The 56061-nt window shown below is 51.6% G+C and carries 58 protein-coding genes and 1 tRNA gene (2 of these 59 cut by a window edge); 30 read left to right on the forward strand and 29 right to left on the reverse strand.

Annotation, left to right across the window (positions count from 1 at the left end; all coding sequences use genetic code 11):
- Both ACT3TF_RS11900 and ACT3TF_RS11905 read left to right on the forward strand, forming a co-directional pair.
- On the forward strand, positions 1 to 51 hold the 3' end of the coding sequence (locus tag ACT3TF_RS11900) for a nitrite/sulfite reductase (protein WP_193063177.1). Its footprint begins 1605 nt before the window's first position; the window shows 51 of its 1656 coding nt (coding positions 1606-1656); its start codon lies off the left edge, out of view; it ends in the stop codon at positions 49 to 51.
- Positions 41 to 622 carry a DUF934 domain-containing protein gene (locus ACT3TF_RS11905; RefSeq protein WP_096280018.1) on the forward strand — a complete coding sequence of 194 codons (582 nt, stop codon included), beginning with the start codon at positions 41 to 43 and terminating at the stop codon, positions 620 to 622. The genes ACT3TF_RS11900 and ACT3TF_RS11905 overlap by 11 nt, the downstream gene beginning before the upstream one ends.
- Positions 623 to 673: 51 nt before the next feature.
- On the opposite strand, the gene ACT3TF_RS11910 is transcribed toward ACT3TF_RS11905, so the two are convergent.
- The 3 genes from ACT3TF_RS11910 to smrA form a co-directional block, all read right to left on the reverse strand.
- Positions 674 to 1990: a type II toxin-antitoxin system HipA family toxin gene (locus ACT3TF_RS11910; RefSeq protein ID WP_444625434.1), complete on the reverse strand. Its 1317-nt coding sequence runs from the start codon at positions 1988 to 1990 to the stop codon at positions 674 to 676.
- Positions 1984 to 2313 carry a helix-turn-helix transcriptional regulator gene (locus tag ACT3TF_RS11915; protein ID WP_441683647.1) on the reverse strand — a complete coding sequence of 110 codons (330 nt, stop codon included), beginning with the start codon at positions 2311 to 2313 and terminating at the stop codon, positions 1984 to 1986. The genes ACT3TF_RS11910 and ACT3TF_RS11915 overlap by 7 nt, the downstream gene beginning before the upstream one ends.
- Positions 2314 to 2505: 192 nt before the next feature.
- Complete coding sequence (gene smrA / locus ACT3TF_RS11920) at positions 2506 to 3096, reverse strand: DNA endonuclease SmrA (protein ID WP_096280012.1); 591 nt, start codon at positions 3094 to 3096, stop codon at positions 2506 to 2508.
- Positions 3097 to 3254: 158 nt separating this feature from the next.
- Between smrA and ACT3TF_RS11925 the strand changes: the two genes are divergently transcribed.
- From ACT3TF_RS11925 to pdxH, 4 genes are all read left to right on the forward strand, one after another.
- On the forward strand, positions 3255 to 3734 hold the full coding sequence (locus ACT3TF_RS11925) for a gamma-glutamylcyclotransferase family protein (protein WP_225734413.1): 480 nt from the start codon (positions 3255 to 3257) through the stop codon (positions 3732 to 3734).
- A gap of 60 nt (positions 3735 to 3794) precedes the next feature.
- Entirely contained in the window at positions 3795 to 4418 is a 624-nt protein-coding gene (gene wrbA, locus ACT3TF_RS11930; RefSeq protein WP_096280010.1) for an NAD(P)H:quinone oxidoreductase, read from the forward strand.
- Positions 4415 to 4807 carry a DUF2069 domain-containing protein gene (locus ACT3TF_RS11935; protein WP_096280008.1) on the forward strand — a complete coding sequence of 131 codons (393 nt, stop codon included), beginning with the start codon at positions 4415 to 4417 and terminating at the stop codon, positions 4805 to 4807. Before wrbA ends, ACT3TF_RS11935 begins: the two co-directional genes overlap by 4 nt.
- 152 nt (positions 4808 to 4959) lie before the next feature.
- Positions 4960 to 5604 (forward strand): pyridoxamine 5'-phosphate oxidase, encoded by a 645-nt coding sequence (gene pdxH / locus ACT3TF_RS11940; RefSeq protein WP_096280006.1) that lies wholly within the window; start codon positions 4960 to 4962, stop codon positions 5602 to 5604.
- 63 nt (positions 5605 to 5667) lie between these two features.
- Here pdxH and ACT3TF_RS11945 read toward each other — a convergent pair whose 3' ends face one another.
- Complete coding sequence (locus ACT3TF_RS11945) at positions 5668 to 8415, reverse strand: bifunctional acetate--CoA ligase family protein/GNAT family N-acetyltransferase (RefSeq protein WP_096280004.1); 2748 nt, start codon at positions 8413 to 8415, stop codon at positions 5668 to 5670.
- 104 nt (positions 8416 to 8519) lie between these two features.
- Here ACT3TF_RS11945 and ACT3TF_RS11950 point away from each other — a divergent pair, with 104 nt between their 5' ends.
- Both ACT3TF_RS11950 and ACT3TF_RS11955 read left to right on the forward strand, forming a co-directional pair.
- Positions 8520 to 9461 (forward strand): histone deacetylase family protein, encoded by a 942-nt coding sequence (locus ACT3TF_RS11950; RefSeq protein ID WP_096280002.1) that lies wholly within the window; start codon positions 8520 to 8522, stop codon positions 9459 to 9461.
- A 100-nt stretch (positions 9462 to 9561) separates the two neighbouring features.
- On the forward strand, positions 9562 to 10194 hold the full coding sequence (locus ACT3TF_RS11955) for a helix-turn-helix domain-containing protein (protein ID WP_096280000.1): 633 nt from the start codon (positions 9562 to 9564) through the stop codon (positions 10192 to 10194).
- Positions 10195 to 10213: 19 nt separating this feature from the next.
- Here ACT3TF_RS11955 and ACT3TF_RS11960 read toward each other — a convergent pair whose 3' ends face one another.
- The 5 genes from ACT3TF_RS11960 to ACT3TF_RS11980 form a co-directional block, all read right to left on the reverse strand.
- Positions 10214 to 10564, reverse strand: a complete 351-nt coding sequence (locus tag ACT3TF_RS11960) for a TusE/DsrC/DsvC family sulfur relay protein (RefSeq protein ID WP_096279998.1) — start codon at positions 10562 to 10564, stop codon at positions 10214 to 10216.
- A gap of 2 nt (positions 10565 to 10566) precedes the next feature.
- Positions 10567 to 10854 (reverse strand): sulfurtransferase complex subunit TusB, encoded by a 288-nt coding sequence (gene tusB, locus ACT3TF_RS11965; RefSeq protein WP_096279996.1) that lies wholly within the window; start codon positions 10852 to 10854, stop codon positions 10567 to 10569.
- A gap of 13 nt (positions 10855 to 10867) precedes the next feature.
- Complete coding sequence (gene tusC, locus ACT3TF_RS11970) at positions 10868 to 11233, reverse strand: sulfurtransferase complex subunit TusC (protein WP_096279994.1); 366 nt, start codon at positions 11231 to 11233, stop codon at positions 10868 to 10870.
- Between the two features lie 11 nt (positions 11234 to 11244).
- Positions 11245 to 11634 carry a sulfurtransferase complex subunit TusD gene (tusD, locus tag ACT3TF_RS11975; RefSeq protein ID WP_096282355.1) on the reverse strand — a complete coding sequence of 130 codons (390 nt, stop codon included), beginning with the start codon at positions 11632 to 11634 and terminating at the stop codon, positions 11245 to 11247.
- A gap of 85 nt (positions 11635 to 11719) precedes the next feature.
- Entirely contained in the window at positions 11720 to 12400 is a 681-nt protein-coding gene (locus tag ACT3TF_RS11980) for a Bax inhibitor-1/YccA family protein (protein WP_096279991.1), read from the reverse strand.
- Between the two features lie 152 nt (positions 12401 to 12552).
- Here ACT3TF_RS11980 and ACT3TF_RS11985 point away from each other — a divergent pair, with 152 nt between their 5' ends.
- A complete protein-coding gene (locus tag ACT3TF_RS11985) occupies positions 12553 to 12669 on the forward strand; it encodes a dienelactone hydrolase family protein (RefSeq protein WP_255249123.1) in 117 nt (38 codons plus the stop codon).
- Between the two features lie 68 nt (positions 12670 to 12737).
- Here the strand turns inward: ACT3TF_RS11985 and ACT3TF_RS11990 are convergent, their stop codons facing one another.
- The gene (locus ACT3TF_RS11990) at positions 12738 to 12899 is read right to left on the reverse strand and encodes a hypothetical protein (protein ID WP_176483395.1); all 162 of its coding nucleotides are present in this window, start codon (positions 12897 to 12899) and stop codon (positions 12738 to 12740) included.
- 217 nt (positions 12900 to 13116) lie between these two features.
- Positions 13117 to 13299 carry a hypothetical protein gene (locus ACT3TF_RS11995; protein WP_096279987.1) on the reverse strand — a complete coding sequence of 61 codons (183 nt, stop codon included), beginning with the start codon at positions 13297 to 13299 and terminating at the stop codon, positions 13117 to 13119.
- A 229-nt stretch (positions 13300 to 13528) separates the two neighbouring features.
- On the opposite strand from ACT3TF_RS11995, the gene ACT3TF_RS12000 reads away from it, so the two are divergent.
- Positions 13529 to 13699, forward strand: coding sequence for a hypothetical protein (locus tag ACT3TF_RS12000; RefSeq protein WP_176483394.1), 171 nt, complete (start codon positions 13529 to 13531; stop codon positions 13697 to 13699).
- 136 nt (positions 13700 to 13835) lie between these two features.
- Here ACT3TF_RS12000 and ACT3TF_RS12005 read toward each other — a convergent pair whose 3' ends face one another.
- The 3 genes from ACT3TF_RS12005 to ACT3TF_RS12015 all read right to left on the reverse strand — a co-directional run bounded on the left by ACT3TF_RS12005 (position 13836) and on the right by ACT3TF_RS12015 (position 19541).
- Complete coding sequence (locus tag ACT3TF_RS12005; protein ID WP_096279985.1) at positions 13836 to 14045, reverse strand: hypothetical protein; 210 nt, start codon at positions 14043 to 14045, stop codon at positions 13836 to 13838.
- Positions 14046 to 14489: 444 nt separating this feature from the next.
- Complete coding sequence (locus tag ACT3TF_RS12010; RefSeq protein WP_096279983.1) at positions 14490 to 15806, reverse strand: short-chain fatty acid transporter; 1317 nt, start codon at positions 15804 to 15806, stop codon at positions 14490 to 14492.
- 309 nt (positions 15807 to 16115) lie between these two features.
- On the reverse strand, positions 16116 to 19541 hold the full coding sequence (locus ACT3TF_RS12015; RefSeq protein WP_318781619.1) for a molybdopterin-dependent oxidoreductase: 3426 nt from the start codon (positions 19539 to 19541) through the stop codon (positions 16116 to 16118).
- Between the two features lie 100 nt (positions 19542 to 19641).
- Between ACT3TF_RS12015 and ACT3TF_RS12020 the strand changes: the two genes are divergently transcribed.
- Positions 19642 to 20322 carry a GntR family transcriptional regulator gene (locus tag ACT3TF_RS12020; protein WP_096279979.1) on the forward strand — a complete coding sequence of 227 codons (681 nt, stop codon included), beginning with the start codon at positions 19642 to 19644 and terminating at the stop codon, positions 20320 to 20322.
- A gap of 175 nt (positions 20323 to 20497) precedes the next feature.
- Here the strand turns inward: ACT3TF_RS12020 and ACT3TF_RS12025 are convergent, their stop codons facing one another.
- From ACT3TF_RS12025 to ACT3TF_RS12035, 3 genes are all read right to left on the reverse strand, one after another.
- A complete protein-coding gene (locus ACT3TF_RS12025; RefSeq protein WP_096279977.1) occupies positions 20498 to 20815 on the reverse strand; it encodes a prolyl oligopeptidase family serine peptidase in 318 nt (105 codons plus the stop codon).
- Positions 20816 to 20828: 13 nt separating this feature from the next.
- Complete coding sequence (locus tag ACT3TF_RS12030; protein ID WP_176483393.1) at positions 20829 to 20981, reverse strand: hypothetical protein; 153 nt, start codon at positions 20979 to 20981, stop codon at positions 20829 to 20831.
- A 141-nt stretch (positions 20982 to 21122) separates the two neighbouring features.
- Complete coding sequence (locus ACT3TF_RS12035; RefSeq protein WP_096279975.1) at positions 21123 to 21740, reverse strand: FMN-dependent NADH-azoreductase; 618 nt, start codon at positions 21738 to 21740, stop codon at positions 21123 to 21125.
- A gap of 158 nt (positions 21741 to 21898) precedes the next feature.
- Here ACT3TF_RS12035 and ACT3TF_RS12040 point away from each other — a divergent pair, with 158 nt between their 5' ends.
- Positions 21899 to 22795 (forward strand): LysR family transcriptional regulator, encoded by an 897-nt coding sequence (locus tag ACT3TF_RS12040; RefSeq protein ID WP_096279973.1) that lies wholly within the window; start codon positions 21899 to 21901, stop codon positions 22793 to 22795.
- A 218-nt stretch (positions 22796 to 23013) separates the two neighbouring features.
- Here the strand turns inward: ACT3TF_RS12040 and ACT3TF_RS12045 are convergent.
- A tRNA-Ser gene (locus ACT3TF_RS12045) sits at positions 23014 to 23104 on the reverse strand.
- Between the two features lie 48 nt (positions 23105 to 23152).
- Positions 23153 to 24859, reverse strand: a complete 1707-nt coding sequence (locus ACT3TF_RS12050) for a potassium/proton antiporter (protein WP_096279971.1) — start codon at positions 24857 to 24859, stop codon at positions 23153 to 23155.
- Between the two features lie 152 nt (positions 24860 to 25011).
- On the opposite strand from ACT3TF_RS12050, the gene ACT3TF_RS12055 reads away from it, so the two are divergent.
- Together ACT3TF_RS12055 and ACT3TF_RS12060 are read left to right on the forward strand one after the other, a co-directional pair.
- Positions 25012 to 26148, forward strand: coding sequence for an ABC transporter substrate-binding protein (locus tag ACT3TF_RS12055; RefSeq protein ID WP_096279969.1), 1137 nt, complete (start codon positions 25012 to 25014; stop codon positions 26146 to 26148).
- Between the two features lie 26 nt (positions 26149 to 26174).
- Entirely contained in the window at positions 26175 to 27560 is a 1386-nt protein-coding gene (locus tag ACT3TF_RS12060; protein WP_096279967.1) for a 3'-5' exonuclease family protein, read from the forward strand.
- A gap of 12 nt (positions 27561 to 27572) precedes the next feature.
- Here ACT3TF_RS12060 and ACT3TF_RS12065 read toward each other — a convergent pair whose 3' ends face one another.
- The 3 genes from ACT3TF_RS12065 to ACT3TF_RS12075 form a co-directional block, all read right to left on the reverse strand.
- Positions 27573 to 28376 carry an alpha/beta fold hydrolase gene (locus ACT3TF_RS12065; RefSeq protein WP_096279965.1) on the reverse strand — a complete coding sequence of 268 codons (804 nt, stop codon included), beginning with the start codon at positions 28374 to 28376 and terminating at the stop codon, positions 27573 to 27575.
- Positions 28377 to 28418: 42 nt separating this feature from the next.
- Positions 28419 to 29087: a 7-cyano-7-deazaguanine/7-aminomethyl-7-deazaguanine transporter gene (locus tag ACT3TF_RS12070; protein WP_096279963.1), complete on the reverse strand. Its 669-nt coding sequence runs from the start codon at positions 29085 to 29087 to the stop codon at positions 28419 to 28421.
- 143 nt (positions 29088 to 29230) lie between these two features.
- Positions 29231 to 31171, reverse strand: a complete 1941-nt coding sequence (locus ACT3TF_RS12075) for a propionyl-CoA synthetase (protein ID WP_096279961.1) — start codon at positions 31169 to 31171, stop codon at positions 29231 to 29233.
- Positions 31172 to 31432: 261 nt separating this feature from the next.
- Between ACT3TF_RS12075 and ACT3TF_RS12080 the strand changes: the two genes are divergently transcribed.
- Complete coding sequence (locus tag ACT3TF_RS12080) at positions 31433 to 31753, forward strand: ArsR/SmtB family transcription factor (protein WP_096279959.1); 321 nt, start codon at positions 31433 to 31435, stop codon at positions 31751 to 31753.
- A gap of 3 nt (positions 31754 to 31756) precedes the next feature.
- On the opposite strand, the gene sohB is transcribed toward ACT3TF_RS12080, so the two are convergent.
- Positions 31757 to 32800: a protease SohB gene (gene sohB / locus ACT3TF_RS12085; RefSeq protein ID WP_096279957.1), complete on the reverse strand. Its 1044-nt coding sequence runs from the start codon at positions 32798 to 32800 to the stop codon at positions 31757 to 31759.
- Between the two features lie 186 nt (positions 32801 to 32986).
- On the opposite strand from sohB, the gene ACT3TF_RS12090 reads away from it, so the two are divergent.
- Entirely contained in the window at positions 32987 to 33298 is a 312-nt protein-coding gene (locus ACT3TF_RS12090; RefSeq protein WP_096279954.1) for an SCP2 sterol-binding domain-containing protein, read from the forward strand.
- A gap of 24 nt (positions 33299 to 33322) precedes the next feature.
- Here ACT3TF_RS12090 and nudC read toward each other — a convergent pair whose 3' ends face one another.
- The 4 genes from nudC to ACT3TF_RS12110 are packed head-to-tail and all read right to left on the reverse strand — an operon-like array spanning position 33323 to position 36107.
- Entirely contained in the window at positions 33323 to 34102 is a 780-nt protein-coding gene (gene nudC, locus ACT3TF_RS12095) for an NAD(+) diphosphatase (RefSeq protein ID WP_096279952.1), read from the reverse strand.
- On the reverse strand, positions 34095 to 34832 hold the full coding sequence (gene dnaQ, locus ACT3TF_RS12100; RefSeq protein WP_096279950.1) for a DNA polymerase III subunit epsilon: 738 nt from the start codon (positions 34830 to 34832) through the stop codon (positions 34095 to 34097). Before dnaQ ends, nudC begins: the two co-directional genes overlap by 8 nt.
- Positions 34832 to 35302 (reverse strand): ribonuclease HI, encoded by a 471-nt coding sequence (rnhA, locus tag ACT3TF_RS12105; RefSeq protein ID WP_096279947.1) that lies wholly within the window; start codon positions 35300 to 35302, stop codon positions 34832 to 34834. Before rnhA ends, dnaQ begins: the two co-directional genes overlap by 1 nt.
- Positions 35295 to 36107, reverse strand: a complete 813-nt coding sequence (locus ACT3TF_RS12110; protein ID WP_096279945.1) for a class I SAM-dependent methyltransferase — start codon at positions 36105 to 36107, stop codon at positions 35295 to 35297. The genes rnhA and ACT3TF_RS12110 overlap by 8 nt, the downstream gene beginning before the upstream one ends.
- Positions 36108 to 36249: 142 nt before the next feature.
- Here ACT3TF_RS12110 and gloB point away from each other — a divergent pair, with 142 nt between their 5' ends.
- From gloB to ACT3TF_RS12140, 6 genes are all read left to right on the forward strand, one after another.
- Complete coding sequence (gene gloB, locus ACT3TF_RS12115; RefSeq protein ID WP_096279943.1) at positions 36250 to 37017, forward strand: hydroxyacylglutathione hydrolase; 768 nt, start codon at positions 36250 to 36252, stop codon at positions 37015 to 37017.
- Positions 37018 to 37047: 30 nt separating this feature from the next.
- On the forward strand, positions 37048 to 38268 hold the full coding sequence (locus ACT3TF_RS12120) for a transglycosylase SLT domain-containing protein (protein ID WP_096279941.1): 1221 nt from the start codon (positions 37048 to 37050) through the stop codon (positions 38266 to 38268).
- Between the two features lie 120 nt (positions 38269 to 38388).
- Positions 38389 to 40329: an extracellular solute-binding protein gene (locus ACT3TF_RS12125; RefSeq protein WP_192536044.1), complete on the forward strand. Its 1941-nt coding sequence runs from the start codon at positions 38389 to 38391 to the stop codon at positions 40327 to 40329.
- Between the two features lie 49 nt (positions 40330 to 40378).
- Positions 40379 to 41452 (forward strand): microcin C ABC transporter permease YejB, encoded by a 1074-nt coding sequence (locus ACT3TF_RS12130; protein ID WP_096279936.1) that lies wholly within the window; start codon positions 40379 to 40381, stop codon positions 41450 to 41452.
- Positions 41453 to 41454: 2 nt separating this feature from the next.
- A complete protein-coding gene (locus ACT3TF_RS12135) occupies positions 41455 to 42537 on the forward strand; it encodes an ABC transporter permease (protein ID WP_096279934.1) in 1083 nt (360 codons plus the stop codon).
- Positions 42530 to 44116 carry an ABC transporter ATP-binding protein gene (locus ACT3TF_RS12140; protein WP_444672268.1) on the forward strand — a complete coding sequence of 529 codons (1587 nt, stop codon included), beginning with the start codon at positions 42530 to 42532 and terminating at the stop codon, positions 44114 to 44116. Before ACT3TF_RS12135 ends, ACT3TF_RS12140 begins: the two co-directional genes overlap by 8 nt.
- Before the next feature lie 245 nt (positions 44117 to 44361).
- Here ACT3TF_RS12140 and ACT3TF_RS12145 read toward each other — a convergent pair whose 3' ends face one another.
- Both ACT3TF_RS12145 and ACT3TF_RS12150 read right to left on the reverse strand, forming a co-directional pair.
- Positions 44362 to 45066 carry a pseudouridine synthase gene (locus ACT3TF_RS12145; RefSeq protein WP_096282354.1) on the reverse strand — a complete coding sequence of 235 codons (705 nt, stop codon included), beginning with the start codon at positions 45064 to 45066 and terminating at the stop codon, positions 44362 to 44364.
- The gene (locus ACT3TF_RS12150) at positions 45066 to 45881 is read right to left on the reverse strand and encodes an amidohydrolase (RefSeq protein ID WP_444672269.1); all 816 of its coding nucleotides are present in this window, start codon (positions 45879 to 45881) and stop codon (positions 45066 to 45068) included. The genes ACT3TF_RS12145 and ACT3TF_RS12150 overlap by 1 nt, the downstream gene beginning before the upstream one ends.
- Before the next feature lie 70 nt (positions 45882 to 45951).
- Here ACT3TF_RS12150 and rarD point away from each other — a divergent pair, with 70 nt between their 5' ends.
- From rarD to ACT3TF_RS12190, 8 genes are all read left to right on the forward strand, one after another.
- The gene (rarD, locus tag ACT3TF_RS12155; protein ID WP_096279928.1) at positions 45952 to 46860 is read left to right on the forward strand and encodes an EamA family transporter RarD; all 909 of its coding nucleotides are present in this window, start codon (positions 45952 to 45954) and stop codon (positions 46858 to 46860) included.
- An 81-nt stretch (positions 46861 to 46941) separates the two neighbouring features.
- Positions 46942 to 48642, forward strand: coding sequence for a SulP family inorganic anion transporter (locus ACT3TF_RS12160; protein ID WP_444672270.1), 1701 nt, complete (start codon positions 46942 to 46944; stop codon positions 48640 to 48642).
- A 267-nt stretch (positions 48643 to 48909) separates the two neighbouring features.
- Entirely contained in the window at positions 48910 to 50073 is a 1164-nt protein-coding gene (locus ACT3TF_RS12165) for a TAXI family TRAP transporter solute-binding subunit (protein WP_444625409.1), read from the forward strand.
- Between the two features lie 70 nt (positions 50074 to 50143).
- A complete protein-coding gene (locus ACT3TF_RS12170; RefSeq protein ID WP_444672271.1) occupies positions 50144 to 52153 on the forward strand; it encodes a TRAP transporter permease in 2010 nt (669 codons plus the stop codon).
- Positions 52154 to 52235: 82 nt separating this feature from the next.
- Positions 52236 to 53687: an enoyl-CoA hydratase/isomerase family protein gene (locus ACT3TF_RS12175; RefSeq protein WP_444672272.1), complete on the forward strand. Its 1452-nt coding sequence runs from the start codon at positions 52236 to 52238 to the stop codon at positions 53685 to 53687.
- Positions 53684 to 54877: an acyl-CoA dehydrogenase family protein gene (locus ACT3TF_RS12180; RefSeq protein ID WP_444672273.1), complete on the forward strand. Its 1194-nt coding sequence runs from the start codon at positions 53684 to 53686 to the stop codon at positions 54875 to 54877. Before ACT3TF_RS12175 ends, ACT3TF_RS12180 begins: the two co-directional genes overlap by 4 nt.
- 10 nt (positions 54878 to 54887) lie before the next feature.
- Positions 54888 to 56006, forward strand: coding sequence for an acyl-CoA dehydrogenase family protein (locus ACT3TF_RS12185; RefSeq protein ID WP_444672274.1), 1119 nt, complete (start codon positions 54888 to 54890; stop codon positions 56004 to 56006).
- A gap of 9 nt (positions 56007 to 56015) precedes the next feature.
- A protein-coding gene (locus ACT3TF_RS12190) for an enoyl-CoA hydratase/isomerase family protein (protein WP_444672275.1) crosses the window boundary here: on the forward strand, positions 56016 to 56061 show its 5' end (the start). It continues 734 nt past the right edge of the window; the window shows 46 of its 780 coding nt (coding positions 1-46); it begins with the start codon at positions 56016 to 56018; its stop codon lies off the right edge, out of view.

Raw genomic sequence — 56061 nt, forward strand, 5'->3', positions numbered from 1 at the left:
TACCGTCGTATTGGCCTAAAACCCTTCAAGGAGCATGTTTATGCCAAATAAGAGCATGCCAAATAAAAGCACCCCAACGACAGACGCGCTCAATGATGAGGCGGAGGTGCTAGAGCAGACGCCGGTGCACGCTGATCATTTAATTGTGAATGGCGAGCTAGCGGCCGAGAACGCCTGGTGCGTCTCCTATGACACCGATACCTTGCCTGAACAGCGCCCTGCGTTTGTACCGCTGGCGCTATGGCAAGCGAATCAAGAAGATGCTGAACTGGCGCCGCTGCTTACCAGTGATACCGAATTAACCCCCGCGCTGAGTGAGCAGATCGGCAGTGTGGCGGCCATTGCGATTGATTTTCCTGCCTTTACCGACGGGCGCGGCTACACGGTCGCTCGATTGCTGCGTGAGCGCTTTCACTACGCAGGTGAAGTGCGTGCCGTCGGCGATGTCTTGGTTGATCAATTGGACTACATGCGCCGCTGTGGCTTTACGTCAATGGCCCTGCGCGACGACCAGCATCCAGAAGATGCCTTGCGTGCGCTGAATGCTTTTAGCGTTCGTTATCAAACGGATGTTGAAGAGCGCCAGGCGTTGTTTGAACGCCGCTTAGTTGCCAGCAAGTAACATTGAGTATCAGCCGGCAAAGGCCCAGCGCCTTTGCCGTTTTTTTTGATTTTAAAGCGCGAGCCTAAGGTTTGACGCCACTTCGTCTATCAATGATTCCGGCACGCCGTGTTCGCCGGCAAGCTTTCGCCACTGGGCAACGTGTGCAATGGTTTCATCAATCATGGCGTTGATTTTTTTGCGGGTAAACAAAGGGCTCAGCCTTTCTAGCGAATAAAGGTCACTGCGAGAGAAATGGTCGCGCTTACCATTGAGGCTCATCCAGTGGCTGTTCACCCACGGGCTCCCCGGTTTGTAGCTGTAAGCAAGGTCATAGGCTGGTGAAAGTGACCAGGCTCCCCCTTTCAGCATAAATGCAAAATTTTTCGCATGATCATCATGGTTTCTAGCCACTATATTAAAAACCATGCGTCTAAAGAGCTGTTCGGCATCTGCGGCAGAAAGCTGTAGCTGTCTCGCCACACCAAATAATTCAGCGTATGAGAATGAGCCTGGTTTTTTATAGTCAACGTGGGCTATGCCGTTCAGGGTTTGTACGTGCAGTTTACGATTGCCGATTCGATCAAACCGTTGCGTTATAAAGTGACGCCGCGGACCTTCATTAATCAGCTTACAAGGCATCATCTCAATGCCGCAGGCTTTCGCTAACAGGTGATAAACGTACTCCATGGCACCATAGCCTAGCGGGTCGCCAAACGTCTCACGATTTTTATTATGCTCACTGACACCATCAAACTTCATTAGAAAGTGAGCAAACCCATCCGGTACGCGTGTTTGTCCCGAGCGCACTTGGGTGAAATCCTGATTAAACGCCAGAACCGCTTTAGGACGAGCGCCTCCAGCACTCATTCCGACAGACAGTAGTGCCATCATGGCTTCTCTGTCTTCCTGGCCGTCTTTGTTAAGCTCAACGGAAAAGGTTGATCGGCTATCGAGTATTTCCTGCGCAATGCCGACTAAGGTGGCTATTTCAACGTGAGCGGAGGCATTGAGACTTTTTAATTTCGTGGCGGGCGAATACTCCAGCGCTCCCATGCCCCGCTTGCCGGTATATTGCAGCCTTTGCAGCGGCGTAATATCGCCAGCCTGCCCGCCTTTGCTGGCCACCCATGCATTAAGCACGGCATTACCAAAGTCATCGGGCAGTGAGTCGGCAATGAGTCCTGGCAGGCCCTTGAAGGTTTCAATATTGAGCTCAGGAAAGCTGAATATTTTTTTGCCAAGTGGCATTTTAATAGGAGAAAGCTCAACGCCGTCGTTAATAAAGGCGCCATCGTATTCAAAGGCACCAACGCCGGTACGAGTATCGAAACTCACTGCCCCTACGTAGCGGTCGAGATAGCTGACGTTGATAACTTCCATTACCATTCAAGCGGCTCCTCATCCTTGGTTTTTCTCTGGCCAGAGGCACGCTGACGCTGCTTGCTCTGTAGCTTGGAAAGCTGCAGTGGTGAAATAGTTTGTGGTGGTAAAAAGTGCTCTAGCTGGGCCGTCATATCGAGAGCCATCATGATGGCTACCAGTCCTTCTAATTGGATTTTTCCCTTTTCAGCATTCAGCACCACTTTTCTGGATAAACCCGCTAGAGCTGCTACTTCTGCTTGCGTCATGTCATGATTGAGGCGCGCCTGCTTTAGGCGCTCCCCTAACGTTTCAGCAATCGCGGCGGGTGATTTATTTTCAGTCATCATAAGATGCTCTTAAGAGAACATAGTTGAAAAAAATATCTGCTATGGTCTAAATATAGTACATTATGAAGCATGATTATTAAGTAAATCAATTAATATCAAGCCATCAGTTTTTAAAGATCTAAAATAAGGACATTAATGGCTTAAAATGGATTAATGTTACAATAATAGCATCTTGTGATGAATCGAATTCAATTAGCCACGTCTCTTTTGCTGGCGCTCGCGGTTATTGGCTTTAGCGCGATCGCTTTTACGCAGCATTACCCACGTGGCGCCTAGCCCTCCTTCAGACGGCTGGGCTGATACATACGCCTGCACTTCCTCAAATTGGCTGAGCCACTTGGCAAGATAAGAGCGCAGAACGTTAGCCGGACTATCAATCTCACGCCCGCGGCCATGCACGATCAGCACCGAGCGTAAATCGTGGGCATAGGCTTCCTGAATAAAAGGAAAAAGCAGCCGCCGACACTCGCTTAAAGGACGCCTGAGCAGATGGAGCTGGGACTGAACGCTATAACCGCCGTGCTTTAATTTATCGACAACGCCCTGCTGTATGCCCTCACGGCGATACTCGATAGGATCAAAAGGAGGAAGCAGGTCGACAAAGTCGTCGGATAAAAAATTGCGCGCTCCTCGCTCTTCTTCTGCCCACTCACGCCGTGCCAGCTGAGCGTCAGAAGGACATTGACGATGAGCAGTAGGATCGGCGCGGTTACTTGCCGGTAGCGGCCTAACATCACCGACGAGAGCTCGAAAATCCATATCATCACGAAGTGGCTGATTCATTGCAGGCTCCTCTGACAGGGTCTAATGACTATCCTAACAAACTCGAAGACTGTGCTTAAACATATTAAATAAGTCGATAACATAGGGCTTGTCATCATCTATTCAGAGCGCCAAGCTATGCCTGCACTTATTTACCATTCAGTGAGAGGCACTCTGTTTTGGCTAAAACAGTTTGGTTGAAACGCCTAGCGATCGGCAGCGGTGTGGGGATTGTGGGCATGGCAGGATGGCTGTGGCTAACCATGCTCAGCCCATGGTTTTATGATCGCCCAGACGATCTAGACGACATCGAGCAGCGCATCCATCAGGTCTTTGTATACGGTACGCTGCGCTATGCTCCGGTGCGCCTGGCCGTCATGGGGAGTTTCGGCTCTCCTGAAGACGCCGTGCTTGTGGGTTATCAGCGCAATGGTCTCGACCTTTCGTCCCAGCCCGGGAGTCAAGTCAATGGGCTGCTACTCACTATAGACGCCGCTGAATTGCGCCGCCTAGACCGCTATGAACGACTGGGCGTACGCTACGATCGTAGGACTATAACTCTTGAGGACGGCACTCGTGCCTGGGTTTACTTGCGCCGTCCAGGTACACGAACTGCGCTTGCCTCCTACCCAGCATTGCCGGTAGCTCTGGTACCATAGGACAGATAGGCTTATCTGTATTTACCAAGACCGCTTTTATGACCTTATTCAGGAATGATGATGAGTGATATGACCCCATACGTTTTGGTTCTCTACTACTCTCGCTCCGGCGCTACCGCCACCATGGCGCAGCAAATCGCAGCCGGCGTAGAAAGCGTACCCGGTATTCAGGCACGTTTGCGCACTGTGGCACCGGTTTCAACAACCTGTGAAGCCGTTGATCCCGAAATTCCTGTTGAGGGCGCGATCTATGCTGATCTAGACGATCTGCGCAACTGCAGCGCGTTGGCACTGGGCAGCCCAACGCGATTTGGCAACATGGCGGCGCCGCTTAAGTATTTTATCGATTCCACTAGCAGCCTATGGATGAACGGTGCACTGATTGATAAACCTGCCTGCGCATTCACATCAACCTCAAGCCTACATGGCGGTCAGGAGAGCACATTGCTGACGATGTTGGTGCCTTTGCTGCATCATGGCATGGTTTACGCGGGTGTGCCGTATAGCGAAACAGTGCTATTAGAGACACGCACGGGCGGAACGCCCTATGGTGCGAGCCACCTAGCTGGAGCTCGCAGCGATCACTCTGTTGATGCGCATGAGCGCGCGCTTTGCGTTGCACAGGGAAAACGGCTGGCTCGACTTGCGTTAGCGTTGGATGTCATGCGGCAGAATGCTTTATGAGGCAGTGGCTGGAAGATATCGAGGCACGTCATGGATTAGATAAGCTCACGCTAAAAAGCCGCCAGCTGGTGCTAATCAGTAGTGCCATCTTGCTGGTATTAGTTATTTATCGAAGCTTTTTAGTACAGGGCGATGAATTCAACTGGCGCCCTGTCGTGGCTTTTGTGCTTCCTCTTGTGCTGTTCTTACCTTCGATTATTGGCCGGCGGGCGCGTGGACACGCATGGCTTGCGTTCGTCAGCCTGCTCTATTTCACTCAAGGTGTCATGCTGGCAAGCGTTCCAGGGCAAAGCTTTCGTGGCATTTCGGAAGCCATCGTTTCGCTTGCCCTGTTTGCGGGCTGTATGGGCTATGCGCGTTTTCGTAGCCGGCAGTTGCGCCAAAAATAATTCTATTAACAGTTCTATCAAAAATAACGCTGTACTCACTTGCTGGCGAAAGCCAAGTGGATCGCTCTAAATTCTTTGAGAATCGAGAGTAGCGGTTTGAGCTTTGAGGTGAAACCGGCGACCATGGATGAAATTCAAGGGAGAGTCATTCGATGACACGTAACATAGCCGATATTAGGCGTGATTATGAAGGCGGCAGGCTAGATGAGTCGCTGGCACCCAACGATCCTTTTGTACTATTTGATGAATGGTTCACTCTCGCCCTGGAAAAAGAAGGCCAGGATGGCAATGCCATGACGCTGGCGAGTGTGGATAGCCAAGGCAGGCCTCACGCACGGGTAGTGCTGTTAAAAGGCTTTGATGAACGCGGAATGGTGTTTTTCACCAACTACCATAGCCATAAGGGTAGTGAGTTAAGCAATGTGCCCTACGCGGCGATGACGTTTTGGTGGCCATCACTTTCCCGGCAAGTCCGTATCGAAGGACTCGTTGAGCGGATACCCACCGAAGAGTCAGATGAGTATTTTGCCAGCCGCCCGCGCGGGAGCCAGCTTGGTGCCTGGATTGCTACGCAAAGCGTTGTGATTCCAGGGCGTAACTGGATTGAAGAGCGTCAAAAGCGCTTTGAACAAGCCTACGACGGACAAGATATACCGCGCCCAATTCACTGGGGCGGCTACCGCGTAGCACCTGACATGATCGAGTTTTGGCAAGGCCAGCCCAGCCGTTTGCACGACCGGCTGCGGTTTGAGCGTCGCGATAGCCATGAGTGGAGCCGCTTTCGCTTAGCGCCTTAACTAGCCAAGTACATAAAACAGTGTTCAAAAGGCCTACAGAGCTAGCTGCAGGCCTTTTCGCGGTTAGTCTGGCAGGCTCTCAAGGCGATGCCGCTGCCACTCACTTTCAGGTTCATTGAGGCGTAGCACGGCATCAATCACCTGCTCTTCCATGTTGTAACGGCATTTAAAACCTAAGTGTTTCATCAAGGCCCGCATCGGATGGTTATCGACCATGATTTTGCCGATCATTTCCAGGGTGCCGATGTTAGTGCAGTAGTCGATCATCTTCTTCATTAACAGGCTGCCAATGCCGAGCCCCTGCAGGTCATCACGAATGATGATTGAAAACTCGGTACGAATATTGTCAGGGTCGTTCCACACCCGCGCCACGCCAAGCATCTCTTTGTTATCGTCTTCACCTAAATATTCAGCGATAAAGGCCATCTGGCGGTCGTAATTGATATGCGACAAAATCGACAAATCACGCTGCGTTAAATTGGATTTATTGTGGAAGTAGCGAAAGCGAATGCTCTCTTCTGAAAGCTGGCGGTGGAACGTGGTAATTAAATGCGCATCTTCAGCACGAATAGGCCTGACCTCGACCTTCCAGCCATTTTTTAGCGTCATCCATTCACGTAGTTCTTCTGGATAAGGCATGATCGCAAAGCGCGACGGCGTACCTAGATCCATTGCGAAATCAACGGCGATCATACCATCGCGATTAAGTATTAGCGGATTCACTTCAAGCCCGCGTAGATCGCTAAGATCTGACGCCATCTGCGATAATTTAACCAGCATTTGGCACAGATGCTGTATATCCCGCTCAGGGTCGGCGGAGTGTTCGCGGATTAACGAGGCCGCATGCGTTCTGCCCACTACGTCGGCGGCTAGGCTCATGTTCAGCGGCGGCAGTGCTACCTGGCGATCAGCCAAGACATTGACCTTATAACCGCCGATACCAAAGACAATAAGGGGACCAAACACCGGATCACGGGTAATTCCTGCGCAGATCTGCATGGAATGCTTGCCGCGCTGCATGGGCTGCAAACAGTATTCGCGGATCGCATACTCCGGGAATTTTTCCGCGACTTTATCGCCCAGCTGACGAATACCCTCAGCCACCTGCTCTGGGGTTTCTAAATCCTGCAACAAGCCTGCAGAAATTTTATGCGGATGCTTACGGTAGCGATAAGGACGGCAATTGCCTTCATGGACAACCTTGAGGGCTTTGCTTCCCGAAATGCTTACGGCTTTTTCAAGCGCTTCTTCAGGGCTAGATAAATACACGCTGGGTGCCGTGGGAATACCGTATGCCTCAAGCACTTGAGCAGTTTCAGAGTGAGTTAACGTTTGCCGGCCCTGTTCTTTTGCCTGCTTGATGAGCGTGCGGCACTGAGCGCGTATTTCAGGGCTCGTTGAAAAAGGTAAGCTGGGCGGAATTTCCTGCAGCAGCGCCTGAACACGCTGGTAGATCACCATGTGCATGAAGGCCTTAACGGCTTTCTCCGGTGAAATGTAGGTAGGGATTCCGGCTAAATTACATATATGACGTGCATTCAGAGCTTCTTTTAGGCCCATCCAACTGGTCAGTAAGTTGCGACGAAACTTCTTACGATTATCAATCAACACTTGTGCCGTGACGAGCGATGGCGCCATACGAGTGGGCGCGTGAACGACCAGTACGGCATCGACATTGGCATCAGATGCGACAATTTCTAGCGCTTGAACAAATCGCTCTGGCGACGCATTGCCGCCTAAATCCACCGGGTTCTCTCCCGGCTTACTCATATCGACCTGGCTAAGATGCAACGCCGCCTGCGTTTCAGCGCTAAATTCGGCTAACTTACCGCCAGCGCTAATCAGCTTATCGATAGCTAGCATGGCTGGCCCCAATCCGTTCGAGACAATGGCCAGGCGATCCCCCTTCAGGGGTTTCATGCGTGAAAGCGTTTCTAGTGCATCAAGCAGCTCATCAGAATCATCAACGCGCACAACGCCAGCCCGGGCAAAGGCAGCATCAAATACCACATCGCGATTCGCAATGCCGGGCGTTGGCGCCATGCCCGAAATGTCAGATTCGGGCGTGCGCCCGCTTTTTATCGCCAGCACTAAGCGATTACGCGATGCATCGCGCACGGCCGTCATAAAATGCTGGGCATCATTAACCCGCTCGAGGTGTAGCAATATAGCCTGAGCTGGCGAGTATTGATTAACGTAATCAATAAGATCCGGCAATAGAACGTCTACGCTATCGCCAACCGTAATTAGATGCGAAAAGCCTACATCTCGCCCAGCGGCCCAATCTATCATTGCATTGGCCAGCATGCCGGACTGGCCCAAATAAGCGACACGCCCCGCTTTTACCGGCTGACTGGCGTAAGAAACATTAAGATTTTTGCCCGGTACAATCAGCCCCATGCATTCAGGACCCAATACCCGAATACCCGAAACGCGAGCCGCACTCAACATCCTTTCACGGATAGAGCCTTTATTGCCCTTATCACGATCCAGATAAGCACCGCCAGACAGTACCAGAGCGGCTTTGACACCTGCTTGCCCAAGCTTTTTAATTAAACTGGGTATACCCTCAATAGGTGAGCACACCACGGCTAGGTCGGGCACTTCGGGCAGCTCACTTACGCGGCTAACACACGGGACTCCGAATACCTGAGCATAGCCTTTCAAGTTCACGGCCCATAGCGACCCTTTGAAGCCGCCCTCTTGAATGTTTCTCAGCACTAAACCGCCCAGCGATGAGGGCTTTTCAGAGGCACCAAACACCGCGAGTGTACGAGGTTGAAAAAAATGGTGTAAGAAGCGCGTGCTCACAAAGGGATCTCCCCTGACATAAATAGCGGCTGTACGACTTATTGAGACTGTCGCGTAGGGCCTGGAGGCGATTAAGGTGTCATCAATAATAATGGAGCGCTTGAATGATTACCGCCTACCTTACCCACCCCGATTGCTCATTGCATCATATGGGGCCAGAGCATCCGGAAAGCCCACAGCGTCTGGAGGCTATTCGCGCCCACCTATCGCTTGCTGGTTTACTACAGCAGACCATGCAGGCTGACGCTAAAGAAGCGAGTGAAGAGGCATTAGCCAGGGTACACCCCTTGCGTCATCTTCGCTCGCTGGAAAAGTGTTTACCCAAAGAAGGCATCATCGCATTGGATGACGATACCATGATGAATCCTGACAGCCTGCAAGCCGCTAGAATGGCTGCCGGCGCTGTTATTAAAGGGGTTGATCAGGTTTTTAAGTGCCAGGCAGATAATGTGTTTTGTGCCGTTAGGCCGCCTGGGCATCATGCGGAAGCCAGCGATGCGATGGGCTTCTGTTTTTATAATAATATTGCCGTTGGCGCAGCCCATGCCCGCGAAAAATATGGTGCAAAGCGTATTGCCATACTGGATTTTGATGTGCACCAGTGCAACGGCACGATTGATATTTTCAAAAACGATCCTGACATTCTTATTTGCACAAGCTTCCAATACCCGTTTTATCCGTGGCGCTATCTGCGCAGTGAGTGGCAAAACGTTGTGAATACGCCATTAGAAGCAGGCACCGATGGGCCCGAGTTCCGGCGCATTATCGAAAGCCATTGGATGCCCGCTTTGCATGCTTTTAAGCCAGATTTAGTTATGATATCTGCAGGCTTTGATGCCCATCGTGATGATCCAATGGGCGACATTTGCTTGGAGGATGAAGACTTTTACTGGATCACTCATCTTGCTATGGAAATCGCTACACGATACGCCGATAACCGCATTGTTTCGGTGCTTGAAGGTGGCTATAACCCAAAATCGTTAGCCAGTGGTGTCGAGGCGCATCTAAAAGCGTTGCTTGGTCTGCCCTTCGCCGAAGTGCCTTAAGGCCCGACTCTATTGGGCCTGGCTAATGGGAGTGAGTTTGAGCTGTGGTATCATATTTATATTCAAATGCCCCACGTTAACGCAGCCAATGTGACGATTTATGACCGCAACTACTGAAGAGCATGCCGCGCTGCGTATTGCATCGGGAAGCAAACCGTTTGTTGAACCGCTGCGCCTGGGCGAACGACTCAAGCAAATTCGTCTTGCTAACCAATGGACGCTGGAAGATGTAAGCCAACGTACAGGGCTTGCGCGTTCAACGCTGTCTAAAATTGAGAATGATCAAGTGTCACCTACCTTTAGCGTGGTGCAGAAACTGACGACGGGCCTGAACATTGACCTGCCCCAACTGCTGACGCCACCTAAGCGTGAGCGTTACACCATGGGCCGTCGCGATTTAACCCGTAAAGGTAAAGGCCAGCTACATCCTACGCCTACCTACGAACATGAATTGCTCGGGCATCAGCTAGCCCAAAAGCGCATGATCCCCTTCAAAACTATCGTACGCGCCCGCAGTTTCGATGAGTATCAACAATGGGTGCGCCATGATGGCGAAGAATTTTTAATGGTGCTGCATGGCGATATCATGCTCCACACCGAGTTTTATGCCCCGCTAGTCTTAGCCGAAGGCGATAGTATCTACTTCGATAGTGATATGGGCCATGCGCTCGTGTCGACCAGCCATAGCGATGCAGTGGTGCTTTCGGTGTGTACGCGCGGCGATGTTGCTTAACGTGATAGAAAAATGCGTGTTAGAGGCAATTAGTCGGCTTTGGCAAACCGGCTAACCGGGCAATTCTTTTAGGTGGGCTGCCTGGGAAAAGCTGCATCAAGTAGATAGAACGCCCCTTCTCTTCACCCAGTGCCGTTTTGGTTGCTTTTACCAACGGCCTCATCGCCGGTGCCATTTCATAGCGCTGATAAAAAGCCCGGACGACATCAATTATTTCCCAGTGTGCAGGCGTTAACGGCAAACCTTCTTCATTGGCCATTAACTCAGCCACTGATTTACTCCAGTCCGTTTGGTTAACTAGATATCCTTCAGGATCGAGGCCCCATTTTTTTTCTAAGTCAAGATAACGGTATACTTTTCCGATAGACATGCTTAATACCACGTTACTGTTTTTTCATTCTGCTCTGTCAATACTACAAAACCGTCTACATCTACAGTAGGTAGTCCATTATCAGCAGCTATGTTTGCAAGGCCTCTAGAAGTAAGGTCTTCAGAAAGCAAATAGATACGCTGATGGAAGTGCTGCCATGCGCTCCAAGTAGGATTAAGAGCGGCTGTCACCGCCTCTTCAACCAATAGCACTGTATCTTGAGCCCCTACCGCATGCTGCATTTGAGTAAATGCACTACTATCTGGCGTATTGGTGAGGATGTGTAACATGGTCATTGCCTCACTAAAAGCTAAGTATTTTGGCGTGTTGCTGCAATAAATCAGGTATATCTACATTCGCTATTAACGTTACGCCGTCGACAAGCGCATCTGTGGATATATCTAGGTTTTGTAGTGCCTCTTTAGGCACCCAGAGTTTATCAATATCGTACATTTCTAGCATATCGATTGTTGGCAGCGAGGCTTTCTGACCTGGCGCGCCACTACCCTGCCCTTTTAATAGTGCCATTATACCCTGCCCCATAAATAGCAGCTCCACCGGCTGCCCAAAAGCCGCTGCAACCAGTGCTGCATCTAACCCTTCACGCAACCAACTAGAGCCGTGAGGTGCATGGCGAATAATCACCAGCAGTGTGTCAGGTGTCGCCATTGACTCCCCTTTTAAGCAAAAGTAATAAACCGGTCAGACCGCTGCTGTAATTCAAGCAATTGTCCAAGGCCGGTTAATTCAAAGGGCTTTTCAATATTAAAGACTTGCTTACCATGCCGCTGCGCTTCTGATTCGCTCATTAGCCCTCGACGCAACGCTGCGGCAATACAGACATCTAATTGTACGTCATGTAGGCGATGAAGCTCGAGCCAAGCTTCATTGAGATTGAGTTCATCCTGCGGAGGTGCCATTAGTGAAGACGCATTATGAACACCGTCGTGATAGAAAAAAACTCCCGCTAACCGATGCCCCCGCGCAATAGCTGCGTGGGCAAAACGTAAAGCAGAATGCGGTGCAGGACTGCTATAAGGGGCGCCCATCACCAGTAAACCGTACTGCATCATCTTAATACCTAGTCACAGCTAGCTCAAAAAAAAAGACAGGCCCTCCAAAAGGGCCTGTCCTATCGTCTAACGCTGTTTAAAATCAGTCGTTACTCATAATGCCCAGAATCGACAGGAGGCTAATAAACAGATTGTAGATGGATACGTAAAGCGTCACGGTAGCGAGAATGTAGTTAGTCTCACCAGCGCGGTGAATGATTTCACTGGTTTGATACAGAATGGCAGCTGAAGCAAACAGTACAAAGCCTGCAGATACCATTAGTGACAGCGCGGGAATATTGAAGAAGATACCCGCGACCATGGCAAGAATCAGCACGATGGCACCAGCCATCAGGAAATTACTTAAAAAGCTAAAATCCTTTTTGGTCGTAAGTGCCACAGCGGACAAACCAACAAACGTAAGCCCGGTCATAGCAAGCGCATTCATGATCAATGCACCGCCGTTTGGGAGCGTTAGGTAGGCAGAAAGAATCGGCCCAAGGGTAAAGCCCATGAACCCCGTAAACGCAAACGTAGCCAGCAACCCTGTCGCTGAATTCGCCGTTTTATGGACAAGGAACATCAGTCCATAAGCACCGACAAAGAACACGATAATGTTCATTTGCTGGATGCCCATTGCAACAGCGGCACCCGCTGTTACTGCCGAAAACAAGAGTGTCATCGCCAGCAGTGCGTAGGTATTACGCAATACTTTATTCGTACTGACACTGTTTGCCACACCACCGGACTGGGGGCGTGCCATACGTGAGTCGTTGTAAGCCATGTGTTAATGCTCCCTAATAGTATTCTACCGACGGACAAGAATGCCGTTACTGAGTTCCAGACGCAAGTACTTGTCGTCTACGCAAATGGTAATTCGACGTTGCACTACTCACAGGTGAGCTTGAAACAGCGGGCATTGCCTACGAAGTCGGTATTTATTTCGGTGCCCCGCACGCATTTAGCGTGTTTGGAAGCGCTGCCTACCGAGAAAACGCCGACCAGCGTTCGTGGGCAACGTTTAAAGGCTGGCTAAATGAGATACCTAAATAAATCTAACTCTTACGAACACCTAGTGACGCGAGCCGTGCCACTAGGTCATCGTCTGATGGAAGAATTATTTAACTTTGTGCTTCTTCTTCATCATCTTTGTGGGCGGTCACGGTCGTGACTGCCGTTTGACGGGCATCTTGAGGAGAGCTATATAGACGTGCATCGATCACATGCAACACTGCCAATTGAGCAAATAGCACCGCAAAGCAGACAATCAATCCTTTCAACATGGTAGATCTTCCTTAGTGAATTAATAGCATCAAGCTGACAGCATAATAACGATTATTTTTAGATAAACAACGGGGCCTAACGTGAATTAAATAATGTTAACCGCTCTTAGAAGACTTTTGAATGATATTCCTATTCACAATTATCTGTCTCTCAAATACTTAACGCCTGTATCAGGTGGTCCGCTTCAGCAGGATTGGTATTTTTCCATCGATAGAATCAATCCTTAACGGTTACTTTTCGCAGGTCATCGACGGAGATGCCATCCGGCAACTCTGACTCGCTGCTCGGCAGCCAGACAGGTGAGAAGTCGCTATCTTCTCTACCATCATCATGCGTATGCCCTGGAATACGATAAACCACTTGCTCGCGTCGATGATCCCATGCGAATACACGCTCCATACGCCACTCCTCGTTAAAGAATATTTCAGCTAAGACACTAGTGCCTACGTTGACGTTCCGTCACGAGCAGACCCGATGGTTGATTGCCATTTTACGGCTCTGAGGAATATTCGCATATCAATGGCGGAGATATGCTTCGCATTCGCACGCATAAATTTTAGCCAATCGACATAGACCGCATAGATGCTGTTAAATGTAGCAGGATTATTTAACTGATAAGGAGTTATCCATGAAAGCACTCATTCCACTGTGTTTAATTGCCGTACTGCTGGCAGGCTGCAGCTCAGGTCCTTCTTCATCACGAACCGCAGATTGCCGCGATGTAGCAGAAAAAATGGGCGACACGATGGCCTACGGTGACTGTATGCGAGGGACAAAGATTAATACGTCTGGTTTTTGATACGGCTCAGCCGGGTTCTCTAGAAAGCTAGAAGCCTTTTCAGCAAAGCTCTAAGCCCCCCACCGCGACAAGCGTAGGGGCTTAGAAGTCGACATTAGAGGTAAATGATAGGAAAGATTAAATCCTAGCCACGGAATTAATTCTTATCGCCTGTTATTTCACCCGCGATTTTTCGCAGCCCTTTTTCAATAAGATGTTCCTCACCTTCTCTTTCAAAGTCTGCTTCCGCGGTTGGCTCAAAAAGCGCTGCCCCACAAGAATCACATGTAGGTGTCGCTTTAGATTCGATCTCAACGTCGGGGTTGTATTCCTTACCGCACTTTTGGCACTTATCTACACTGTTCATGGCAGATCTCCTTTTGCCGTACCCATATCTATTGAGCAACAAGCAGAAGAATAGGTTCAACCAAGGATGATGAAAAGATAAGTGACTAAATGACTCTTAATGAAAGATAGCTCGTGCACACAGGAGAATTTTAGAAAAAAATGCCCCTGGCGAGTCAGAGGCATTAAAGTGGCTTCTATGAGTGAACTATACGGGTCGCGCCTATACCACTGTCGTTGGCGAGGTTGAGTATCTCCAGATGGGAAAGCGAATTTGAGCCTTTGCTCTACTGCAGCGGCACAATGAACAGACTGCCCAGGACGCTATCTAGCAAGTAACCCCAGCAATGAAGCGCTATATTAACAACAACCTTGTGAAAGCTAGAGGCAAATAAATATCACGAAATACCAGAAAACATAGCGCTTCGACACAGGTAGGCCAAACGAACTCTGTCCCGTTTTTTTTTCAAAATAACAACAATATGGCGGAAATCGCGACGCCTGTTGTGCCCATCATTATCACGCAGAAACCCATAATATCGCGCGCCTTGAGCCCAGCAATTGCCAATACGGGCAGTGCCCAGAATGGCTGAATCAAATTGGTCCAAGCATCACCCCACACAAACGCGATAACAACGTCCGCGAGATCTGCGTTTAGCGACTGGGCCGCCTCGACAAGAATAGGCCCTTGAACCGCCCATTGCCCTCCTCCCGATGGAATGAAGATATTGAGTATGCCCGCCGATAGAAAACTCACAAACGGCAATGTGCCAGGCGTCGAAATATTGGCAAACGCTTGTGCTAACTCAGCCCCCAGACCTGAAGCACTCATCATGCCCATAATCCCAGCATAGAACGGAAACTGGATAAGCACGCCGGAAACCCCGCGCGCCGCCTCATCGATAGCGGCAAGAAAGCTGCGTGCGCTAGCGTGCAGAGCCAAGCCTAGAAAAATGAGCACGAAGATGATGATGTTTAGATTGAGGCCACCCCCATTTACGGCATAAACGACCACCGAAGCAAAGCCCAATGCCGCACTTACCCATGCTAATGTCTTGGACCGCTCTAAACGTTCAGCCGGACGCAGCGCCTCTGATGGGCTGTCCTTAACGACGTCTTCTTTTAGGTTGTCAGAATTTACAGTCACAGGCTTATCGATACCCCACATCAATAAGCGGCAGGTCAGCGGTAACACGATAAGGATCGCCGCGCATATACTTAGGTTCAGTGCACTGAAGATTGTTTCGCTGGTCGGGATCAAACCGATCTGATCTTCAAGAAAGTGCCCTGGCGTTGCAATAAGTAGCGTTGCTGACCCTGATAGGCCAGCATGAAAGCTGATGAAGCCCGCATAGGCACTGGCCACCAATAGTCGATAGTCGACACCTTCGACTCGCCGGGCCAATTCGCGGGCAAGAATTGCACCAGCCACTAGGCCCATGCCCCAGTTAATCCAGCATAGGACTAACGTTGTGAAACTCACTGTTAAAATGGCACGTCCAGGCGTTTTCGCTACGCCAGCGATACGATCTACCAGCCCCATAAATACTGGCGTACGCGCTACAGAGAACCCTGCCACAAGAATAAGCGTCATCTGCATTGCAAAACTTAGCAGATTCCAAAACCCATCTTGCCAATAGCCGAGCATTGCCACAGGTGCTTGGCCTTGAAAAACAATGCCAGCTAAGAACACAATTAATGTGATGAAAAGTACCAGAATTAGCGGGTCGGGCATGTAGCGATCAAACGCGTTAACAAAGCCGTTAGTGAATGTTTTAAACATGATGTGGTTCCGCCTGGAGGTCAGTGATTAATACCGCGATGATGACGGTAGGTCAGAGTGGCGCTGGTCAGTTTTTATAGTGTTATCCCAATCGATATGCTGGTGTTCCACCATCCGGCAGACATCGACGAATACCCTTCCTCTGGTAGTACTATGCTCCTTTCTCTGCTAGCACTATTTCACGAGCAGACCACAGGGTGAGACCATGACGCGTGATAAGCGCATAACCATGTTCTCATTTCCCGCTTGGGCTGACTTGGGATCTCGTCTTGGAGTGCACACTTCATTTACCTCCTTTTTGTTTTATTCTTACGTGGCGATTGTAATCTCTGTCAACGGCACGGCCTGACAGGTTAAACACTGATTTGCTTCCAATTCGCTGCCGCTAAGATGCGCGACTTCTCCATCAATAAGCTCGCAGATACAGCTCTCACATTGACCGACGCGACAACCGCTCGGTAGCGAAAAGCCATGCTCAAGGGCGGCGTCAAGGATCGAGCCCATTTCTGGTCGCCACTCAAAGCTATTCCCTGTTCCTGCTACGTGAACGATTTGAGGCTGTAACTCAAGGGGAACAGGGTTAGGCGAGGTAAAGGCCTCGAACATGATGTCAAACGCCGGAATGCCTAGTGCTTTCATCGCCTGGTTCGCACTGTCAATGAAGCCAGGGGATCCACAGATGTAGATGAGTGGTCTTCTTGACTGGAGCAGAGTGACCGCCGAAAAATCTACCCGACCGTGAACCGTGTAATCCTTGCCAATCTCATCGGACGGTAGAGGAGCAGAATATGCGGTGATGCTATGCAGATTAGGCAGCGCCGTACGAAACTCTTTTAGCCTGTTTGAAAAGGGGTGCTCGTCCCCACTTCGGCATCCATGAAGCAACATGATTTCAGTGTTTCCACTTTCGGCCACGAGGCGTTCCAGTGCACTGATAAACGGTGTGATGCCAATACCAGCTGCGATGAAGACAATGGGTCGGTCACCATGCGTTGGAGGATTAAACACCCCGGCTGGAGATTCAAGCTGGAGGCCGTCACCGATAGATAATTTATGAAGGGAAGCCGAGAGCGATTTTCCTTCCAGCCCTTCGAGGTCTGTGCCCTGACGCCGAACGGCAATCGATAGTGTGTTGGAGAACAAGCCAGAGCCGGTCAATGAATAGGAACGGGCTGGGCCATCTGGGCCGACTCTGGTAGCGACATATTGCCCTGGCAGAAACTCCGGCAGGGCCTGACCGTCCGCAGGTGCCAGTTCAATAGCGATGATATTGCTACCCTCTGGCCGTATTCGAACAATGTTGAAATCACGCCAACCGTTCCAACGCCCGATATTCCGGGTTGGGTGCGGGCTGATTTCGCACTGGATGGCACGCAATGGAACTGAACCGCTGACAGGATCGTGTGCTGTATCGCTCAGTACCGCATTTATATTACTTGTGTTTGGACCAGATACTGGAGTTTCAGCACGGTTAAGAGCTAGCGAAGACTGCCACCAGCCAAATTCAGCCAGAACCACACGATCGTCCAGCGCCTCATTCAGTTTCACCCGCAGCAGAGCTTTACCGGCAGTGGTCGCGACATAGGCCCAGTCTCCTTCAGACAGCCCACGTGAACGCGCAAGCGTCCCGCTAACTTCTATCATGGGGTCAGGTGATTTCTTACGGAGGGACGTAATATGCCGATGAGAGCTGTGCACGAACCAGCCGGATTTTGCAGTAGTCAATGTAAGAGGGAAGTTCGCTCCCTTGCTATCCGCGTGCATTGGGCTTTCCAAAGGCTCGACATGGCAGGCAATGGCGGGGTAGTGAATGTCTAGAAGTTGCTCAGAATAGAGTTCGACAAGCCCCGAGCTAGTAGGAAATCCTTTAAGCCTATCCTTTAGCGCGAGCTGGCCATGTTTCTGCAATGACGATGGTTGGGGAAACCTCTTTCCGCCGGGGGATTGTCGCAATTGATTGACCGTCACTCCCAATGGCTCAAGCTGCCAATTCCACCCCGCCTCTATGCTACCGCCAAAGAAATCCACCTCAAGACCCAGACGGCAGGCAAGATCGAAAACAATGTCATAGTCGGCGCGAGCATCGAACTCACAATCGATCATTTTGGGGCGAAACTGGAGGGTCTCAACCGCCGCCTGATTGATTTCGAAACCGATTTTTAATGCATCACGCTCTGGGGACAAATTCACCGGTAGTATGATGTCAGCACACTCCGCTGTCGGGTTCATGAAAATGTCCGCGTGTACATGGAAGTCTAATGCGCGTAACGCCGCCAGATTGCGCTCAGCATCAGCCTGCGATACCACAAAGTTAGTACCGAAGCTCATCAATGCCCGAACTCGGTAAGGTAAATGTTCGGTAGCTGCACGGCTGAAATCGCGGGCGGTAATCCATCCGCGGGATGGAGGTCCAAGGGGCAGCTCAGAAAGTCCAAGGGCCTTCTCCTTCTGCCCTTTCGGTAACAGTGAAAGCTGATTGACGGTACGCGTCGGTGGCGGTGTCGGCCATATATTTCCGCCAGGTATATCGCACGCGCCCGTCAAGGCATACATACTCGCAATGGCACGCTCGATGGCAGTGGCATTGGTATGTTGCCCGACCCCCGTCCAAGAATGGTATGCCAGCTTTGGATTACCCTCGAGTAAGGCGTAAAACTGTATAAGTGCGGACCTATCTACCCAACTGACGTCAGCGACATGTGCCGGTGTAAAAGGTTCGGCAGTTTCCTCAAGCAAGGAGTAAACCGTCTTGGCGATAAATTCGGTACCGTTTCGATCGGTCAGCCGAAGTTCATGGTTGAGTTTGAAATCATCAGCCATTGCTTCAGAGGCCCAAGGATCGAATCTTCGCGGTACTCCACTCTTATCGACCACAACAAGATGCTTGGGCCCTTCCCCGCCCCAGAGATCTTCCGCGCGGACAAGATGGCCCGTTTGCTGGTTGACCAGCACGCAGGCGTTTGTCCACCGGCGGACAAACGCATCATTATAGGTGTTCGTTTTGATTAGATGGCGGATGGCGCCCATCGCGATCGCCGAATCAGCTCCTGGACGCACTCGCAGCCAAACGTCGGCTTGCTGCCCAGATCCATTTGGCTTGGGGTCAATGACGACAACCTTCGCGCCTCGGCTGCGAGCTTCGGCAATTCGACTAGCCTGGGCAAGCCATGTCCTTGCCGGATTATGACCCCAAAGGAGGATAACGTCGGCATTTTCATAGTCGGCAAAACCGATGCCGCGTCCGAAGGTTAGTTCATGGGCATAGTCCTTGTGCCAGCCACAAACCTCAACGGCGTAGATAAGATTGGGCGAGCCGAAGCACCTAACGAAACGTTCAACCCACTCGAAACTATCCACCATGGGGGTACCGCTCGGCGTGGTAATCGCAAAAGCAACCGCTTCGGGACCGTCTACGTCCCTGATGTCACCCAGATGGCTAGCAACTTCGTCAAGCGCATCGTTCCAAGAAATTGCCTCCCATTTGGGGTTCGGAGCGCCTTTGGGAGAAATTCGCCGTAAAGGAGTGCGTAGCCTCTCAGGACTGTGAACCATCTCGGGAGAAGCTCGCCCCTTCGCGCAAAGAGCACCGCCAGTTGGGTGGTCACGCAAGGGCTCAATAGACACAACACGGTTACCACGCACAACCGTCTCTGAGCCACAGCGTGAACGGCAGAGCGTGCAATATCCCTTGAACCTTTGTTCAGTCATGAGTCGACCTCGCACTTTTAAATGCATTATTGTAGCGCGCTACAATAATGCATTTGGATTCTGGCCTTGTCAAAGGTAACGAATTATCATTGAAAAAATGCATCCAAAAATCTGAGTGAACACGCCAATGCAACAGAATCTTCGCGAGCGCATCCTGAAGCAGCTTCGCTCCGAAATCATTTCAGGTGAGAGCCTTCCAGGGACGCTCTACTCCGTCCCTGCATTATCAGCTGAGCTCGATGTTTCAACGACTCCCGTTCGTGAAGCATTGCTCGAATTGGCAAATTCCGGGTTGGTCGAGCCTGTTAGAAATAAAGGCTTTAGGGTTTCGCGACCGTCGATGAAGGAGCTGCACGATCTTTTCGCTATGCGCGATCTTTTAGAAATACAGGCCGCAAAATTGATGATGGCCGATACGCCATGCGACACAGAACCGCTAAAACACTATGCCCGCGAAATCGAACGTGCCGTCAAGGAGGATGATGTTCGTGCTTATCTTGTCGCCGACCGTTCCTTTCACAACGCCATGTTCATGGCGTCTGGAAATGAACTGTTAGCCAAGACAGCACTCTCCCTTCGAGATAGGATGCGCCTCTTCGGTATTCGCTCGGGTGCAGGGGTGGACCGACAACGTGAATCAGTCGGGGAGCATTACAGCATTATTGAACTTATTGATGCCGGTGAGACGGGCGAGCTTATTACACTCTTGCAGCACCACATTCTTAGCTGGAGGCCAATATTTTCGGCGGCTCTAGAACAAGACGACCTTCGCACTCGAAAAAAACGACTTTTGGGGAGTCAGTCATAATGTTGAATGAGAATGAGCAAGGGTTGATCCTTCGGCTGTTTATGTAGGCGATCCGCACCCACGCCAGGTTAAAAAGAGACAAATAAGTATGGTTTCGCTCAAAGTGTTGCAACAGATCACGTGCATCAATCGTATCTTCGCGGATTACGAAGTAGTGACAGCCGGTACACTTGGTCTACTGTACACGAAGCGCGGAAACCGATGCCCCAAAACGGTCGCTGAGTTTCCTGCCAGGTAAGGCTGCCGCATAAAGGTCTGGTCGTTGGTTCACTACAGCATCCACTACCAGCCCACCATTGGATTCGCCCTGGACAACCAAACCAGTTTCCATCGTGATGCCTTGCGTTATAAGGAACTCACTGACCGCGATAAAATCATCAAAGACATTCTGCTTGTTCTCCAACTGTCCCGCTCGGTGCCAAGCTTTAGCGCTGCCTATCCCTGGCAGTTGATCCGTGCCGTCAGCAGTACCATCAAGCGTGAAGCGGCGCATCTGAGTATGCGCATCACAGAGATAAGTCTGTCAGCAGATGTACGCCGAACAGGGCCGCATCGTTCATGACATCCTTATTCTCAGGTATGACAAGCTCGGTCGCCAATTCGGCATCGGCCAGATTGATAGCCACAACTTTACGTCTTTCGGCATCCGGTTGTTTCACGCCTGACAAACCGAAATATCAAGCTTCTCGCTCAAAATAGTGCTGGCCATCTACTCGCGCTTATAAGCGTTGCTGCCGATTAAACTGGCAACTTTCAGCATATCGATAAACAGCACAGGCCGTATGCCGGACTGCCTGATATTAAACTTTAGAAGCCCATTCAAGCTGCTTGCCGAGCTTTTCCACGAAGCTCGCCATGCTTTCCTCGCCTAGATCTACCGCCTTTGCCCCACCTCCAGCCACTAGCGTTACGTCGGAAATACCAATGACATTCAGTACCAGACGCAAATATTGAGTTGCGATATCGCGGTTCTTAATGGGTGAGCCCTCAGTGTATACACCTCCAGATGCGATCAGTACAGTCGCCTTCTTGCCAGTCACTAAACCGCTTCCATCAAAGCCAAGCGTCAAACCCTTACGAACAATGTGATCCACCCAAGCCTTCAGGACAGCCGGAACATTGTAATTGTAAACAGGTGTTGCAATAACGATGTGATCAGCGGCGAGCAATTCCGCAACAAGTTCGTCTGAAAGCTGCAATGCGGCAGCCATTTCGGGTGAATGTTTATCCACAGGTGTGAAGTAGGCTTGTAGCCATGCAGCGTCAACGAACCGAAGTCCTGTCTCCAAAAGGTTGCGGTTGATGATGACACCATCAGAGTGAGCGGTTTCCCACTCTTGTACAAATCTCCGCGCCATGTTGTGTGATACTGAGCTTTCACCGCGAGGGCTAGCTTCTATAACCAAAAGCTTTTCCATTTTAAATCCCCAAAAAAGTAAAGAAGATAGCGCCGTATCGGCGTGTCTCTCCAAATGAGTGTGTTTGGAAAATATAAAGACATTTGTTAATTACCGGAAGTGATTAAATTATGATTAAGTCAATCGGTTTTTATGATAGAGATTGAGGAGAATCCACTTTGATAGAAAGCCTTACACTTGATCAGCTACGCGTTTTAGTGACGATTGCTGATGAGGGAAGCTTTTCAGCGGCGGGCCGGAAACTGGGTCGCGTCCAATCGGCAATTAGCCAAACGATCGCGACGCTTGAGGATATACAGGGCGTCTCGCTGTTTGAGCGTAGTGGCTACCGTCCCGTATTAACGGACACAGGACGAGTGCTTGTCGAGCAGGCGCGATTAGTATTGGCAAGCGCCGCTAGGTTTGAGGGAGTCGCTATGGGAGTGCGCATGGGATTGGAACCAGAGCTTGTCATTGCAATCGATCCTTTAGTTCCATCGGCACCCCTCATCGAAAGCCTATCTGCCTTAAACCAGACCTTTCTGAATTTGCCCGTCAATTTTTCGACCGAAGGATTGGGAGGTTCGCTGCGGAAGCTAAGAAGCGACTCGGCAGCCATTGGTATCTGCTTGCTGCTTCCTGCCATTCCGGATGATATGACTGCCTATCCACTGCTTCGCGTTCGGATGCAGGCTGTGGTAGCTCCTGGGCATCCGCTGGCACAACTTGGACGAGCGGCGACGCAACTCGACCTGGAGCCACATGTTCAGCTCGTTCTATCGGATCCGATCGATCCAGGAAGCGCTAACTTTGGGCTTGCAAGCGCAAGAATTTGGCGCTTCGCGGATCTTGGCCGACGGCTAGATTTTCTGCTGGGTGGTTTCGGTTGGTGCCGCATGCCGGAACATCTCATAGCGAAGTCAGTCAGTGCTGGAAATTTGGTACCACTGCGCATTGAGAACGATCCAACGCCTGAGGAAGGGTTAACAATTTATGCCGCGCATAAGCGTAACCGGCCCCTAGGGCATGCTGGACAATGGCTACTGGATGATCTCAGAAGGCGTTTGCAATCTTAAGGCCGCATCTCTCTGTGGTGCGTCACTCCAGCGAGGCTGAACTAAGGCAGCTCTGAGTTGAACCTAATTGAGATGGCCCAAACGTAATTGTAAGAGCCGCAGATACTTGCAGCCAAGGTACTCTCTCGCTGCAAAGCAGGCATAGGATTTCCCCAACTGTATTTCCCTTGTTACAGACACAAAAAAGCCGCTGAAATCAGCGGCTTTTTCCTAATAGGTGGCGGAGGGACAGGGATTCGAACCCTGGGTAGGTTATTCACCTACGTCGGTTTTCAAGACCGGTGCATTCAACCGCTCTGCCATCCCTCCGGCTTATGCGTGCATATACTACCAGCTTTTCCTTGTAAGTCAACGCCCTTAGTACAATCGAATACCAACGCGAGTAATGTTTCCACCTTCCATCTCGCTGACTACCCAGTGAATGCCGTGCCAGTCCACATCATCCCCTAGCACTGGATGCCCTCCTACGCGCATGGCAACAAATTCAGCCAGCGTTATGCTCGCCTCTCCGTCGCTTAACGTTAAACCATAGGCTAGGGCCACATCTTGCATTAGTGAGGTGCCATCCAGCGTAAAGGTGCCGAAGAACTCGCGCTCCTGTTTTAGTTTCGCATCACCATTAAACAACCGATTAAGGGTATTCAAATCCGCTGAGCGACCAATAACGCAAATCACGTCGCCCAGTTGCAGGCGCGTACTGCCCTTCGGTTGCAGCATGGCGTGATTACGAAACAGCGCAGAAATTAATGCCCCAGAAGGAAAACGCAGCAGGCGAATAGGCACGTCTTCTAAATCTTGATTTTCTACGCCATAAACAAATAGCTCAAAGTCATTTTCGGGCAAAATACCCAGCGGACCCCGTCGGTTGGGGACGGTGCCAACCGGCACCTCTACCTTTAGGTACCGGGCCATTAGCGTTAGCGAGCCGCCCTGGATCAGCAGTGACATCAATACAACAGCAAAGGCGATGTTAAAGTACAGAGAGGCATTTTCGACCCCGCCTATAACCGGGAAGATGGCCAGCACAATCGGAACGGCGCCTCTCAACCCTACCCAGGATATGAAGAAGGTTTCGCGCCAGCGGAATTTGAAAAATGGCTTAATAGCAATCAGCACGGCCAATGGGCGAGCGATAAATATCAGCGCTAGCGCCACCAAGCTGGCAGGCAGCGCTACGTCCCATAGCTCACTGGGCGTTACTAATAAACCCAGCACCAAGAATAGGCCGATTTGACTGAGCCATGCCAAGCCGTCATGTACAGGCAAAATGAAATTGAGGTGCCGCCCCGGCTGATTGCCAATCATCAGACCGGTTAGGTAAATCGCCAAAAATCCGCTACCGCCCAATACGCTGGCGAAGCCGAAAACGCTAAATCCTAACGCCAGCGCTAACATTGCATAAAGGCCCGGTGCTAAGTCGAGCCAGCGCAGCAATTTGGCACTTAGCCAGCCACCGCCGATCCCAACAATTAAGCCAATTCCAAATTGCGAAATGAAAAATAGCAGCGTGTCCGTTGGGCCGCCAATCTCACCTACCAGCAACTCCACCAACATTAGCGTCAGGAAAATCGCCATCGGGTCGTTGGTGCCTGACTCTATTTCAAGCGTAGCCCCTACCCGCTCATTAAGATTAACGCCGCTGCCACTAAGCATTGAAAATACGGCAGCAGCATCGGTCGAACCAACAATCGCACCGACTAATAACCCCTGCACCAGCGTGAGATCAAAAATCCACATCGCGATTAAGCCAACGATACCACTGGTGATAAAAACGCCAAACGTGGCCAAAGAAAGTGCCGGTTTAAAACCAACCCGGAAGGTTTTAAGGCGAGTACGCAAGCCGCCATCTAACAAGATCATGGCAAGCGCGAGATGACCAATAGCAAACGCCATGGAGTAATCATCAAACACCACACCAAGCACGCCCTCTTCACCCGCCAGCATGCCCAGCCCTAGGAAAATAAGTAGTACAGGTACACCCATCATTGAAGATAAGCGGCTTGCCAAGATGCTCAGCGCCATCAGCGCGCCGCCCACCAAAAAGAACATATAAATTGCATCCATGACTCTCTGCCTCTACTTCAATACAGCGCTATTATTGCATGTAACCATTTAATTTACTGTGTCTTGACGGCTTACGCTTATGCCTAAAGGGCTGGTCAGGAGCTTTACTCGGCGGCTACACTTCGCCGTCACAAGATTTGGAGTTACTGACTATGCTGCGCTGCCGATCACGCCAGTGGCACTTTGCGTTACTCACCGTTATTGTCACTTTGTTGCTCTTCACTTCCGTTTGTCACGCTGACAGCGACGATCAGAAAAACGACCAGACAGCGATTCCGCTGACGCTAGAAACCGTTGTGGTAGTGCCACCTTCACTGTGGACTCCTATTGAGGATGTCAGCGAAGATGAAGTGCCGACCATGGCCCTGACACCGGCGCCTGCGCTAGAGCCACCGCCATTAAAAAACATTACGCTAATGCTGGATTGGTACTTAAGCCCCCAGCATGCAGCGCTCGTGGTGGCCAAAGAACGTGGCTACTATGCCGCTCAAGGCCTTGAGGTAGACATTCAGTCACCGGCAGATCCATCTATCGCTATCAAACTACTAACGGCCGGGGAGGTAGATTTAGCGTTAACGCGCCAGCCTTTGCTACACCTTTATGCCCATGAAGGCGCCCCTATTATTCGAATTGCGACACTGATTGAAACAGCATTAACAGCGGTAGTCGTAATGGGGCCTGAGCAGCTTGATAACGCAAAAAATCTAGCGGGATTGCATTATGGCTACACCACCCGCGAAGGACTTAATTTAAGTATCCCACGACTAGTGCCGCGCTCTGTACAACAAACAGATGATTTTTCTGCCCCTCAGAATTTACACTTTGATCCGACAAGAGCATTGAGAGAGGGCCAGGCAGACGCAGTGGCTGATGGTTTCTTTCACTACCTACCGCCGCAGCTAGCAACCGAAGGGATTACCACGCACTTGATACGCTTTGAGGAGCTGGACATCCCTCGCCACGATGGGCTAGTGGTGCTCGCGAACAGTGATTCCGTCGTGCGCCGCGCAGATACGTGGTCACGCTTCACAACCGCTATTGAAGAGGCCAGCAATTGGATAGTTGAAAACCATGACGCAGCATGGGCGCTATTAACCGCCACTCATCCCGTGCTCGACAATGACATCAACGCGGCCGCCTGGCAGGATATCTTACGCCGCATGGCACTGAGCCCTGCCGCCGTTGACAGTCACCGCTACACCGCATTTGAAACTTACTTGCTGCAAATGGGCCTTATAGACGACACGCTCCCTCTCTCACGTTTGGCAGTAGACCCACATGTACTCTAACTGCTTACTTATCGCTTGGGAGGCGCATGAGCGAAAACGCCCTCATTTTTATTGATTTAGAAACAACGGGAACACGCGCGACACGTGACCGTATTACCGAAATAGCGGCATTAAAAATTGCTAACGGCGAGGTGATTGATCGTTGGTCGAGCTTGATCTACCCAGAGGGTAAGGTCCCGGCACAAATTAGCCAGCTGACCGGTATAGATGATCGCATGCTAAGCAGCGCCCCACGATTTGTGCAGATAGCTAAGCCGCTGCGCGAGTGGCTTGGCGATGGGCATTTAGTCGCGCATAACGCACGCTTTGACTACAGTTTTTTACGCAACGAATTTAAACGCGCAGGTCTGGATTACCGCACATCGATTATCTGCACGCTACGCATGTCGCGGCGATTAGCGCCTCAAGAGCGGCAGCATAATCTCAAAGCATTACTCAGCCGTTACGATATCATTCCCCTTCGCCATCATCGGGCTGGTGACGATGTCAATGCGCTGTGGTCCCTATGGCAGGCCTGGCAGAAGGAACACAGTACCGATACGTGGCAGAACCTTCTTAATGAAGAGCAGCGCCACCGCACGCTGCCTGCGCATCTTGATAGCGCTCAACTCGAAGGATTACCCGCCACGCCGGGTGTTTATTTATTTTATGGCCACAATCGACTGCCACTCTACGTGGGTAAAAGCATTAATCTGCGCAGCCGCGTGCTGGGCCACTTTCAGCGTGACCACCAGGACGATAAAGAGATGCGCTTGGCGCAACAGGTTCAGCAGATTGAATGGGAGGAGGCAGCCGGCGATCTAGGCGCTCAATTGCGCGAAGCGCAGCTAGTGAAAAGATTAATGCCCATTATGAATCGGCAGCTACGCAAACAGGGAAAACTGGCGACCTGGCATTGGCCGGAAGGCGCAAACTGCCCTGAGCTCATTAGCGGTAGCGCCCTCAACCAACCACAGAGTAAAAAGCTGTATGGTTTATTTCGCAATGCAACGGATGCTAAGAAGGCACTTCGCTCAATCGTTGAGGAACACCAGCTTTGCCCACGCGTTATGGGACTTGAGAAGGGAAAGGGCCGCTGTTTTGCTAACCAGCTGGGCAAGTGCAATGGAGCGTGTAACGGGCAAGAACCCATAGTTGCTCACACACAGCGCGCAAAGGGCGCGTTACAGCAACTGCAAATCAATGCATGGCCTTGGCCTGGCAGCATTGCTATTGAAGAGCGCCCGACAGGCAACTCCCCTCCTGCCTGGCACGTGGTTCGCCAGTGGTGCTACCTCGGTAGCGCGGCGAGCATTGAACAAGCCAGAGCGTTAGCCGATACCCCCACGCTCTTTGATGTTGATAGCTATCGAATTTTAAACCGTTTTTTGCGTCATCCAGAGCAATATGGACTTACCGTTACAGAGCTTTGATCGCCATCTCGCTTATTGAGCGTTTAAAAAAATCTCAACGGCCTGCTGGAAAGCCTCAGGCTGATCGGCGTGCAGCCAATGACCGGCATTCTTAAGCGTTACGACGCGTGCGCTGGGCATTACCTCACGTAGTGCGGGTATCATGGCGTCAGCGACATAAGGGGAATCAGCCCCACGCAGCACCAGCGTCGGCCCTTCGTAGGGTTGCTCACCGTCCGGCTCGCCAATAATATCGCTATAACCCCGTTTGATCTGATCTAGCCCCACTCTTAACGCCATCACGTTATCGTCGTTACGCACCAGGTTAGTCGCTAAGAAAAGCCGCGTGGGGCGAGAGTCGACATGTTCGCCCAACATTACATCGGCCTCACTGCGCGTTTTAGGCTTACCTTCACGAACGCTTTCGAGTGCGGCAAACACATCATCGTGGCCATGCTCATACGCGACTGGCGCTATGTCGGCAACGATCAGCGAAACAACCCGCTCAGGCGACAGGCGGGCCAAGCTCATTGCTACTTTGCCCCCCATTGAGTGGCCCAGCACATGCGCACGCTCAATTGAAAGGCTGTCGAGCAGTGCTATAACATCGTCCGCCATCATTGCGTAGCGCATGCCCTCAGCATGAGGAGACCTGCCATGGTTGCGCAGGTCGACAGCAATGACCCGACGCGTGCGCTGCCACGCTTTCAAATGCGAGCGCCAGTTGTCAGCACTTCCTAGCAAGCCGTGAATTATCACCAGCGGAGTAGCGTCAGAGGCATTCTCATCAGCGGGCATATCAATACAGTGGAGATCAACGATGGCAGCGTCAGTCATGCAAGCTCCTATGTCTTAGCAATGTTTTTACAAACAATGTTTTTAGGCAGTGCGCGGCACGCTATCTACCTGCCCTGTCCAAACAACTAAACGGCGCGATAACCAGGCGAGTAGCAGGCCATACAGTGGCAAGAAGAATAACAGGCTGATCGCTAATTTGATTGCATAGTCGACGGCGGCAATTTCAACCCAATGGGCCGCCATAAACGGATCAGGGCTGTTGTAAAACGCCGTAGAGAAAAATGCGAACGTATCGGCAAGGTTACCCAGCACCGTTGAACACACTGGCGCGACCCACCAGGATAACTGGCGTAAACGGTCAAACACCTGGACATCAAGCAGCTGACCTATCACATAGGCTAAGAAGCTAGCGAGCGCGATGCGAGCGACAAATAGATTCCATTCAGAAAGCGCTGCAATACCGGCAAAGCTCCCCCGTGGAAACACAACTGAGACCACGTAGGACACCACCAGGGCAGGAAGCATAACGCGAAGAATGATAGCGCGGGCGGGCCCTTTGCCAAATAAGCGCACTGTTAAATCAGTGGCTAAAAAAATAAACGGAAAGCTGAAGGCTCCCCAGGTGGTATGAAATCCAAACAGCGTAAACGGCAACTGAACAAGATAATTACTGGCGGCAATAATGCCAATGTGAAAGGCCACCATTACTAATAAGCAGCGGCGGTGCTGAGCGTCACTCAATGCGAACATGTCGATAAGCCTTTTTGTACATAAGAAGAGGGGTTAGGGAACCCTCGAGGTCATTAGCGCAAGGTGGCGCTAGGGGGCAGCATTATACGGCTTCTACCGCGCAATGAAAGCCGCTCAACTACGTGAGCGGCGTATGGCATCAATCAAAGCGGCGTAGCTTTGTCGGCGGCACCCACCGAACGCTGGCGCATAGTCGTATGAATATCGGCCAAGCTAGCAGGGTCATCAATGGTAGAAGGAATACCAAACTCTTTTCCATCAGCAATCGTACGCAGCAGCTTTCTCAAGATCTTACCCGAGCGAGTTTTAGGCAATCGATCAACCACTAACACCTGCTTGAAACAGGCAATAGGCCCAATGTGCTCACGAACTCGAGCGATTAGCTCTGCCTCCAGAGTCGCCTCATCGCCTGTGAAGCCATCTTTGGGAATCACCAGCCCGATAGGCAGTTGCCCTTTCAGCTCATCATGAATACCAATTACCGCACACTCTGCGACGGCAGGATGTGCACCCACCACTTCTTCTATCTCTCCAGTAGAAAGCCGATGCCCTGCAACATTAATAACATCGTCGGTACGGCCCATAATAAACAAATAGCCCTGCTCATCAAAATAGCCGCCATCACCGGTTAAATAGTAGCCGGGAAACGCCGCCATATACGCCGAGTGGAAACGCTGAGGGTCTCGCCATACGCCAATTAAGCAGCCTGGAGGCATCGGCTGCTTAATGACGACACTGCCCTGCTCCATAGGCTCAGCTTGGCCTCCTTCGCGGTTAAGCACCTGCACATTGAAACCTGGTACAGGGTACGTCGCGGAACCGGCTTTGGTCAGCATCGGTTCGATACCAGGCAAATTTGCCGCAATCGGCCAGCCGGTTTCAGTTTGCCACCAGTGATCAATAACCGGCACTTCAAGCAAGTCATCAAGCCAATGAAACGTCGGAGGATCAAGCCGCTCACCGGCGACGTAAAGATGCTTCAGGCTACTGATATCATATTTTTTCAGCAGCTCGGCATCGGGATCTTCTTTTTTCATTGCCCTGAATGCAGTGGGCGCCGTGAAGAAGCTGGTGACTTGATACTCTTCAATTAAACGCCAGAAGCTGCCTGCATCGGGTGTTTTAACCGGCTTACCTTCATATACAACAGTCGTGCAACCCAGCAGTAAGGGGGCGTAAACAATATAAGAATGACCGACCACCCAGCCTACATCGGATGCGGTGAAAAACACTTCACCGGGCTTCATGGCATAAATAGCCTCCATTGAATACGCCAATGCCACCGCGTATCCACCGGTGTCACGCACCACACCCTTGGGCTTACCGGTCGTACCTGAGGTGTAAAGTATATAGAGCGGGTCAGTGCCCTTCACCGGGACACAATCGGCAAATGGCGCTCCTGCGACTAACTGATTCCAGTCATAGTCGTTAGCGCCTAGCGGTGCCTGATGCGCTGCGCGCTGGTAAACGACACAAGCGTTTGGCTTATGAGCACTGAGAGTAATCGCCTGATCAATCATCGGTTTATAAGGCAGCACTTTACCTAGTTCGATGCCACACGAGGCCGCGACCACCACCTTGGGCTCAGCGTCTTCAATACGTGCGGCCAGCTCATGGGGTGCAAAGCCCCCAAAGACGACCGAATGAACTGCCCCCAACCGTGCACAGGCATACATCGCAATCAATGCCTCGGGAATCATAGGCATATAAATAATGACACGATCACCCTTTTCAACGCCTAGCTGGGCTAAGGCACCGGCGAAATGAGCGACGCGATCACGCAAGTCCCGATAGCTGATAGTTTGCTTAGACTGCGTGGCGGGGGAATCCCAGAAAATGGCCGCTTGATCACCTCTGCCCTGCTCAACGTGGTAATCCAAAGCTGCATAGCAAAGGTTCATTTCTCCATCGCTGAACCAGCGTGCGTGATGCTGATCGTCATAGCTGAGTATCGTGCGGGGCATCGTGTACCAGGGGATACGTTTAGCCTCCTCGGCCCAAAATGTTTCAGGGTGTTCAACCGACTGCTGGAAAGCATTGTGGTAGCGACTCATAGTGTTCTCATCGTTATTATGCAAACGCATTGTTGACACTGTATAAAGTAAATCGCCTTAGCACCCTCATACTATCGGCTAACGTGCCATAGAAGGATGCAACACTCCCTTCTATTGTCGACAATGCACCAAAGGACTTACCATTGATAAACCGTTAAACAAAGCCTTGGACAAAACTCGCTAAATTACTGATCATTAAACAACTTGATCTTCGCGACGCGACGATGCCGAGATAAATTATAACAATGCATATAAATAAGCTTATGTAACAGTGTAGGCGAGGAGATCACTATGTCTGCTTCTACAAGCGCCGCGACACGTTTGCTTGAACACAACTGCCGAGCTATTGAGGCGGGAACCAGCTTACTGAAAGCATTGGCAAACGAAAAACGCTTACAAATACTGTGCTTACTTGCTGAAAAAGAGCTGTCAGTTACTCAAATAAATCAACAGCTTGCCTTGAGTCAGTCAGCTCTATCCCAACATTTAGCGATATTGAGGCGTGATGAGTTGGTCAGCACACGCCGAGAATCACAAACCATCTACTATTCATTAAGCAGTGAAAGCGCCAAAGCCATTCTTGATGCATTGGCGCACCACTACTCAGAATGAGTGCTAGCGGCGCTGCCATCCAGCCGCCTCGATCAGTCCCAGTGCCTTGAGCGCTGCTGTTTCGACACCCGCTGAAACGGCTAAGCCAAGCTTCCGGCTCATTGTTTTAGGCGCCTCAAGCTTGACGGTATAAACCTGTACCTGCGCCATACGCTCTGTCAAATAGGCTTCGCTGGTCCCTACGCTATCGACAAGCAGCTGGGGCAATGCCTCACTGCCGTACCAAATTTCACCGGTGGCCAGCGAGTCAATGTCCATGGTGGGACGACGCTCTGTAACATAGTGTTTAAATAATCGATGGGTGTTCTCTAAATCATCCAAGAACTTGTCTTTGCCTTCATCGGTATTTTCACCAAGTACGGTCAACGTACGCTTATATTTTCCCGCGGTTAGCAACTCGACATCAATATCGTGCTTTTTGAGCAGTCTATGGATGTTAGGCACTTGCGCCACAACGCCTATCGATCCAATAACAGCAAAAGGAGCAGCCTTAATATGCTGCGCGGTACAGGCCATCATATAGCCACCGCTGGCCGCCACTTTATCGATGCATACCGTCGTAATAAGGCCCGCAGCACTTAGCCGGTCCATCTGTGCAGCCGCTAAGCCATAGGCATGCACTAAGCCGCCCGCTGACTCCAGCCGGATCACCACTTCATCCTCTTCACTAGCCACGTCGATAATGGCGGAGATCTCTTGAGCAAAATGCTCGGTTTGTGAGGCTTTTAAATCACCATAAAAATCCAACACCCATACACGAGATGCTGGTGGCGCTTGTTGATCGTTTTTTTGAACCTTTAAGCGCTTTTTCTCATTTTGACGAAATGTTTTTAGCAGCTTTTTACGCGCAGAAGGCAGCGCAGTGGCCAAACGCAGGCGGCGGCTACGATCCAATCGCTGGTCATTAAGCGGCTCAACACGAAGCGTCAGACCACGCTCTTTAGCTTGCCTAGAGCGAGTTACGAGCAATAAACCAATCACCAGCATCGCTATCACGATGGCTGTCTGGACTAAAAACGTACCTAATTCTGCAACCCATTCACTCATTTACGTTCTCCACTAGGTAATTAAATTCTAAAACAGAGACAATGCTCACATGTATCCTAAAGACGCATAATTGTAGCGCTTGATTGAAACGCACGTATGAAATAGTCTCGTCCCATATCCGATTGTTTCTTTGAACTACTATCGATAACCTTAAGCTAATTTATCTACTTACTTGCGAGATTTATGATGTCAACGACTACCCTTGATAAGCTGAAAGCACGTTTCAATCCAGAAGCCGCCAAGGGGATGAACGAAATTTTTCAATTTCATTTCTCAGATGCGGGCAGCCACTATCTGAACATTCAAGATGGCGCGCTTGATGTTCAAGAAGGCGAACACGATGACCCTTCCGTCAGCTTAAGCCTAAGCACCGAGACGCTGAAAGGCATCATGAATGGCGACATCAACGGCATGACTGCGTTCATGACTGGAAAGCTAAAAGCAACCGGCAATGTGATGCTGGCCACTAAACTGACCAGCCTGTTTCCTAGCAAGTAAGCATGTTTAAGCACGCGGCGTTTTTCAGCGCCAGCGTGCTAAATGTGTCTCGATAAGTTCACGCGATATCGAATACGGCGGTGGCAAAGACGGCAGCTGACGAGGGGAAAACCACGCCGCATCGCTGATTTCGACACCGTCAATACGTATGCGTCGCGTCGTTGCTTCGGCAAAGTAGCCAAACATCAGTGAATGAGGGAAAGGCCACGCCTGACTTTGGTGGTAGCGTAGTTGATCAATATGCACCCCCACTTCCTCAAATACCTCTCGATGCACGGCCTCTTCTGCAGACTCACCTGGCTCAATAAATCCAGCCAGGGTCGAATAGCGGCCAGGTGGAAAACGCGGGCTGCGAGCAAGGAGCATCGCCTCACCGCTGGTCACCAAGGTAATAATGCACGGCGAAATGCGCGGATAATTACGATGTCCGCAGGCGTTGCAGTGCATCGCAAATTCGGCAGCCAGTTTGGTGGCAGAAGCCCCACAGCGGCTACAGAAACGATGATTTTCTAACCATGCGCCTACCTGTAAGGCTGTCGATAGCAGGCTAAACCATGCGGTGGGCAGCTCGCTCATCCACTGACGACCATCAATCCAACCACTTTCAGCCTGGGCCTCCACAAGCAGGGCTACGGGTTCATCATCCCAATAGCACAGCGGCTGCATCTGCTCGGTCCAGGGCTGAAAAGGCTGTAACGGAGTGAGTTGATCACTGCCGCTTAACGGAGCAGGCGCCAATAAGCTGCGCGATAGCCGAATAACACGCCCTGCCTGCTCATCATAGGGAATTTCTCGCCTAAGCATCGTTACTTGCGTCCTCAAACCAAGTCAGCTGGTGTGCTTCACACTTAGCTTCATGCGCTGCTTGTTCCTGCTCGGTGGGGCGAACCACGCTCAGTTGACCGGGGGTTAGCGTTAAACGTTGAATCGACAGCCCTTCACTAGAGGTGTCGGTTTGCTGCTGCTCGGAGGCAGAGGCGGCATCTAATGTCAGCGCCGTCTGCCCGCCCGTCATCGCTAGATATACGTCAGCGAGGATTTCGGCGTCTAACAAAGCGCCGTGCAGCACACGGTGACCATTATCAATATCGTAGCGTTTGCACAGCGCATCAAGGCTATTGCGCTGACCAGGATGCATTTTCCTAGCCATCGTCAGCGTATCAAGAACGCCGCAGTGCTCACGAACAGGCCCTAATGACAAACCGCTGCGCTGCTTATTAAGCATGCCGAGCTCATGATCTATAAAGCCCACGTCAAAGGGCGCGTTATGGATCACCAACTCAGCGCCCTCAATAAACGCCCAAAACTCATCGGCTATTTTGGCAAACACCGGCTCATTGGCTATTTTAGCGTTATCAATACCGTGAATAGCCACTACTTCAGCATCGATATGACGCTCAGGATTTATATACTGGTGGTAGGTACGTCCAGTGAAACGACGATTAACCATCTCCACGGCACCAATCTCAACTAAGCGATGCCCATCTTTAGGGTCAATACCCGTCGTTTCAGTATCTAAGATGACTTGCCGCATCACACTTTCCTCTTCTGGTGCTCATCGATAGCCTCATTGGCCAGCGTGTCGGCGTGCTCATTGCCGGGATGGCCGCTATGCCCTTTCACCCAATGCCACGCCACTTGATGGCGCTGAGTCTCTTCGTGAAGGGTTTTCCATAGCTCGGCATTTTTAACTGGCTGCTTGGCGGCAGTTTTCCACCCCCGCTTGATCCAGTTATGAATCCACTGAGTGATACCTTGGCGCACGTACTGAGAGTCAGTCCACAGCGCCACTTCGCAGCGTGTATTGAGTGTGCGTAGCGCCATAATCGCGGCCATCAATTCCATACGGTTATTAGTCGTATCTGCCTCATAGCCTTTTAAGGTCTTTTCATGCTCACCACTCGCCAGCACGACGCCCCAGCCACCGGGGCCAGGATTACCCCGGCAAGCGCCATCGGTATACACCGTCACACAGGGTAGGTGCTCGGCAGCCTTATTAGTCAATCTCTTGATCTCTCTTTGAATGCGTTGGAGCCTGATGCTCTTGATAGGATTGCAAGTGAGCGGATGAGCCAGAGCGGGTAACGCCTAATGACGCCGGAGACGCCGGTGCTTTTAATCCAAATCTCAGGCGCTGAACGGGCGCCTGGCGCTGCTTGCGCCGGGCAAGAATCATATAGCTTTCACCGAGTGGCAGGTTATGCCGACGCCCCAAAGACTCCCAATACTCACCACACTTGGCGTTTATGCGCCCTCTAAAGCAGCAATAGTCTACGCGCTGAACATCAAAGTCGACAAACGCCAACCAGTCGCGAAGGCGGTTCGACGAACGCCACTCGCCACTCCAAGGGTACTGCTGCTGGCGTTTACGCAACTGGCGGACAAGCCCACTGACGCCAATAGGATTAAAGCCAAAAAGCACTAAAATGCCATTATCAGCCGTTACCCGAGCAGCCTCTTTGAGCGTCAGATGAGCATCCGGCAGATGCTCAAGCCAGTGGTGAATAACCATCACGTCTAAACAGCGGTCTGGCAGTGCCAGTTGATCAGGCGGGCACACCAAGGTCGTATCTGAATGCGCTAGCTGGCGAGTTGGCGACCAGCGTATGGCATGCGGAATGGCTGACATTGTCAGCATTGCAGGCCCCATGCCCATTTCCAAACTGTGCCCGCCCACTCGCGTTTCAGCCACAGGTCCAAGACACGCCCGCTGAGACTCCCAAAGCGAGCGACCGGCCTCGCTTTGCCAATACGTCTGGCTATTTATCAAGCGCTTGGCGAGTGTTGTAGCCGTCGTCGAATTTGACATGAACAGCACTTCCCTCCAAAGTAACGGCTTTTAGCGCCTTTTAAGCACCAATTTAGCGCCATGTTTTGCATTTCTAGCTGCGTTTTACATTTATACGTTCTTTTTACCAGCTCTATTTTTTGACACTTAAAGGATCTCGCCGATGATGAGCGTGACACCGATTCCAGCCCTTAGCGACAACTATATTTGGCTATTAAGACAAGATACCAGTCAAAACGTTTGCGTGGTGGACCCGGGTGAAGCCGCCCCTGTAATCGAGTTTCTGGAGCGAGAGTCGCTACGCCTAGAGAGCATTCTGATTACTCATCACCATCATGATCATACCGGCGGCCTAGCCGAATTGATCAAACGTTATTCTCCGCATGTGATCGGCCCCAACAACCCCACCATTCAAGGTATTGATGAGTTTGTGGAGGATGGCGACCAAATCCGCATTATGGGGCGGTTATTTGAAGTCATGGCGACGCCCGGCCACACGCTTGACCATATCAGCTATTTTACGCCGGGCATCCCTGCCCTGCTGTTTTGTGGTGACACACTTTTCTGCGCTGGCTGTGGCCGTTTATTTGAAGGCACTCCGGAACAAATGTTCACAGCGTTGAAACAATTTGCGGAACTCCCAGAAGATACGCTGGTCTTTGCAGCCCATGAGTACACACAAGCGAATCTTGCGTTTGCTCGTGCTGCGGACCCTGATAATGATGATGTCAAACACGCCTTACAGGAGTGTGAAAAGGCCAGGGCACTGGATCGCCCGACCTTACCCAGCACGATAGGACGCGAGCTGAAAATTAATCCCTACTTACGCGTGGCCACCGATAGCGTGCGCCAAGCAGCTGGCACTCAGGGTATTAATGATAATGATCTCGCTACGTTCACTACTCTACGTGAGTGGAAGAACCGTTTTTAATAACGCTATCGAAACGAAACGAATGCAACTATGACCTATCGAACGATTCGCCAGCGCTTGATGCTGAGCGCTGGCAGCTCCGTCATTATGGGCCTAATTTTAGCCGCCGCTGCAAGTTCTCAGGCATCGGCGTATGAAGCATCAACATCGTCTACCGCCACCGCGCAATATGCTGCAAATACTGGCATGCCGGACGCTACACCAAGCCCCTCAGCTTTCCAGTCGCATTTCTGGGAAGCTTTGGAGCTAGAGCCTCAAGACGCCTGGACAACGCTACGTAAAAGCTTCCAATGGCAAGATGCCCCGCTCTCAGCAGATGCCCAAGCAAGGGTAGATGCGTGGATTGAGCACTATCAGTCAAGCCCAGAAAATATCGCCACCATCACTGAACGCGCAACACCCTGGCTTGCCTGGATTAGCCAACAGGTAAGCGAGCGTGGTCTTCCGGGCGAAGTTGCTCTAATTCCCTTTGTAGAAAGCTCGTTTGACCCCGCTGCCAAAAGCCATCGTGGAGCCGCTGGCCTTTGGCAGTTTATGCCCGGTACCGGCGACGCATTAGGCCTAGTGCGCAACGGCAACTATGATGGTCGGTTAGACGTTGTAACATCTACCGATGCGGCACTTGACTACTTAGAAATGCAGGCTGACCAGTGGTATGAAGGTGATTTAATGCTTTCATTGGCCGCTTACAATGCCGGTGCTGGGACTGTCAATCGTGCTCAGCACCAGGCCCAGGACCAGGGTTTAAACGGCGGTTACTGGGACCTTTCCCTGCCATATGAAACTATGCAATACGTGCCTAAGCTAAAAGCCATCGCAACGATTATCAATGATCCAGAACGTTACGGTGTCATTTTGCCTGAGATCCACTCTGATCCAGCGTTTGCAAAAGTGCAGCTAGCCCATGCGGTGAGCCTTTCTGAAGCTTCTCAGTTGCTAGATGTAAGCCAAACTGCACTGGCGGAGCTGAACCCCGGCCTGCTTAATGGCAGCATTGATCCGCGTAGTGCTCAGACGCTGCTAGTCCCTGAAGAGGTCGATGCTCAAGTGTTGGCTCAATTGGCACAAGGCAATAGCCCGGCATTCGCGCAAAACGCTAGTAGCGAGACACATCGCGTTGAGCGAGGCGACAGTCTTTCAGCGATCGCAGCCCAGTATAATATCAACCAGCAAGACCTAATACGCTGGAATGCGATTGATCGGCCCGGCGCTCTACAGCCTGGCCAATTACTGACGCTTTCAGAGCGCTGACACTATGCCGAGTAAAAATCGTCAGCGTTTAGAATAATCGTTTTTTTTAAGCAGCCATTGATCATACCGTACTGATAGCATTGTCATAACAGTAGGCTTTTTTCACATAGGAAATCACCAATGCCGCGTGGTGTATTTTTTGCGAAAACGTTGTTATTCGTCAGCTGCTTAGTTTTCAATGTATCGGCGCTCGCGATAGAGCAAACGCCTGATACCGAGGCGCCCTCCTACGTTGCTAAAAACAGCGTTGATAGAAATAGCGTTGTCGGTGATCTAAATACTGATGAAAACAACGTAGTGCCGGTGGAAACGGTTCATGGGCTATCGCTCTATGATAGCCCCGAGCTCCCCGAGGACTTTGCCTACTTTCCGCATGTAAATCCCCATGCCCCCAAAGGTGGCACAATTACGCATACAGCAGTAGGCGCAAGCTTCGACTCTATCAATCCGTTTATTATTCGAGGCACCCCCGCCAGCGGCATTTCACAAATTTACGACACACTGATGGCCAGTAACCCCGGCGAACCGTTTAGTCTTTACGGCCTGCTTGCAGAAGGCGTGCGTCTTGATCCTGATCGGCACTGGATTGAGTTTGACCTGCGCCCAGAAGCACGTTTCCAGGATGGCGAGCCCGTCACCGCGTACGACGTTGTTTTCACGCTTAACCTATTACGTGAAAAAGGTAACCCGTTTTACGCCAGCTATTATGCGGGCGTGGAAGAGGTGATAGCACTCAACGAGCATCAGGTGCGTTTTACCTTTAACGATACCGAATCTAGAGAACTACCATTAATCATTGCACAGCTGCCTATACTGCCCCGCCACTATTGGGAGCAGCACGAATTTACGTCGCCGACACTCGTAGCACACCCTGGCTCCGGCCCTTATCGCATTAGTGACGTGGATCCCGGTCGGCGAATTACGTTTCAGCGCGATGAGAACTACTGGGGTAAAGATTTACCGGTCAACGTTGGGCGTTACAACATTGATCGCATTGTTTATGACTATTACCGCGACCGCGACATCGCCTGGGAAGCATTTAAGGCAGGGCTAACCGACTTTCGTGAGGACGCACGCGCAGCCACCTGGGCCATTGGTTACGACTTCCCTGCCTATGAAGAAGGCTTGGTGAAACGCCTAACCATTCCTGACGTCAACCCTTCAATGATGCAGGCCTTTGTGTTCAACCTGCGTCAACAGAAATTTCAAGATCCCCGGGTACGTGAAGCGCTTAGCCTCACTTTCGATTTTCCCTGGTTGAACACCAATATTTTTTACGATGCTTATAAGCGTACCGAAAGTTTTTTCCAAAATTCAGAGATGGAAGCCACCGGCCTGCCTTCTGAAGAGGAGCTTGCACTGCTAGAGCCCTTACGTGAAGAGCTTGAATCCTCACTTCACTCTGACCGCTTATTCACTGAACCATTGCCAATTGATATCCCCACTGACCTGCGTGAACGCCTTCGCTTAGCACTTTCGCTGCTACGTGAGGCCGGTTACGCGGTAGAAGACGGCGTGCTGGTTAATCAACAAACGGGGGAGCCTTTAAGTCTGGAAGTGCTGCTCTACGACTCGGCGCTGGAACGCGTTGTGCAGCCTATGTTGCGCAACATGGCCCGCCTTGGTGTACAAACATCACTGCGTATCGTTGATATCAATCAGTATTTAAACCGGCAGCGCAATTATGACTATGACATAGTGATTAGCCACTTCCCTCAGTCGAACAATCCGGGCAATGAGCAGCGCGATTATTGGACCAGCGCCGCCGCAGAGGCTCCGCAAAGCCGCAACCGCATGTCACTGGCTAATCCAGCGATAGATTCGCTGGTGGAAACGTTGATTCGCGCAGACGGGCGAGCAGAACTTGATACCGCTACGCGCGCGCTCGACCGCGTTTTGCGCTGGGGGTTTTACGTTATTCCTCATTACCATTCCGGCGAAAAGCGCATTGCGGTGTGGGATAAATTTGGCTATCGCGAACCTTTTCCCGCCTACGGCATGGATCTGGATGCATGGTGGGTCGACACCGATCGTGAAATAGAACTGCAGCGCCGCCGCTGACCCCGACTTAATAGCAACGGCTTATTGTCAAACATTCGTGGAGTGATCTGTGGCCCGCTATACCCTTCGCCGACTGCTGTTAATGATCCCGACCCTATTAGGGATCATGCTACTCAATTTTATGATTGTTCAAGCGGCGCCAGGCGGGCCCATTGATCAAATGCTAGCGCGTTTTGAAGGTGCCGACGCCATGGCTAGCACCCGTTTAGACATGGGCGGTGCGGACGTGCAGATTAGCGACGACTCCCGCGGTGCACGCGGCATTGACCCACGTTTTATCGAACAGCTAGAACAGCAGTTCGGTTTTGACAAGCCCGCACACGAACGCTTTATCGGCATGATGGCAGACTATCTTAGCCTTGATTTTGGCACTAGTTTTTTTCGTGACCGACCCGTGATCGAATTGATGATCGAGCGCCTTCCCGTCTCTATATCGCTTGGGCTTTGGACGACACTGCTGGTGTATTTAATCTCCATTCCATTAGGCATTCAGAAAGCACTGCGCCATGGCTCTCGTTTTGATGTCTGGTCATCGGGACTCGTCATTGTCGGCTACGCCATCCCCGGCTTTTTGTTTGCGATCCTGTTGATTGTTCTTTTTGCCGGCGGCACCTATTGGGACCTGTTCCCGTTACGCGGCTTAACCTCACCTGACTTTGACCAGCTATCGATACTGGGTAAAGTGAAAGACTATTTCTGGCATATCACGCTACCGGTCATCGCTGCTGCTATTGGCAGTTTTGCCACCCTCACCATGCTGACCAAAAACAGCTTCCTTGATGAGATTCACAAACAATATGTAATTACCGCTCGCGCAAAAGGCGCAGATGAACGTCGCGTGCTTTATGGGCATGTCTTTCGTAATGCCATGCTCATCATTATCGCGGGCCTGCCTTCCGCGATGATCGGTATCTTCTTCACCGGCGCACTATTGATCGAAGTTATCTTCTCGCTTGACGGCCTGGGCCTACTTGGCTTTGAGGCGGTAATGCAACGGGACTATCCGGTTATTTTCGGCACTTTGTTTTTGTACACCGTGATCGGACTAATTCTCAAGCTGATTTCCGATCTGACCTACGTGTGGGTAGATCCGCGTATCGACTTTTCAACCCGGGAGTCGTGATAATGGCCTTACTATCGTCACGCTTATCACCTATTACTCGCCGCCGCCTGGCCGCGTTTAAAGCCAATCGCCGTGCCCGTATTTCCCTTTGGCTATTTGGCGCGCTATTTATTGTCAGCCTGTTTGCAGAGCTTATTGCTAACGACAAGCCCATTGTCATGCACTACGAAGGCCAGTGGTACGTTCCCTTGCTGGTGGACTACCCGGAAACCGAATTTGGTGGTTTTCTGCCTACACGCACCGACTATCTAGATCCCTTCATTCAGCAGCAAATTGATGACCACGGCTGGGCGCTGTGGCCGGCGAACCCTTTCTCTTATCAAACGCTTGATATGTATATGACGCAGCCCTCGCCTGCACCGCCGGACCGCCGCCATCTGCTGGGAACTGATGATCAAGGCCGCGATGTATTAGCACGCGTGATCTATGGGTTTCGCCTTTCCGTTGCGTTTGCGCTAGTGCTCACCGCAGGGTCACTCATCATTGGCGTTTTTGCGGGCGGTGTGCAGGGCTACTTTGGCGGTAAAGTGGATCTAATCGGCCAGCGCGTGACTGAAATTTGGTCAGGCTTACCGGTATTATTCTTACTGATTATTTTAGCCAGCTTTGTTCAGCCAGGTTTCTGGTGGCTGCTAGGGATTATGCTGCTGTTTTCATGGCTAGGCTTAGTGGATATTGTCCGCGCCGAATTCCTGCGGGCGCGTAATCTGGAGTACGTGCGCTCAGCGAAAGCAATGGGGCTCCCATCACGCTTAATCATGTGGCGCCACGTGCTACCTAACGCGATGGTCGCGACGCTTACCTTTATTCCTTTTTTATTCACCGGCGCCATCGGCACCCTGACAGCCTTGGATTTCCTTGGATTTGGCCTCCCGCCGGGCGCCCCTTCATTGGGCGAGCTGGCGGCACAGGGTAAAAATAACCTGCATGCCCCTTGGCTGGGCATTACCGCATTTATGACGCTAGCAGTAATGCTTTCGCTGTTGGTATTTATTGGCGAAGGCCTGCGTGATGCGTTTGACCCTCGTCACGTGCAGCAGTCCCAGCACCCAGCAGGTCCTAGCAAAGAGACTCAACATGTCTAATAACCCGCTCCTGCGCCTTGAAAACATAGCCGTCGCTTTCGATGGCCACCAAGTCGTCCACTCGCTGTCGCTCACCCTCAACGCGGGGGAAACCCTGGCTATCGTTGGCGAATCTGGTTCGGGTAAATCGGTCTCTGCGCTAGGCATCGCTAATTTACTGCCCAACAATGCCACTATTCACGGCGAGCGCTGGCTGGGAGAGACGAATCTTGCCAACTTAACGCCCAGACAGTGGAACGGCATTCGCGGCAATCAGCTCGGGTTTATCTTTCAAGAACCCATGACCTCGCTTAATCCTCTTCATCGCGTTGGCAAGCAGATCGGAGAAGCTCTGCGCCTACATCAAGGTCTCAGCGGCCAAGCGGCACGTCAGCGTAGTAAAGTGCTGCTTGAGCAAGTAAAACTACCGCGCCCGGACGAGTTGCTTGATGCTTGGCCCCATCAGCTTTCAGGCGGACAGCGTCAGCGCGTGATGATTGCCATGGCGATTGCTAACAATCCATTACTGCTGATAGCCGACGAGCCCACCACCGCCCTGGATGTGACGGTGCAGCAAGAGATCCTTGCTTTGCTGCGCGAACTACGCGATCACCACGGAATGGGCATGCTGTTTATCAGCCATGACCTAAACCTGGTACGCCGCCATGCGGATCGCATCTGCGTGATGTATCAGGGGCGTATACAAGAAATAGGGTCAGTTGAGCAGGTCTTTGAGCACCCACAAAGCGATTATACCAAAGCGCTGCTGGCCGCCGAGCCAGAAGGTCGGCCGCAGGCCATTAAACACGCGGCCCCAGTACTTACTGCCCGTAAGCTAAGTGTCAGTTTTAAGCGCGCTAAAACGGGCTTGTTTAAACCGCAGCGCCCTGATTTTGTGGCCGTTCATCCGATTGACTTTCATATCGCACCAGGCGAAACCTTAGGTATTGTGGGTGAGTCGGGTTCAGGTAAAACCACGCTGGCATCAGCGGTCATGCGTCTGGTTGCGAGCCAAGGCGAGGTCATCCTTGGCAACGATAAATTAAGCAGCCTAACCGGCAACGCATTGCGGCGTCATCGCCACCGTCTGCAGATGGTGTTCCAAGATCCTTATGGCGCGCTCTCCCCAAGGATGCCGGTGTTTGACATCGTAAGTGAGGGGCTGCGCTTTCACTCTCCTCACCTGACTGATGCAGAGGTCAATCAGCGGGTTAATCAGACCCTGCGTGAGGTGGGATTACCGGAAAGCTGCGCTGCTCGTTATCCACATGAATTTTCCGGCGGCCAGCGCCAGCGCATTGCAGTGGCCAGAGCAATCATTTTAGAGCCAGAGCTTCTAGTGCTTGATGAGCCAACCTCAGCGTTAGACCGAACCGTTCAAAAGCAGCTAGTGACGCTGCTGCGCGACCTTCAGGCTCGCCGCCAGTTAAGCTATCTATTTATTAGCCACGATTTAGCCGTTATTCGTGCCATGGCTCATCGCATCATGGTGCTTAAAGATGGTGAAGTGGTTGAGCAAGGTGATTGCCTGGATGTACTTGTATCCCCACAGCATTCTTATACTCAGGCACTGATTTCAGCGGCTCACTTAACAAGCTAGGGGACTTATTATCCGAAATCGCGCGACGTTAAGCGGGTAGCTCTAACGCTAGAAGCAATGTCTTTTCGTCTGCTGACACGTTTTTGTTAATTTTACTGCTATACGAGATAACGGTATAAATCATCTACTCAAGTATCACTGCATTAGCCCTAAGCATAACAAAGCCGCGCCCCTAACAAGGGACGCGGCTTAAACTATTTCGGCATTTAAAATTTGAAGTCACACCAGCAAGTAAAAGCCTCTACTTAGAAGCTGGCAATTTCGGCTTCGGTTAATTCACGCCATTCGCCTGGGGCCAGATTCTCATCCAATGCAACATCACCGATTGAACTACGATGCAGCGAATTCACGTGATTGCCTAATGCAGCAAACATACGCTTTACCTGGTGGTAGCGCCCTTCCGTAATGGTGAGTTCTGCCTGAGTGGGCGAAAGGAGTCGTAACACAGCGGGCTGGGTCAGCGTTTCCTCACCATCAAGCATTAAGCCATCAGCAACTTGATTAATCGCCCAATCCGCGGCAGAGCCTTCCATCGGCTCAGCTAGCTCAGCGATATACACTTTGCCACAGCGGTGGCGTGGTGACGTAACGCGGTGCGACCAGTGACCGTCATCGGTTAATAGCAGCAAGCCGGTGGTATCTACATCCAAGCGCCCTACTGGCTGCAAGCGCTCGGCTTTGGGTAGATCGATCAAGTCGATCACCCTTGGATAGAGCCCACGGCGGGCGTTACATTCAACGTCCACTGGCTTATGCAGCATAATATAGCGAATGCCAACGAGCGCCAGCCGTTCGCCGTTGAGTACGACGACATCGTTATCCGTATCAATCTGGGTCGCCGACTGTTTAATGGGCTCACCGTTCAAGGTGACTTCACCGTTTTTCAGTGCCCGCTTGGCTAGGCTACGGGTTAACGGAGAGGTTTCACTTAAAAATCGATCAAGGCGCATCATTGACCCACTCCTGGCAGCAGCTCAAAACGATCGGCATCTTGCCAAGCAGGGAATTTTTCACGAAAAGCATCAAGGGCAGTTTTATCCAACGTGCCCGTTTCTATAAACGGGGTATGGGCGGGGTGATCAATTAGCGGTTCGCCTTTGAAGTCGACCAATAAGGAATCGCCGCTGTAGGCAAGCCCCTTAGCATCTTCTCCAACGCGATTAACACCAATGACATAGCTTAAGTTTTCTACCGCCCGGGCTTGCAGCAGCGTACGCCAAGGGTGGCGTCGCGGTGCTGGCCAGTTAGCGACACAGAGAAGGGCATCATACTCGAAATGCTCCCCTTCTGCTGGCTGCTGCCTCATCCAAACCGGAAAGCGCAAATCGTAGCAGACACTTAGCAGCAGTTTAAAACCCTTTAGCTTAACGATATTGCGCTCTACTCCCATGCCATAGCGCTCATGCTCGCCGGCCATACGAAATAGATGACGCTTATCGTAATAAGTGATTTCACCGTCAGGTGTCGCCCAAATTAAACGGTTAAAAAATGCCCCCTGCTCTTCAATCGCTACGCTGCCAGTCATCACACACTGGCGAGTTTTCGCTTGCGCCTGAAGCCAGGCAATGCTGGTGCTTTCCGCCATTGGCTGGGCCATTTCACGCGAGTTCATGGTAAAACCGGTGGCAAACATTTCCGGCAAGACAATTAGATCCGTATCGCGGCTGTCCAGCTCACCCAATAACTGTTCAAGATGTGCATGATTTGCCTGAGGATCCTCCCAACGCAAATCGCACTGCACTAAACTGGTTCGTAGTTCGCTCATTCAACACCTCCATTGCCAGTGTTATTTCAAAGTTTATGCTAGATTAGCATCTTTAAATAATGAGGCTGCCATGCTTCCCACATCAACACGCGATCCTGAAGCAGTCAAAGGCGTTATGTTTGGGCTCACCGCCTATGTAATGTGGGGATGTTTCCCATTATTTTTTGCCTTGTTTGACGGTGTTCCCGCCTTTGAAATATTAATTCATCGCATCATTTGGGCGTGCTTGTTTTTAGTCGGCCTCATCACCGTATTACGTCGCTGGTCCCCGGTTGTCGCCGCGCTTAGCGAGCCTAAACGCTTGGGCCGCGTGTTGGCCTGCGCGCTATTGATTGCCTTTAACTGGGGAATTTATATATATGCAGTGGAATCCAAGCAGGTACTGCAGGCAAGCTTGGGCTACTTTCTGACACCTCTAGTTAACGTTGCGCTAGGTGTTTTAGTGCTGCGAGAAGTGATGGCTAAACTGCAGCTGGTCGCGCTGGGCTTGGCCAGTGCAGCGATTGCCACGCAGTTCATGGTGATTGGCGAACTGCCTTGGATTAGCCTGATGCTGGCACTCAGTTTCGGTAGCTACGGGCTGTTTCGCAAACAGGTGCCGCTGGACGGTTTATCGGGGCTGTTTGTCGAGACGTTGCTGCTCTTCCCTCTGGCACTTATCGCATTAACGTGGCTTAGCTGGAACGGCAGCTCACATTTTTTACAAAATGCCTCATCTACCAGCTTGCTCATTGCCAGCGGGGCTTTGACCGCTCTTCCCTTAATGGCTTTTGCCGGCGCCGCACGCCGGCTTCGTTTGGCGACGCTGGGCTTTCTAATGTATATCAATCCCAGCATCCAATTTCTGATTGCCTTAACCGTATTCGGTGAGCCCCTAGGCGTTATCCAACTTGTGACCTTTGTGCTTATCTGGATAGGACTCGCGCTTTATTCATGGTCTGCATGGCAATCCCGCCCGGGTAATATGGCTGCTAGTTAAAACCATTGCATATAAGCGCTGCAACAAAATGAAATATCACTTACCCTTAATCTTCTGCCCCATCTACAACGCCTGGAATCCATGCTAAAGCGCTATTTGCCCATTCTGACGTGGCTCCCTCATTATCATAAGCGACTACTGGGGGCCGACGTGTTAGCGGGGTTGATCGTCACCGTGATGGTCATTCCTCAATCGCTCGCCTATGCGCTATTAGCAGGGCTACCTGCCGTCGTTGGTCTTTACGCCAGTATTCTCCCGCAGCTCATCTATACCCTATTTGGTACCAGCAAAACGCTTGCGGTTGGGCCGGTTGCTATCATCGCGCTAATGACCGGTGCGGCACTCTCTTCGGTGGCGGCAACGGGCACGGAAACGTATTTACAGGCAGCGCTGATACTGTCATTGCTCTCAGGCGGCATGTTGATGGTGATGGGTCTGCTGAAGATGGGCTTTTTCAGTAACTTTCTTAGTCATCCGGTCATTTCGGGTTTTTTAACCGCTTCCGGCATTTTGATTGCGGTAAGCCAGCTGGGCAGCTTATTAGGTGTTGAAAGTAGCGGCTTCACGCTGGTTGAGCGCCTATTTACGTTAGTACCTAACCTAGCCACCTACAATTTATCTACCTTACTGATTGGTAGTGGCACCTTGATTTTTTTGATTACGATGCGTCTGCGCGGTAAAGCCACACTACATAAAGTAGGTTTCCCCCTTTTCCTGGCAGATCTTTGCGCCAAAGCTGGGCCGGTATTTGCAGTAGTGATTACTACCTTAATAACCTGGCACTGGCAATTAGCCGGCGCGGGCGTGGCGGTGGTGGGCAATATTCCTAATGGGCTGCCCGCACTTAGCTTCCCCTGGGGCGACTATTCACTTTGGCAGTCGCTGTTAATTCCAGCGCTGCTGATTAGCTTAGTGGGTTTTGTTGAATCGGTATCGATGGGGCAAATGTTGGCGGCTAAGCGGCGTCAGCGCATTTCACCTAACCAAGAGTTAGTCGGCTTAGGTGCCTGCAATCTTGCTGCAGGTTTTACAAGCGGCATGCCGGTTACCGGCGGCCTATCACGAACAGTCATTAACTACGATGCAGGCGCGCAAACACCCGCAGCGGGCGCCTTTGCAGCGCTAGGCATTGCATTAGTAACGATGTCGTTTACCGGCTGGCTCTATCATTTACCTATTGCGACCCTGGCGGCGACGATTACCGTCTCGATTTTAACCCTCGTCGATATCCCCATGCTGCGCCAGACTTGGCGCTACTCACGTAGCGACTTTGCCGCCATGGCAGTCACCATTGTGCTCACGCTGGGTGAAGGCGTCGAAGCAGGCATCATTAGTGGCGTCACGCTCTCAATTGCGCTGTTTTTATATCGTACCAGTCGCCCGCACAGCGCTTTGGTGGGCCGAGTGCCGGGGACCGAGCACTTTAGAAATACCGCACGCCATGATGTAGAAACAGCTAGCAATGCAGCCCTGCTGCGAATAGATGAGAGCCTTTATTTTGCCAATGCCCGCTATTTGGAAGATACCGTTTATAACCTAGTGGCTAGCCATCCTGAGCTTGAACACGTGGTATTGATCTGTTCAGCGGTTAATTTGATCGATGCGTCGGCGCTAGAAAGCCTGGACGCTATTAACGCGCGCTTAAAAGACTCTGACGTAAAACTGCATTTATCTGAAGTGAAAGGACCTGTCATGGACCAGCTCAAAAAAAGTGATTTTTTAGAGGCGCTTACTGGCCGCGTTTTTTTGAGCACCTACGCTGCCTGGCGTGAATTCTCCTAATTTTCCCAAAACAAAAGCGTTATTCAAAGCACGTCTCTGAAAGCTATTTCATTGAAAGCTATGTCATTCAGAAACCAGGCCATCGCCTGGTTTTTTTATATCTGTCTGTTAAGCGCTAGATCAGTTCACCAGAACGTCATTGACAGCGGCCTAGCGGCTTCTCTACTATCAGCCGACCACTTAGCAAAACACAATACCGCATAGCAAAACACAAAGTAACAAAACGTAACCACTGCCGTCATCACAACACAATAAAGGAGCATTCCAATGCATCCATTTGCTCATCGCCTACTCCTCGCTGCATTACCTTTATCACTACTGGGTGCCGCGGTAAGCCATGCCAGTGAAGTTGAGCTTCCCAGCACCATGGCTTGGACTGCCTATGGCACCAATTCCAGCGGCTACGCGCAAGCCGTCGCTATCGGCAATATGCTGCAGAATAAATATGACTCTTCGGTACGTATCCTGCCTGGTGATAACGACGTATCACGCATGACACCTCTTAAACAGGGGCGCGTTGACCTTTGCGCCTGTGGCATCGCCAGCTATTACGGCGCTGAAGGCGTGATGATGTTTGCCGATCGCGATTGGGGTCCTCAGCCGCTGCGTATCATCACTACCTCAACAGCGTCTTTTGGGCTTTCCCTTGCGGTGGCCGGTGATTTAGACGTCGAAACGCCGGCTGATTTGGCAGGTAAACGCATCGCTTATATCCGTGGTGATGACGCCTTAAATAAAGGCACAGAAGCTTATTTGGCCTTCGGTGGTCTTACCTGGGATGACGTCGAGCGTGTTGACTACCCAGGCTACGGCCGCTCATTTGACGGCATTATCGCCGGCGATGTGGACGCTTCATTTACCACCACGGTGACGCCGCCAGCACAGCAGCTTGCCAGCAGCCCCCGCGGTATCAGTTGGCCGGTGTTAGATCCCAACGATGCAGCAGGCTGGGAGCGCATGGCAGAAGTCGCACCCTATTTCCGCCCTCATGAAGTGACCTCTGGCGCTGGCGACATTAGCGTCGACAATCCGCTGCCCAGCGCAAGCTACCCTTATCCAATCGTGGTTGCCAATCAAGACCTGGATGACAAAGTCGCCTATGGATTGATTAAGGCCCTTCAGGAAAATTTTGATGACTACAAAGACAATGCGCCTGGCGCTTTGGGCTATGCCTTAGAGTCGCAAGATCTTCAATGGGTAGTGCCGTTCCACGATGCCGTGGTGGAGTATTACAAAGAAATCGATGTATGGACGGATGAAATGCAGGCCCATCAAGACGAATTAGTAGAGCGCCAAAACGTTCTATTAATGGCCTGGGAAAGCTTTATGGAAGATGCGCCCAGCGATGATGCTGATATGTTTACGGCTGATTGGATGCAGGCTCGCGCCAGCGCATTAAATGATGCGGGCTTCGAACCAATCTTTGAGTAAAACGCCACGGGGCGGCACTGGCCGCCCTTTGCTGATCGACGGATCTTTCCATAACCACAGATACCTCGCCATGACTACAGATACCGCACCTGCGAATACTCAGCAGGTTAAAGAAAAGATCAGCCAAATTCGCCAGCTCCCCACCGCGCTGCGGTGGGTTCCCGCCTCTGTTACCGTCATTTTAATGCTGATGACGTTGGATTATCTTTTTAACTTAGGCTTATTTACTTTTGTCACCGGTCTTGAAACTCAATTCTATTACGCCGTTGTTGCACTACTACTTCCACTGGTCTTTTTACTTTGGCCGATGCGCAGCAGCCAGCAAGAGCAGCCAATCCCCTGGTACGACTATCTTTTAAGCGCAAGCACGCTGATCGTGGGCGGCTACTTTGTGTATAACGCGGTGCCTATTTTAGAGCGTGGCTGGGCATTCGCCGCGCCTGATATGGCCATCTATGCAAGCTACGCTTACTGGCTATTAATCGTTGAAGCCTCTCGCCGGGCGGGTGGTTTACCGATCGCGATTATCGCCGGCGTGTTCTCACTTTATCCCTTAGTAGCCGATATCGTCCCCGGCCCCATTCAAGCCTTTCCCTCGACGCTAGAACAAACGGCCATGTATCACACCATGAGCACCGAAAGCATCATGGGTGTACCGCTTCAAGCCTTTGCGGGCCTGGTGATTGGCTTTTTAGTGTTTGGCGTAGTGTTACAAAAAAGTGGTGGCGGCAAGTTTTTCATCAACCTTGCCTTTGCCCTGCTCGGCCACGTGCGCGGCGGCCCTGCCAAAGTCGCCATTTTTTCAAGCGGCCTGATGGGTTCTATGAGCGGTAGCGTTATTAGCAACGTGCTTACCACCGGGGTGTTATCAATTCCCGCCATGCGCCGCATTGGTATGAGCCGCTCATTTGCAGGCGGCGTCGAAGCCTGTGCCTCCACGGGCGGTGTATTAATGCCCCCGGTGATGGGCGCCACCGCGTTTGTAATGGCCATGTTTCTCGATATTCCCTATTCGGCCGTTGCACTAGCCGCGGTAATACCCTCGGTGCTTTATTTTTTAGGCCTGTTTATTCAAATTGATGCCTACGCCGCGCACCACGATATTAAAGGTCTGCCTGCCATAGAATTGCCCTCACTTAAGCAAACGCTGAAAGAAGGCTGGTACTTTATTTTCGTCTTCGCCTTGCTGGTATGGATGCTGCTGATTATGCAGCGCGAAGCCGTCGCACCGTTTTACGCTACTGCCCTTTTGTTAGTACTCAATCAGCTTTCTAAGCACAACCGCTGGGGCTGGAAAGACGTAGCAGACACGCTGACATCCGCCGCTAAGCTATTTGCCGAACTAATCGCCATTTTAGCCGGTGTGGGTATGCTGGTCGGTGCGCTTTCGATGACCGGCCTTTCAGGCACGATTGCTAACGACTTTATCAACATTGCCGGTGGCAGCGTCCCACTACTGTTAATCATGGGCGCAGTGACCAGCTTTGTACTCGGTATTGGCATGACGGTGACCGCTGCATACATCTTCCTAGCGGTAGCGCTGGCACCTGCCTTGATCCAAGGCGGCGGTCTGGATCCGATGGCCGTTCACATGTTCATCCTTTACTGGGGCATGCTGAGCTTTATCACCCCGCCGGTAGCGCTGGGCGCGTTTGCTGCAGCCACCGTCGCCGGCGCGCGGCCGATGGCTACTGGTCTACAAGCAATGCGTTTGGGTAGCGTGATTTACTTTATCCCGTTCCTGTTCGTACTTAACCCGGCGCTGATTATGCAGGGCGCGCCGCTAATGATTGTGGTGGTATTTGTGCAGGCGGTGATTGGCATCATTTTGTTTGCCTCTGCGATGCAGGGCTATTTGATGGGCGTTGGTCGATTGGGCTATGGCGCATTTCAGGAGATCATTATTCGCAGCCTGGTATTGATCTCCGGCCTGCTGCTAGCACTACCCGGCGGCGGCATGGTGCCACTTAGCCAGTGGGAACTGATTGCTCTGGCGGCAGCGGCTCTTGTGCCCGGCGTATTGCTGGCACGGCTGAGTCAGCGCCACCATCAGCAGTCACTTAGCACACCTGCCATATAGTATTGGCATCGACAACATACGTTAAATGACCCTATTGAATAGATCATTATTCATGTCATCAAATACAGTACGGGAGCCAACCATGTCTGTTCATTATCAGCGCCACGGCGATATTGGCGTTATCCAAATCGACAGCCCGCCGGTTAATGCCCTAGGTCATGCGGTGCGCAGTGGCTTAATCAATGCGCTTGAAGAAGGTATTGCCGATACACACGCGAGCGCACTGGTGCTGTTAGCCAACGGCCGTACGTTTATCGCCGGTGCGGACATTCGCGAGTTTGGTAAACCGCCCCAGGCACCGCTACTTCCCGATGTTGTTTCCCAGCTGGAAGCCTGCCCCAAACCATTGATTGCCTCTCTGCACGGTACGGCGCTTGGTGGCGGCCTGGAAGTTGCGCTTGGTTGCCATTATCGAGTCGCGCTAACCGATACGCGTGTGGGGCTACCTGAGGTAAAGCTTGGCCTACTTCCGGGCGCAGGTGGCACGCAGCGTTTGCCTCGCTTGGTGGGTGTCGAGCGTGCACTAGAAATGATCACCAGCGGGCGTTTTGTAGGTGCTGAAGAAGCGCTTGAAGCGGGTATTATTGATGCCATTAGCGATGCTCCAACGCCACTTGAAGCAGGATTAGCCGCGGCGAAAAAAGTGTTAAACGCAGAGCAAGCATGTCGTATCACCGGCGAGCTCCCCCCGCCTGCGGCTAATGCCCAAGCCATAGCCGCCACGCTTGAGCATTTAACTCAGTCATCGCCAGCGCTTTTTTCGCCATTTCGCATTATTGAAGCGATTGAAGCCTGCGTAACGGCGCAGTCGCTTCAAGCCGGGCTTCGCCGTGAGCGAGAGCTATTTTTAGCCTGCATGGACTCCCCCCAGCGCGCGGGGCTTATCCATCTCTTTTTTGCCGCGCGCAGCCCGCACGTAGTGCCTGATGCTGAAAAAAACAGCGCCGCTAACGTAAGCAGATATAACAACGTGGCGCTCCTTGGTGAGCATCCGCTGTTTGAGAGACTCAAAAAAGTCGCTCAGCGAGCCGGCATTACCCTGACAAATAAGCCCACCGATACAACGGAGCTGTGCTTATTGGCACCGGATTCGCAAACAGATGACGGCAGCGCTTTACCTGGCGGCATCCCCGTTATTGCACTGCAAGAGATCGATACACCAGGGCGCAGTGAGTCAATGCTAAGTCTGATCATCGTTGCAAACAGCGACATCGTTGAGCTGGCAAATATTAGCGCTGAGCCACTGATCCAGCAGCAGGCAGCGCTTACCTTGAAAGCACTGCGTATCAACGTGGTGGTAAGCCAGCAGCGTAGCTTACTTAATGCAATGCACGATGCCATGCAGCAGGTTTCAGCTGATGAGCAACAGTCAGCGCTTGAAAAAATCAGCATCAGTATTGCTGAACAGGGCTTCTGCTATCGCGAAAGCGATATCGATTTACTGGCCGTTGAAGCGCTGGGCTATCCACGCCACTTAGGCGGGCCACATCGCCAAGCAACGCTCGCAGCCGCGGCCAAGGACGCACAAAAATGAATCTGACCTTTAGTCCTGAAGAACAGGTCTTTCGTACTGAGGTGCGCCGCTTTCTTAGCGATTCATTACCCGGCGATATCCGCGAACGCGTTCGCTTAGGGCGCTATCTGCGTGCGGATGATCATCTTCGCTGGCAAAACATTCTCAGCGAACAAGGCTGGTTGGCATCGAACTGGCCAACAGAACACGGCGGCCCCGGCTGGGGTCCGGTTCAGCGGCATATTTTTGATGAAGAGTGCGCCGCTGCTCATGCACCTACCGTCGTGCCCTTTGGAGTTAACATGGTGGCGCCAGTCATCATGAAATTCGGTACCGCTGAACAGCAACAGCACTATTTGCCGCGCATTCTTAACAATCAAGACTGGTGGTGCCAGGGATATTCCGAGCCGGGCGCCGGTTCTGATTTGGCGAGTTTAACGACCCGCGCAGTGCGCGACGGCGAGCACTACATCGTCAATGGCCAAAAAACGTGGACCACCCTGGGCCAGCACGCCAACATGCTGTTCTGCTTAGTGCGCACTGACTTGGCGGCTAAAAAGCAGGCGGGCATCAGCTTTCTGCTGATTGATATGCAAACCCCAGGCATCTCCGTGCGTCCGATTATAACGCTCGACGGTGCCCACGAAGTCAATGAAGTGTTTTTAGACAATGTCCGCGTACCGGTTGAAAACCGCGTGGGTGAAGAAGGCCAAGGATGGACCTGTGCCAAGTTTCTACTGACTCATGAGCGCACCGGTATCGCAGGGCTTGGCCACGCTAAGCAGGCCTTACGCCATTTGAAATCACTTGCTAGTCGTACTGAGCACCGTGGTAAACCGCTGCTGACGCTACCCAGCTTTCGCCAGCGGGTCGTAAAAGCCGAGCTTGAACTCATGGCGCTTGAAGTGACTAACCTGCGCGTGATTGCCGCTGCCCGCAATGGCAGTGCCCCTGGGGCGGAAAGCTCGCTGTTAAAAGTACGCGGGTCTGAGCTTCGCCAAGAGCTAAGCGAACTAACCCGCCGCGCACTTGGCCCTGCCGCCCTGCCATTTTTCCCTGAGTTTCTGCATGGCGAAGCCAGCCTAGATGAAGGTTTAGCTCAACGTGCAGCTGGCAGCGCTCAGTATTTTAATCGCCGCAAGCTATCGATTTATGGCGGTGCCAACGAAATACAAAAAACGATCGTCGCTAAAACTATTTTAGGCATGTGAGGAGCGCAGCATGGATTTTGCTTTAACCGATGAACAGCGCATGCTCGAAGAGACGCTCACGCGCCTAGTCGCCGACCAGGTTTCACCCGAGCAGCGCCGCACGTTGCTTAATGCAGCCGGTACAGAGACATCCGCGCTATGGCGTACGTTTGCTGAACTGGGCATTCTTCACATGCCCTTTAGCGAAGACGTTGGCGGACTAGGCGGCGGTGGCACCGACCTGATGATTATCATGCAGGCGCTGGGCCGCGGGCTGGTACCCGAGCCTTATCTCGCAGGCCTGCTGCTCCCCGGTAAGCTCCTAGCGCTTATTGCGAGCAGCACGCAGCAGCAGCGCTGGTTAACACCGCTGCTAGAAGGTGAACATCAGCTAGCGCTTGCCTGGCAAGAGCATCATGCTCGTTACGATGCCTTTGCCGTTTCTACTCAGGCGATCCAACGTAACGGCCAGTGGCTATTAACGGGCAGAAAGGACATCGTAATGAACCTTAAAGCCGCGGCGGCGACGCTGGTTACGGCACGTGTCGAGAGCGGTAAACTAGGGCTATTCATAGTCCCCGCTGGCACTGCCGGTAGCACGATGCATCACTACCGCACCATGGATGATCAGTCCGCCGGGGATTTAACGCTGGAAAACGTTACGCTAGCGCTAGACAACTGCTTGAGTGAGGACGTCAGTAACGCGCTTTCCGAGGTGTTGGCTATTGGCCGAGCGGCGCTGTGTGCCGAGGCTATCGGTGCCATGGAAACAGCCTGCGATCAGACGCTGGCCTATATTAAAGAACGAAAGCAGTTTGGCTTGCCGCTAGCAGCCTTCCAAGCATTGCAACATCGTATGGTGGATATGCATCTGCACTTAGAGCAGTCTCGCTCGATGGCTATTTTGGCAGCGACTAGCCTGACGTTACCTCCCCACGAGCGCGCTTATAAAATCGCGGCGGCCAAGGCATATTGCGGCGAGTCAGCTCGTTTTATTGCCGAGCAGGCCATTCAGCTTCACGGTGCCATGGGTATGACGGATGAGTGCTATGTCTCCAACTACGCTAAGCATCTGGTCATGTTCGACCACTACCTGGGTGACAGCGACTATCATCTAGAAACGGTCAGCGAACGTTTAGAGGTCGCTTAAGGAGCATAGATGCCAAATCAAACTGACGACTTAATTCATATAAGCACTATCGAAA

The organism is Halomonas sp. AOP25-F1-15 (assembly GCF_052378675.1).
In the GTDB taxonomy this organism is placed as follows: Bacteria; Pseudomonadota; Gammaproteobacteria; order Pseudomonadales; family Halomonadaceae; genus Vreelandella; species Vreelandella casei.

Coding starts and splice junctions, on each gene's coding strand:
- ACT3TF_RS12150 (WP_444672269.1), bottom strand. CDS start 45,881: ATGAGCGAACTACGAACCAGTTTAGTGCAGTGCGATTTGCGTTGGGAG.
- ACT3TF_RS12060 (WP_096279967.1), top strand. CDS start 26,175: ATGAGCGAAAACGCCCTCATTTTTATTGATTTAGAAACAACGGGAACA.
- ACT3TF_RS12140 (WP_444672268.1), top strand. CDS start 42,530: ATGTCTAATAACCCGCTCCTGCGCCTTGAAAACATAGCCGTCGCTTTC.
- ACT3TF_RS11950 (WP_096280002.1), top strand. CDS start 8,520: ATGATTACCGCCTACCTTACCCACCCCGATTGCTCATTGCATCATATG.
- ACT3TF_RS11935 (WP_096280008.1), top strand. CDS start 4,415: ATGAGGCAGTGGCTGGAAGATATCGAGGCACGTCATGGATTAGATAAG.
- tusB (WP_096279996.1), bottom strand. CDS start 10,854: ATGTTACACATCCTCACCAATACGCCAGATAGTAGTGCATTTACTCAA.
- tusC (WP_096279994.1), bottom strand. CDS start 11,233: ATGGCGACACCTGACACACTGCTGGTGATTATTCGCCATGCACCTCAC.
- ACT3TF_RS12125 (WP_192536044.1), top strand. CDS start 38,389: ATGCCGCGTGGTGTATTTTTTGCGAAAACGTTGTTATTCGTCAGCTGC.
- dnaQ (WP_096279950.1), bottom strand. CDS start 34,832: ATGCGGCAAGTCATCTTAGATACTGAAACGACGGGTATTGACCCTAAA.
- ACT3TF_RS12070 (WP_096279963.1), bottom strand. CDS start 29,087: ATGTTCGCATTGAGTGACGCTCAGCACCGCCGCTGCTTATTAGTAATG.
- ACT3TF_RS12145 (WP_096282354.1), bottom strand. CDS start 45,066: ATGCGCCTTGATCGATTTTTAAGTGAAACCTCTCCGTTAACCCGTAGC.
- ACT3TF_RS12135 (WP_096279934.1), top strand. CDS start 41,455: ATGGCCTTACTATCGTCACGCTTATCACCTATTACTCGCCGCCGCCTG.
- ACT3TF_RS12005 (WP_096279985.1), bottom strand. CDS start 14,045: ATGAACAGTGTAGATAAGTGCCAAAAGTGCGGTAAGGAATACAACCCC.
- smrA (WP_096280012.1), bottom strand. CDS start 3,096: ATGAATCAGCCACTTCGTGATGATATGGATTTTCGAGCTCTCGTCGGT.
- ACT3TF_RS12175 (WP_444672272.1), top strand. CDS start 52,236: ATGTCTGTTCATTATCAGCGCCACGGCGATATTGGCGTTATCCAAATC.
- sohB (WP_096279957.1), bottom strand. CDS start 32,800: ATGAGTGAATGGGTTGCAGAATTAGGTACGTTTTTAGTCCAGACAGCC.
- ACT3TF_RS12055 (WP_096279969.1), top strand. CDS start 25,012: ATGCTGCGCTGCCGATCACGCCAGTGGCACTTTGCGTTACTCACCGTT.
- ACT3TF_RS12000 (WP_176483394.1), top strand. CDS start 13,529: ATGAAAGCACTCATTCCACTGTGTTTAATTGCCGTACTGCTGGCAGGC.
- ACT3TF_RS12010 (WP_096279983.1), bottom strand. CDS start 15,806: ATGTTTAAAACATTCACTAACGGCTTTGTTAACGCGTTTGATCGCTAC.
- ACT3TF_RS12160 (WP_444672270.1), top strand. CDS start 46,942: ATGCTAAAGCGCTATTTGCCCATTCTGACGTGGCTCCCTCATTATCAT.
- ACT3TF_RS11955 (WP_096280000.1), top strand. CDS start 9,562: ATGACCGCAACTACTGAAGAGCATGCCGCGCTGCGTATTGCATCGGGA.
- ACT3TF_RS12025 (WP_096279977.1), bottom strand. CDS start 20,815: ATGCGCCGCTTCACGCTTGATGGTACTGCTGACGGCACGGATCAACTG.
- ACT3TF_RS11910 (WP_444625434.1), bottom strand. CDS start 1,990: ATGGTAATGGAAGTTATCAACGTCAGCTATCTCGACCGCTACGTAGGG.
- rarD (WP_096279928.1), top strand. CDS start 45,952: ATGCTTCCCACATCAACACGCGATCCTGAAGCAGTCAAAGGCGTTATG.
- ACT3TF_RS12180 (WP_444672273.1), top strand. CDS start 53,684: ATGAATCTGACCTTTAGTCCTGAAGAACAGGTCTTTCGTACTGAGGTG.
- ACT3TF_RS12015 (WP_318781619.1), bottom strand. CDS start 19,541: ATGCATTTAAAAGTGCGAGGTCGACTCATGACTGAACAAAGGTTCAAG.
- ACT3TF_RS12090 (WP_096279954.1), top strand. CDS start 32,987: ATGTCAACGACTACCCTTGATAAGCTGAAAGCACGTTTCAATCCAGAA.
- ACT3TF_RS12050 (WP_096279971.1), bottom strand. CDS start 24,859: ATGGATGCAATTTATATGTTCTTTTTGGTGGGCGGCGCGCTGATGGCG.
- nudC (WP_096279952.1), bottom strand. CDS start 34,102: ATGCTTAGGCGAGAAATTCCCTATGATGAGCAGGCAGGGCGTGTTATT.
- ACT3TF_RS12120 (WP_096279941.1), top strand. CDS start 37,048: ATGACCTATCGAACGATTCGCCAGCGCTTGATGCTGAGCGCTGGCAGC.
- ACT3TF_RS12170 (WP_444672271.1), top strand. CDS start 50,144: ATGACTACAGATACCGCACCTGCGAATACTCAGCAGGTTAAAGAAAAG.
- gloB (WP_096279943.1), top strand. CDS start 36,250: ATGATGAGCGTGACACCGATTCCAGCCCTTAGCGACAACTATATTTGG.
- ACT3TF_RS12035 (WP_096279975.1), bottom strand. CDS start 21,740: ATGGAAAAGCTTTTGGTTATAGAAGCTAGCCCTCGCGGTGAAAGCTCA.
- ACT3TF_RS12080 (WP_096279959.1), top strand. CDS start 31,433: ATGTCTGCTTCTACAAGCGCCGCGACACGTTTGCTTGAACACAACTGC.
- ACT3TF_RS12185 (WP_444672274.1), top strand. CDS start 54,888: ATGGATTTTGCTTTAACCGATGAACAGCGCATGCTCGAAGAGACGCTC.
- ACT3TF_RS11905 (WP_096280018.1), top strand. CDS start 41: ATGCCAAATAAGAGCATGCCAAATAAAAGCACCCCAACGACAGACGCG.
- ACT3TF_RS11995 (WP_096279987.1), bottom strand. CDS start 13,299: ATGGAGCGTGTATTCGCATGGGATCATCGACGCGAGCAAGTGGTTTAT.
- ACT3TF_RS12020 (WP_096279979.1), top strand. CDS start 19,642: ATGCAACAGAATCTTCGCGAGCGCATCCTGAAGCAGCTTCGCTCCGAA.
- ACT3TF_RS12075 (WP_096279961.1), bottom strand. CDS start 31,171: ATGCGTTTGCATAATAACGATGAGAACACTATGAGTCGCTACCACAAT.
- ACT3TF_RS11915 (WP_441683647.1), bottom strand. CDS start 2,313: ATGATGACTGAAAATAAATCACCCGCCGCGATTGCTGAAACGTTAGGG.
- ACT3TF_RS12165 (WP_444625409.1), top strand. CDS start 48,910: ATGCATCCATTTGCTCATCGCCTACTCCTCGCTGCATTACCTTTATCA.
- pdxH (WP_096280006.1), top strand. CDS start 4,960: ATGACACGTAACATAGCCGATATTAGGCGTGATTATGAAGGCGGCAGG.
- ACT3TF_RS11960 (WP_096279998.1), bottom strand. CDS start 10,564: ATGTCTATCGGAAAAGTATACCGTTATCTTGACTTAGAAAAAAAATGG.
- tusD (WP_096282355.1), bottom strand. CDS start 11,634: ATGCAGTACGGTTTACTGGTGATGGGCGCCCCTTATAGCAGTCCTGCA.
- ACT3TF_RS12110 (WP_096279945.1), bottom strand. CDS start 36,107: ATGTCAAATTCGACGACGGCTACAACACTCGCCAAGCGCTTGATAAAT.
- ACT3TF_RS11990 (WP_176483395.1), bottom strand. CDS start 12,899: ATGTTGAAAGGATTGATTGTCTGCTTTGCGGTGCTATTTGCTCAATTG.
- ACT3TF_RS11980 (WP_096279991.1), bottom strand. CDS start 12,400: ATGGCTTACAACGACTCACGTATGGCACGCCCCCAGTCCGGTGGTGTG.
- ACT3TF_RS12065 (WP_096279965.1), bottom strand. CDS start 28,376: ATGACTGACGCTGCCATCGTTGATCTCCACTGTATTGATATGCCCGCT.
- wrbA (WP_096280010.1), top strand. CDS start 3,795: ATGAGTGATATGACCCCATACGTTTTGGTTCTCTACTACTCTCGCTCC.